Here is a 53,389-nt window from a genome sequence, read left to right as displayed (position 1 = left end):
GCGCGGTGACCGCTGCGCTGCTGCTCGACGCCGCCCGGGTGCGGCCGGCGAGCCTCGACACCGGCCCCGTCGAGAGCGCGGTGGCCGCGCTGCTGGCGGGCCGCGTGGATGCGGTCTTCCTGACCGCGCCGGCGCCGGTGCCGCTGCTGGCCCGCGCGATCGACCGCGGCGACGGGGTGCGCCTGGTGCCGCTCGCGCCGGCGGGCGGGATCGCCGGGCACGAGCCGGCCGAGCTGCCGGCCGGGACCTATCGCTTTGCCGAGGGCGCGGTGCCGACGGTGGCGGTGCGGGCGGCACTCGTCGCCTGGCTCTATCGCGGGCCGACCTGCGAGCGCCTCGCCGAGGCCGCCACCGAGCTTGCCGCCTCGCTGGCCATGCTCGGGCGCCACGGCGATCCGCTCTGGCAGGGCGTGCGGCCGGGCCGCACCACCGGCTTCGCGCCGCATCCCTGCGGCGGGGTCGCTCCGCCGGCATCCGCTGCCGCGACGGCAGAGGCCGCGCCGGCCGCCCCGCCAGCCGCCGGTCCGGTCCCGCCGGAGGCCGGACGGCAGCTCTTCGACGCCATCGGCTCGCTGCTCGGCGGCGGCAGCGACGGGGGGAGCGAGTGATGCGCCGGACCGGGGCGCGGTTCGCCGGGGCGCTGCTCGTCGGCCTGGCCTGGTTGGCCGGGGCCATGCCGTCGGCCCGCGCCGAGATCGCCGCGGAATACTACGACGATCGCGGGCTTCTCGTGGAGGAGGTCACGCTCTATCCCGATCCTGCCCACCGCGCGCTGCTGCTCACCACCGCCACCGGACAGGGGGCCGGCGACCCGGTGGAGCGCGAGGCCCTGCGCGCCTGGCTCGAGAGCCTCGGCGTCGCGGTCACCGAGCTGGGCCCGGAGAGCCGGCCGGCCGGCGGGCTCGCCGGTGCCGTCGATGACTGGATCGCCCGGAGCGGCGGCGATCGCGATGCCGGGCTGCTGGTGGTGATCGACAGCCGCCTCGCGCCGGGGCCGGAGGGGCTGATGCTCGCCGGCACCGAGGGGCGGCCGGACGATCCGGCGCCGGACCCGGTGGCGCTGGCGCCGATCATGGAGGCGCTGGATGCGAGCGATGCGCGCCATGTGCTCGTCGCCTTCACCGCGCAGATCGCCGAGGCGGATGCGCGCTGGGGGCAGGTCAGCCGCCCCGGCAGCGGACCGGGCTGGCTCGGCCGGGCGAGCGTCTTCGACCCGGCGCGCCAGGCGCTGGTGCCCTGGAGCGCCGAGATCCGCGTCATGGCGCATCTGGTGGCGGCGCTGGCACAGTCGCCCGAATTCGGTGCGCTGGCGCCCGAGCATGCCGACCCGGACGCCTTCGTCACCGCGGCCGATCTCGCCTCGGCAGGCGGGGCGGGGCTGGCGCTCTGGAGCTTCGGGCGCAACGACCGCGGCGGCGAGTTCGTGCTCACCCGCCACGGCATCCCGGAGCGGCGCTTCGACGGGCGGCCGACGGTGCGCGAGGCCTATGCGGATGCGCTGGCGGCGCTGCGGCTCGGCAATGACCGGGCGCTGGGCGACTTCCTGCGCGACCGGGCCGAGACCCCCTGGCACCGCGCGGCGCGGCGTCAGGATGCGCTGCTGCAGGCGAGGCTCCGGGCCCGCGAGGGCGAGCGCTGCGACGCGGCGCTGGGCTTCGACCCGGCCGAGATCCTGTCGCTGAATGCCGGTGTCCTGGGCCGGCTCGACGCCTTCGCCGATGCCCGCGAGCTGGGCCGGCACTGGCTCGAGGCGGTGCGTGCGGCCACCGGCCTGGGCACGGCCGAGCTCGCCGAGATCGAGGCCCGCTGTGCGCGCGCCGAGACGGCGGCCGATGCCGCGCCCGAACGCGCGCTGCGCCTCGCCATGCTGGCACCGGGGGCGGAAGGCGCGATGGCGGCCGCCGCGGCGCTCGCGCCCTCGGCGCCGGAGCGAACGCCCGCGGCGGTGCTGGCGGCGCTCCGGCTGCTGGCCGAGGGGTCGGGCACCCAGGCGCCGGCTTCGGTGCTGGCGGCGCTCGACCGTGCCGCCGACAGCGGCAGCGGCGCCGCGCGCCTCCTGCAGGCGGTGGTGCTCTTCGACGGCACCTACCGCCCGCGCGACACCGAAGCCGCGCTGGCCGCGCTGGCGGAGGCCGCGGGCCGCGGCGTGCCGCTGGCCGATGCGCTGCGCGGCGCGGTGCTGCTCTCGGCGCATCGTGGCCCGAGCCTCTGGCGCGCCGGCCGGCTGCCCGACCGGGAGGCCGCGGCGGCGGCGGTGCGCCGGGCCGAGGAGGCCGGGATCGCGCTCGATCCGGCGCTCCGGATCGACGGGCTCGAGGTCGCGGCGCTGCGCAGCTGCGAGCGGCGGCTGGCGGTGCTCGAGCCCGAGGCGCTGCTCGACCCGGCGAAGCTCCGCGACTTCGAGGCCCTCGACACGCTGCTCAACCGCCCGGCGGAGGCGCTGGCCCCGGCGCTCGCCGGGGTGCCGGCGGCGGGGCTGCGTGCTGCCTGTGCGCGGCTGCCGGAGCCGGCCGGGCTCGACATCGAGGAACGGCTGCTGCGCGACCGGGCGGCGGCCCGGCTGGCGCTGCTCGATCTGGCGGAGGGCGCCGCGGAGGCCGCGCGGCTGCGCCTCGACGAGATCGACAACCCGGATTCCGCCGCCCTGCTGCTGGCGGCGCTGGCGGCCGAGCCCGCGCATCGCCCGGCGGCGCTGGCATCGGCGGCGGCGGCCGGTGCACCGCTGGCCGAGCTCGGCGCGGCGGTGCTGGCGCTCGAGGCCGCGGGTGGCGGCGCCGAGCGGCAATATGCGATCGAGCGGCTCAAGGGGCTCGCCGATCGCGGTGTCGGCATCGCCGATGCGCTGATCGCCGCGGCGCTCTTCGAGGCGGCGCTGATCCCGCCGGGCGCCGAGCCGGCCCGCCGCGCCACCGCCGACCGGGCGCTGGTCGAGGGCCTGCTGCGGGCGCTGGCGGCGGAGCGGCGCGGCGTGCCGATGGTGCTGGGCGCGGCGGATATCGCGCGGCTCGCGACCCGGGCGCCGGCGATGCTCGGATTTGCCCTGGGGGCGCTGGAGCCGGCCCACCGGCGGCTGCTTGGCGCCGGGCTGCCGCCGCGCGCCGGCGGGCTGGTGCTGGCCAGCAGCCGCGACGATCTCGCCCCCGGCGATGTGGTGCTGCGCGTTGCCGGCATCGAGGTCGCGGGGCTCGCGGCGGCCGAGGACACGCTCTTCAAGGCGGTGCTCGGCGCGGTCTTCCGGGGTGGCGGCACCGTGGCGGTGGAGCTCTGGCGCGGCGCCGAGGGGCAGCGCAGCGCCGAGCTCGCGCTGCCGCCGCATCTCGCCGATATCGCGCTGCCTTCCGGCCTGCGCTGAGGGCGCCGCGGCGGGTGCCGCCACGGCCCGCGGGGTTGCCAAGCGCCCTCTGGAAAGCTATAGACGCCGCTTCCAAACGGGTCGCCCGGCCGGGACTGGGCTGCCGCGGCGACCCCGAACATCGACCAGGAGATCGAAATGCCCAAGATGAAGACCAAGTCGGGCGCGAAGAAGCGCTTCAAGGTCACCGCCAACGGACGCGTCAAGGTCGCACAGGCCGGCAAGCGCCACGGCATGATCAAGCGCACCACCAAGTTCATTCGCAACGCACGCGGCACGACCGTGCTCTCCAAGCAGGATGAGCGCATCGTGAAGCAGTTCCTGCCCTACGCCTGAGGAGGATAGTCCATGCCCCGAGTGAAAGGTGGAACTGTCACCCATGCGCGCCACCGCAAGGTGGTCAAGGCGGCGAAGGGCCATTACGGCGCCCGCTCGCGCAACTTCCGTACCGCGAAGCAGTCGGTCGACAAGGCGCTGCAGTACCAGACCCGCGACCGCAAGGTCAGGAAGCGGAATTTCCGCTCGCTGTGGATCCAGCGGATCAACGCGGCGGTGCGCGAGCATGATGTCGAGATGACCTATTCGCGCTTCATCGACGGGCTCGCCAAGTCCGGCATCGAGGTGGACCGCAAGGTGCTCGCCGATCTCGCCGTGCATGATCCGGCGGGTTTCAACGCAATCGTCGACCGCGCTCGCGCGGCGCTGGCCTGAGGAGGCGGATATGAAGGTCAAGAGCTCGTTGCGCTCGCTCAAGGCACGCCATCGCGACTGCCAGGTCGTGAAGCGGCGCGGCCGGGTCTACGTGATCAACAAGACCCAGAAGAAGTTCAAGGCCCGCCAGGGCTGATCCGGTCGGGGCATCGCGCCCCGCCGACCGCAAGACCGAAGCCCGGCCGCCCTGCGCGCCGGGCTTTTTCACGTGTGCGCGGGCGGTGCCGGTCCGCTGCCGGGCACCGCGCCGGCGCATCGGGCCGCGCGCCCGGGCCCTTCCGGGGCGCGGCGGAGGCGCCGGTGGCACGGGCCCGTGCGGCGCGGCCTCCCCGGGATGCCCAATGGATGCAGGCGCCCATGCCGGGGCCGTTCGCGTTCCCGGCGTCGCAGTTGGAATGGTTCGCGTCGTCGCCAGCGCTTCGATGCAGAGCAGAACCCGGCGGCGCATCCAAGCCGCTCGGCGAGGCCGGTCCGGAGGCGGGCGCCCCGCATGCCGGGGCGCCTCGGGGACGCTCAGTCGAACTTGCGGATGTCGTCGATCACCTTGCCGTCATTGGGCAGGCTGCCGGGGCTGGCGGTCTCGACCTCGCCGCGCAGCTTGCAGACATCGCGCAGCGTCTCGGCCACCGCGGCGGCGAGCCCGGCGGACGCCGCCGCCGTCTCGATCGCCAGGGTCATCGTATCGGCATCCCCAACGCGGGAGACCGTGAGCCGGGCCTTCAGCACCTCCGGGTGCCGGCGCACCACCTCGGCGACCTGTTCGGGGCGAACAAACATCCCCTTGACCTTGGTGGTCTGATCGGCCCGCCCCATCCAGCCCCTGATCCGCGGGCCGGTGCGGCCGCAGGGCGAGGCGCCGGGCAGCACCGCCGAGAGATCCCCGGTGGCGAAGCGGATCAGCGGATAGTCCCAGTTCAGCGTGGTCACCACCACCTTGCCGACCTCGCCATCGGGCACCGGGTCGCCGGTGCCGGGGCGGCAGATCTCGACGATGGCGCCCTCGTCGCAGACCATGCCGGGGTTGGGGCCGTCCGGACCGCCGGTCTCGTAGGCGATGAGCCCGAGATCGGCGGTGGCATAGCATTGCAGGCAGGCGATCCCGGCCTCGGCATAGCCCTGGCGCATGGCCGGGAAGAGCGGGCCGCCGGAGACCAGCGCGCGGGTTATCTTCAGCGCGCGGCCGAGCTCGGCGGCCTTGTCGATCAGCGTCTTCAGGAAATCCGGCGTGCCGGCATAGAAGCTGGCCCCGGTCTCGGCCGCGGCGGTGGCCTGGGCCTCGGAATTGCCGACGCCGCCCGGCAGCACCGTGGCGCCGATCCCGCGGGCGCCGCTCTCCAGCATGTGGCCGGCCGGGGTCAGGTGATAGGCGAAGGCATTGTGCATCACGTCGTCCCGGCGCAGCCCTGCCGCCCAGAGCGCGCGCGCCAGGCGCCACCAGTCGGCGCCGGCGATGCCGGGCTCGTAGATCGGGCCGGGAGACTGGAACACCAGGTCGAAATCGCTGGCCGGGCGGGTGGTGAGCGCGCCGAAGGGGGGTGCCGCGCGCTGCATCTCGCCGAGCGCGCTCTTGCGCAGCACCGGAAGCCTGGCCAGCGCGGCGCGATCGGTCACGCTCGCCGGATCGGTGCCGGCCAGCTGCGCCGCCCAGCCCGGCGCATCCGCCATCGCCTCGACGAGGAGCTTGCGCAGGCTCTCGAACTGCGCGCGCTCGCGGGCCTCGGGGGCGCGGGTCTCCAGCTCGTCGTAGTGCTCGGCCATGTCCTGTTCCTCCCGGTTCTCGGCTGTTTGCCCGAGTTTGAGCACAGCCGGGCGGGGAGGGCCAGCACGGAGCGGAAGGCGGCGCCGCGGGATCAGCCCTTGTAGGGCGTCGGCGGGCGCGGGCCGCAGGCATCCAGCACGCGGCCGATGGTCTTGGTCGAGCGCACCACGTTGACCGGGCCGAGGCCGGGGCCGTCGAGCAGCACCGCGCGGGCCTCGCGGCGCGAGCCGGCCAGCAGCCGGGCGGCGTCTGCCGCCGCCGGGCCCTCGATCACCAGCACGCCGTAGCGGTTGGTCACGCCGCTGAGCGGCAGCGTGCCGAGCTCGGTCTCGAGCGTCAGCGCCATCGGCGTCTCGGCCGGCATGCCCGGGCGCCGCGCGAAGCTCGCCGCGACATCGCCATGGGGCGTGCAGTAGATCGTCACCCGATTGGCCGAGATCCCGGCCTCGCCGACCATGTTGACCGTGACCGCACCGGGCCGCCCCTCCACCTGCGCCGATTTCCAGCGTCCCACCGGCTCGGCCGCCGCGGCGAAGGCGGTGCCGATGCCGAGGGCCAGTGCGAGGAGCGCGGCGGGGCCGCGGCGCGGCGGACGGGAAAATCGCATGGAACAGGCTCCTCGATGGCAACCGGTGACGGTTTCTTTGTCTGCATGATACCAACCACAGGCCGCGAATCGCAGGCCACAGGCCGCAGGATCGGCCGGGCGCGACAATTGCGCCGCGAGAGGACACAGAGGAGACGCCATGAGCGCGGAGATCATCGACGGGAAGGCATTCGCCGCCCGGATCCGGGGCGAGGTCGGGAGCCATGTCGCCCGGCTGAAGCAGGAGCACGGCATCGTGCCGGGGCTCGCGGTGGTGCTGGTGGGCGAGGACCCGGCGAGCCAGGTCTATGTCCGCAACAAGGGCAAGCAGACCGTCGAGGCCGGGATGCACTCCGAGGAGCACCGGATGGACGCCTCGGTCTCCGAGGCCGAGGTGATCGCCATGGTCGAGCGCCTGAACGCCGATCCGAAGATCCACGGCATCCTCGTGCAGCTGCCCCTGCCGAGCCACATGAATTCCGAGATCGTCATCAACACGATCAGCCCGGCCAAGGATGTCGACGGCTTCCACATCTCCAATGTGGGGCTCCTCGGCACCGGCCAGAAATCGATGGTCCCCTGCACCCCGCTCGGCTGTCTGATGATGCTGCGCGACCGGTTCGGCAGCCTCTCCGGGCAGAACGCGGTGGTGGTCGGCCGCTCCAACATCGTCGGCAAGCCGATGTTCAACCTGCTGCTGCGCGACAGCGCCACCGTGACCGTGGCGCACAGCCGCACCAGGGACATCGAGGCGGTCTGCCGCGGCGCCGACATCCTCGTCGCGGCGGTCGGCCGGCCGGAGATGATCCGGGGCGACTGGGTGAAGCCCGGCGCCACCGTGATCGATGTCGGCATCAACCGCGTGCCGGCGCCGGAGAAGGGCGAGGGCAAGCACCGCATCGTCGGCGACTGCCATTTCGAGAGCTGTGCCGAGGTGGCCGGTGCGATCACCCCGGTGCCGGGGGGCGTCGGCCCGATGACCATCGCCTGCCTGCTGGCCAACACGCTCACCGCCTGCTGCCGGGCCAACCGGCTGCCGGAGCCGGAAGGGCTGACCGCCTGACACGCGCGGCCGCCCTCGGAGCCCCCGGGCTCAGGCGGCGGCCGCGCCGATCAGCGCGCTCTGCCTTGCGCGCAGGAAGGCTTCGAGCCGGGCGGGATAGTCCGCCCCCACCGCCGCCCGGACCGAGGGCCGCGCCGCCAGCGCCGCCCGCCATTCCGCGATGCCGGGGAAGGGCGCGAGCAGATCCGGCGCGCCGAGCCGCTCGAAGGTCTCGAAATAGCGGAAGACCGGGGCGAAGGCGGCATCCACCAGGGTGAACCGCTGCCCCGCGAAATACGGCCCCTTGCCGAGCGCTGCCGCGACCGGGGCGAGGCTCTCCGCAAGCCGTTCGCCTGCCGCCGCCAGCGCTGCCGCTTCGCGGGCGTTGTAGAACTCGGCGATGCGGTCGAGAACCCGGCTCGCCGCCTCGATCCAGGCGCGGTGGCGGGCGCGGGTCACCGGGTCCGCCGGGTGCAGCGGGCGGCCCGAGGTCTCCTCCAGATATTCGAGGATCGCCGCCGATTCGAAGAGCGCCTCGCGGCGGCCCGCCATATCCACGAGCAGCACCGGAACCTTGTCGAGCGGCGAGACCTTCCGGAACCAGTCCGGCTTGTCCGCGAGGTCGATCCAGACCCGTTTGAACGGGGTGCCGGTTTCCGCCATCGCGATCGCCGCGCGCTGGACATAGGGGCACAAGGGGTGGCTGACGAGAGTGAGGGACATGCTTGCCTCCAGTGAATGCGATTGCATGTATATAGATGCAAACGCATCTACTGGCAAGCTTGATGCAATTGCATTGATCCAGTACCCGTTCCGTATGACCGCAACCGACGAGATGGCCCTCTGGGCCCGCTTCCTCCGCACCGGGCGGACCGTCCTTGCTGCCGTCGAGGGCGAGCTGAAGGCCGCCGGCCTGCCGCCGCTCGAGCACTACGACGCGCTGCTCGAGCTGCGCCGCGCCGCGCCCGGAGGGCTCCGTCCGAAGGCGCTGGAGGCGCGGATGCTGCTCGCGCAATACGGCATCTCCCGCCTGATCGACCGGCTGGTCCGCGACGGCCTTGCCGAACGCCGGCCCTGCCTGGAAGACCGCCGCGGCCAGATCGTCACCATCACGCCGGCCGGCGAGGCGCTGCTCGCACGCATGTGGCCGGTCTACCGCGCTGCCGTCGCGCGGCATTTCCGCTCGCGCCTGGATCCCGACACCGCTGCCGGGCTCGAACGCGCGCTGCTGCGGCTCTCCGCCCCACCCGGGCCCGATTGATCGAGGCTGTGCCTTCTGTTATTTCTGTCTTGTCAGAAATTGGAGATGGCAATGCAGCTCACACCGGCGATGCGGGATTTCATCCTCCACTGGGGGGAGATGGGCGCGCGCTGGGGCGTCAACCGCTCGGTGGCGCAGATCCACGCGCTGCTGCACCTCGCCGAGCGCCCGCTGCCCGCCGAGGAGATCGCCGAGACGCTGAACATGGCGCGCTCCAACGTCTCCACCGGGCTGCGCGAGCTGCAATCCTGGCGCCTCGTGCAGGTGAGCCGCCAGCTCGGCGACCGGCGCGACCATTTCACCTCCGTCGAGGACATGCTCGACCTTGTCCGCCGGGTGGTCGAAGGCCGCCGTGCCCGCGAATACGCCCCCACCGTCGAGGCGGTGCGCGAGACCCTTGCCGCGGCCGAGGCCGACGGCACGCCCGCCCGGGTCGTCGCGCGCATCCGCGGGACTCTCGAGGTGATGGAGATGTTCGACCGCTGGTATTCCGAGATGGCACGGCTGCCGCAGGGCACCCAGCTCACGCTGCTCCGCATGGGCGCGCGGATCGCGCGGCTGCTGCCCAAGGCGGCGGAATAGGAGGGATGATGGACAGCGAGAGACAGGCGGCCTTCCTTCGCCGCATCGGCCAGCCGGGAGAGGCGGCAACGCGCCACTACCTCGCCGAGCTCGGCTGGGTCCGGCCGGAGGACGGGGACGGCCCTGCGGAACGGATCGGCCGAGCGGAGGCGGAAAGCCCTCCGGCACTGCCCCTCGGCCCGCTTCCCGTCGGGGCATGAGGCCATGCGTTTTTCTGGCCATCAGTTTCGGAGCATACAGAAATGATCGACAGGTTCGACAGGCTGCTCCCCGACCGCGTGCCATTGGCCGCGCTGCCCGTTCCGGCCCCGGTCGCCGATCCGCCCGAGCCGCCGGCGGCACCTCCCCGCAGCCGTGCCGATGGCTTCTGGCAGGGGCTCGTCGGCGGCTATCTGGCGCTCGCAAGCATCGCCGCGCTTGCCCTGGCCCTGCCGCCGACGCGGATCGTCGGCTGGGTCATGGGCGCCGCGCTGGTGCTCGGTCTGCCAGCCTATCTATTGATCGGTTGCCCCGCATTCTGGCAGATGCTGCGCCGGATGCGCCCGGGGCAGTCCCTCGCCTGGGCCGGCCTGCGGACCGGCTTCCTCGCGAATTTCGGAACGCTGCCACTCTATGCGCTCGGGCTGCTCGCCCTGCTGCCGCCGGCGGAGGCGCTGCGGATCGCCGCTTCCTGCTTCCTGCTCGGCTTTCCCGCCGCCGCCATCATGGGCCTCGCGGCCGGCATGATCGCCGAGCGCACGCTGTCTTCCCGATCCAGAACACAGGAGCCATGCCGATGACCGACCTGATCTACTTCACCGTCTCGCTCTCCGGCCTCGCCGCCCTCGCGGCCGTGCTGGTGGTGATCGGGCGCATGGCGGGCGACTGCCCGCAGACCGCCGGCGCCGCCCGCCTCGCGACCTGGGTGGTGGTGACCGGCTTCATCGCCCTCGGGATCGGCGCGGTGGCGCTGATCGGCGCGGCGCTGCCGGTGCTCTCCGAAGGCCGCGCTGCCGGGCTCTACCTGGCGATAGGGCTGCTCGCCATCGCGCTCGGCTTCGGCTTCTACAACGCCGCCACCATGCTGCGCGACATCCTCGCCGCGGCGCCCCGGGCCGGCGAGGGCAGCGCGGGCTAGGTCTCGCGCTCGGCAAGGCCCTCGACCGCCATGAAGGTGCCGAGGGCGGTGGCGATGGCGGTCTCCGTGCCGTCATCGCCCGTCGCCACGACATCGCTCCGGGCCACCGTGAGGCGCCGGCCGGCGCGCTCGACCCGCCCGCGCGCCAGGAGCCGCCCCTCTGCCGGGGCCAGCAGGTTGATCTTCAGCTCCACCGTCAGCACGGTGCGGTCGGCCGGCATCAGAGACTGCGCCGCGAAACCGGCGGCGCTGTCGGCAATCGCCCAGGTCGCCCCGGCATGGCCGAAGCCATGCTGCTGCGTCAGCACGTGGCGCAGGGGCAGCGCGATCTCGACCGTGCCGGGGGCGACCGAGACGAGCTCCGCCCCGAGATGTGCCATGAAGGGCTGCCGCGCGAAGGAGCGCCGGATCCGCGCCGCGAAATCCGGATCGCGCGGGGTGGGGGCCGTGCCGCTCATCGCGCCAGCCCCGACCGCGGCAGCGCCACCATCGGCTGCCCGGTGAGCAGCGCCTGCGCCTGCCCGCCGAACAGCGGATCGAATGCCGGGGCCGCCGCATCCAGCCCGCCGGTATAGGTGCCGAAGGCCGGCAGGATCAGCCGCATGCCGTCGCTCAGGAAACAGGGGCGGGCGATCCGCTGTCCGCGCAGCGCCAGCCTCGCCTTGGGATGATAATGCCCGGAGATCTCGCCGGCCCCGGCCTCCGGCGCGGCGATGTGGCGGAAGGCGAGGGGCCCGATCCGGGCCTCTGCCCGTGCTTCCCCGGGCAGGCCGGGGGGGCGCGGGTCGTGGTTCCCGGCAATCCAGGTGAGCTGTCGCCCCGCCGCGAGCCGGGCGATCCGCGCCGCGAGATCGGGGGAGAGACGCCGCGCCGCCTCGCCGTCGTCGAAGCTGTCGCCGAGGCAGAGAAGATGCGCCGGCGCCAGCCGCGCCACCTCCGCCTCGAGCCGCAGGAGCGTGTCGGCGCAGGCATAGGGCGGCAGCAGCGCGCCGCCATGCCGCGCCGTGCGCTCCGCCCTGCCGAGATGCAGGTCCGCCACCGCCAGCAGCCGCGCATCGGCCCACCACAGCGCACCGGAAGGGCAGGCGGTGAGCGCCGTGCCGGCCAGCATGAGGGGCAGGCCGGCGGGCGCGGGTTCGGCAAGGCTGGCTGTCATCGCGGGCTCCGTGTTCGTGAACAAAGAGCTAACACGGAGCCGCGGCCAAGGGAAGGGACGAGCCGGCCGCCAGGGCGGGCGCCGCCTCCGGGCTGGTCCGCGCAGCTCCGGCCGCCGGCGCGGCGCCTGCGCGGATGGGGAGGCAGCGGGCCGCAGGGGCCCGCCACAATGCCTGGCGGCGGGAGGCTCAGCCCGCAGCCGCCACCGCGCGCCGGGTCATCACGCCGACGAGATGGGCGCGGTAGTCCGGGCTGCCATGGATATCGCCGATCATGCCATCCGCCGGAACCGAGAGCCCCGCGAGCGAGCCCTCGGAGAACTCGGTGGAGAGCGCCGCCTCGGCCTCGGCCCAGCGGAAGACGCCCTTCTCGGAGGCGCCGGTCACCGCCACCCGCACGCCGCCGGAATACTTCGCGACGAAGACCCCGGTGAGCGCGAACCGCGAGGCCGGCTGCACGAACTTGGCATAGGCCGCCTTCTGCGGCACCGGGAAGCGCAGGGCGGTGACGATCTCGCCCTCCTCGAGCGCGGTGGTGAACATGCCCTGGAAATACTCGTCGGCCGGGATCTCGCGGCTGTTGGTCACCACCGTGGCACCGGTGCCGAGCACCGCGGCCGGGTAGCAGGCCGAGGGATCGTTGTTGGCCACCGAGCCGCCGATGGTGCCGCGGTTGCGCACCTGTGGGTCGCCGATCCGGCCCGCCAGATCGCAGAGCGCGGGGAACGCGGCGCGGATCTCGGCGGAGCCCGCCACCGCCGCATGGCAGGTGGCGCCGCCGATGGTGACGGTGCCGTCCGCCACGGCGATCCCCCGCATCTCGGCGATGCCGGTGAGGTCGACCAGCGCCGAGGGCTGCGCGAGGCGGGCCTTCAGCGTCGGGATCAGGGTCTGCCCGCCGGAGATCGCCTGCGCGTCCTCGCGGGCCAGCGCCGCGGCGGCGTCGTCGAGCGTGCTGGGTTTCAGATAGTCGAAGGCATACATGGCTGTCTCCTTGCCTGCCGGGTCACGCCTTGGCGGCCTGGATCGCTTCCCACACCCGGGTCGGCGTGAGCGGCATGTCGATATGGCTGACGCCGTGCTCCGAGAGCGCGTCGATCACCGCGTTGACCAGCGCCGGCGGCGAACCGATGGCTCCGGCCTCGCCGCAGCCCTTCACGCCGAGCGGGTTGTGGGTGCAGGGGGTCACGCAGGAATGGTCCACCGCGAAGCTCGGGAAGTCTGCCGCCCGGGGCATCGCGTAGTCCATGTAGGAGGCGGAGGCGAGCTGGCCTTCGGCGTCGTAGACCGCGTTCTCCAGCAGCGCCTGACCGAGCCCCTGGGCGAGCCCGCCATGGACCTGGCCCTCGACGATCATCGGGTTGACGACATTGCCGAAATCATCGGCCGCCACGAAGTTCTGCACCTCGACGCGGCCGGTCTCCGGATCGACCTCGACCTCGCAGACATAGGCGCCGGCGGGGTAGGTGAAGTTGGCCGGGTCGTAGAAGGAGGTCTCCTCGAGCCCCGGCTCCAGCTCCTCGATGGGGTACTTGTGCGGCACATAGGCCGCGAGGCAGACATCGCCCCAGCCGAGCGCATTGTCGGTGCCGGCCACGGTGAACTGCCCGTCGGCGAACTGGATGTCGCCTTCCGCCGCCTCCAGCAGGTGGGCGGCGATCTTCTTCGCCTTGGCGACGATCTTCTCGACCGATTTCACGATGGCCGAGCCGCCGACCGCCAGCGAGCGCGACCCGTAGGTGCCCATGCCGAAGGGCACGCGATTGGTGTCGCCGTGCACGATGTCGACCTGGCCCTCGTCGCAGCCCAGCATGTCGGCCACCACCTGGGCGAAGGTGGTCTCGTGCCCCTGGCCGTGCGAATGCGAGCCGGTGAAGACCGAGATCGAGCCGGTGGGGTTCACCCGCACCGTCGCCGCCTCGTAGAGCCCGGCCCGGGCACCGAGCGCGCCGACCAGCGAGGAGGGGGCGATGCCGCAGGCCTCGATATAGGAGGCCAGCCCGAAGCCGCGCAGCTTGCCGCGGGCGGCGCTTTCGGCCTTGCGCGCGGCGAAGCCGGCCGCATCGGCCATCTCCAGCGCCTTGTCGAGCGTCGCGCCGTAATTGCCGGTGTCGTACTGCACCGCCACCGGCGTCTGGTAGGGGAAGGCATCCGGCGGGATGAAGTTCTTCCGCCGCAGCTCCGCCGGGTCCAGCCCGAGCTCGCGGGCCGCCTTGTCGATCACCCGCTCGAGCTGGAAGGTCGCCTCCGGACGGCCGGCGCCGCGATAGGCGTCCACGGGCACGGTGTTGGTGAAGATCGCCTGCACGTTGGTGAAGATCAGCGGGGTCCGGTAGTTGCCGGCCAGCAGGGTGCCGTGCAGCCAGGTCGGGATGCAGGGCGCGAAGGTCGAGAGATAGGCGCCCATGTTGGCCAGCGTGTGGCAGCGCAGCGCGACGAAGTTGTGCTCCGCATCCAGCGCCAGCTCGATGGTGGTGACATGGTCGCGGCCCTGCGCGTCGGAGAGGAAGGCCTCCGAGCGGCTCGCGGTCCATTTCACCGGGCGTCCGACCGCCTTGGCGGCCCAGGTGACATAGGCCTCCTCGGCATAGTGGTAGATCTTGGAGCCGAAGCCGCCGCCCACATCCGGCGCCACCACCCGGAGCTTGTGCTCGGGGATCGAGAGCACGAAGGCGCCCATCAGCAGCCGGATCACATGCGGGTTCTGCGAGGTGGTCCAGAGCGTGTGCTCGTCGCGGGCGGCGTCGTATTCGCCGATCGCGGCGCGGGGCTCCATCGGGTTGGCGACGAGCCTGTTGTTGACCAGCTCGAGCCTGGTCACATGCGCGGCGCCGGCGATGGCCTCGGCCACCGCGTCCTTGTTCTCCTGGACGAACTCCCAGTCGAAGCAGAGATTGCCCGGCACGTCGTCATGCACGAGGCTCTCGCCCGACAGCGCGGCCTTCATGTCGACCACCGCCGGCAGTTCCTCGATCTCGAGCTCGATGGCCTCGGCGGCGTCCTGCGCCTGCTCGAGGCTCTCGGCGAGGATCGCCGCGACGGGATCGCCGACATGGCGCACCTTGCCCTCGGCGAGGATCGGGTGCTTGGGCTCCTTCATCGCCTCGCCGTTCTTGTCGGTCACCTGCCAGCCGCAGGGCACGCCGCCGACCGCCGCGAGATCCTGCGCGGTGTGGATCGCCACGACGCCGGGCATCGCCGCGGCGGCGGCGGTGTCGAGCTTCGCGATCCTGCCATGCGCCACGTCGGAACGCAGGAAGTGGCAATAGAGCTGGCCGGGGCGGTTGATATCGTCGGTATACTGGCCCTTGCCGGTCAGGAAGCGGATGTCCTCGCGCCGCTTCGAACTGGCGCCGATGCCGTGATCCTTGGGCATGTGAATTCCTCCGGATGGTCGGGGCTGCCGCGTCTCGTTCGGGGCATCACCCCCGGGCGCGGTTCGGCCCGGAAAGGGGTTACTCGGCGGCCTGCGCCTGGCCGGACATGGTCGCGGCGGCGGCCTGGATCGCCTTCACGATGTTGTGGTAGCCCGTGCAGCGGCAGATGTTGCCCTCGAGCCAGTCGCGGATCTCGTGTTCCGTCGGGCTCGGGTTGGTCTTCAGCAGGTCGGCTGCCGACATGACCATGCCCGGGGTGCAGAAACCGCATTGCAGCCCGTGATGGTCCTGGAAGGCCTGCTGCAGCACCGAAAGCGTGCCGTCGGCATTGGCCATGCCCTCGATCGTGGTGATCTCGGCGCCGTCGGCGGCGGCGGCGAACACCGTGCAGGCCTTCACGCTCTCGCCGTCGATATGCACCACGCAGGCGCCGCATTGCGAGGTGTCGCAGCCGACATGCGTGCCGGTCAGCCCGAGCCCGGTGCGCAGGAACTCGACGAGCAGGGTGCGCCCCTCGACCTCGCCCGAGACGGCCTTGCCGTTCACGGTCATCGAAACTTGTGCCATCGGGCATCTCCTCCCTGGATGTGTTCTGTCTGGGTCGGGACTGCCGCCCGCGGTCGTGGGCCGGGGCGGCGCAGGCGGGCTCAGCTTCCGATGATCCGGCCGAGCCAGGATTTCTTCTTCTCCGGCGCGACGACCGGGGCGGCATCGGCCTTGGCGGCCTCGGCCGGGGCTTCGGCGGCATCGGGCGCGTTCGCCGCGTCGGCATCGGTGCCGTTCCGGGTCTCCGCGGGGCCTTCGACCTCGGCCTTGAAGCGGTCGAAGAACTGGTCCGCCATCTTCTTCGCGAAACCGTCGATCAGCCGCGATCCGAGCTGGGCCAGCTTGCCGCCCACCTTGGCCTCGGCCTCGTAGGAGAGTTTCGTGCCCTCCGGCAGGTCCGAGAGATGCACCTTCGCGCCGCCCTTGGCGAAGCCGGCGGCGCCGCCCTTGCCCTCGCCGGCGATGGTGTAGCTCTCGCCGGGCACGATGTCGGTCAGTTCCACCGCGCCCTTGAAGGTGGCGGAGACCGGGCCGACCTTCTGCTTCACCGTTGCCGCGAAACCGGTCTCGGAGGTCTTCTCGAGTTCCTGACATCCGGGGATGCAGGCCTTCAGCACCTCCGGGTCGTTGAGTGCGGCCCAGACCTGATCGCGCGGCGCCTCGATGACGCGCTCTCCGGACATCTCCATGTCGTGACCCTCCCGTTGTTTTGCGCAAGGCTAAGGGCAACTGGCGGCCGCTGTCCAGCGAGGAAGCCGCCTTCCGCAACGGCGCTCGCGCGCACCGGCGGCCGGGGTTCAGAGCGCCCGCCCGGCGGCCAGCCTCAGCGCCGCGCGCAGCCCGAAGGCGAGCACGATCACGGCGATCGCGGTGATCGGCGCGGCCAGCCAGATCGTGTCTCCCGGCGCCTCGACCGTGGCACGCCCGCGGCGCCCGAGGCTGACCCAGACGAGATCGCCCCGCGCCACCATGGGCTGCGGCGCGCCCTCGCCGTCGCGGATCAGCCGCCCGTCGGACTCGCGCGCCAGCATCCGGTCGCGGGTGTGCACCACCGCCCGGTCGCCATCGGGGAAGCGCAGCTCGAGCACGAGGTCCGGATTGCGCCCGCCGGAGCCGGTGCCGGTCATGCGCAGGTCCACCACCTCACCCTCGCGGCTCGGCCAGAAGAGGCTTGCCGGCGGCGGGTCGCCGAGCACGGTCCAGACCATCCATGTGACGAGAACCGGCACCAGGATCATCAGCGCGACCGCGCCCCAGAGGCCCGCGCGCGCAGCGCCTCCTGCCGGGGCGTTCATGCCCGGTGCCGGCGGTGCGCGGCCGTGGCGGGACGGGGCGTGGCGGGACGGGGCGCGGCGGGGCAGGGGGTGGCGGGGCAGGGGGTAGCGGGCACTGGCATGGGCGGGGCTTCCTCTCCGCCAGGACTATGCCGCGGCCGGGCGGGACGGACAAGCGGCGCGGCCACGCGCCGGTTGCCGGTCGCCGGGGCAGGCGGCAAATAGACGACAGAAAAACTCGGAATTGACAATGCCGAGTGAATCAGTCAGTTATCAGGACGGCCCAGCCAGTCCCCGCCACACGGTGCAGCCCGGCCCGATCCCCCAGACCCCCGATCCACCGACCCGAGGACACGGAGTGCTGCCATGACCGCCTTGCCGGACCCCGCCGACCCCGACCGCCGCCGCACGCCGGCCAGCGACCCGAGCACCGAGCTCGGCGATCTGCTCGCCCGCTTCCCGGCCTTCCTTCCGGGCGATGCCGCGCTCGAGGCGCTGCTCGACCGCATCGAGGAGGCGGACCCGTGCAGATGATCGACCGTCCCGCGACCCGCTCCGCAACCAGGACCGATCCGCCCGAGAGCCGCGATCCGCGCGAAGCCCGCCAGACCCGGCTGCGCGCGCCCGGCCCGCAGGTGCCGTCGCTGCCGCTGCACGATGCGCGGCTGCTCACCGAAGGCGGCGACATGGCCCGGATCGCCCTCGACGGGCAGGTCTACACCCTGCGGATCACCCGCCAGGGCAAGCTGATCCTGACCAAATGAGCGCGCCGGCCGATCCCCGGCCGCGCGGCGGCGCCCCGGTCGGCTATCTCGCGGAGCTGTCGGAGGTCGAGACCGCGGCGGTGCTGGCGATGCGCCTCTGGTGTGCCGGCGAGACCCGCCAGGCGCAGCTCTGGACCGAATTCGCCACGCTGTTCGGCACGCGCGACGGGGCTGCGCATCTCAAGGGCCTCGAGCAGATGATGGTGCTGATCGCCGGCCATTCCCGCCGGCCGGTGATGCGCCATCGCTGCGCCTGCCGCTGCCTCGGGGCGGACGAGGCCGTGCTGGCGCGGATGATCGGCGCGGCGGCCGAGGGCAACCGCGATGAGGCAGCGTTGTTTGCTGCGCTGCTGGTCCGCGTCGAGATGGCGACGCTGCTCGCGGCGGAGGCCGAGGTGGTGGCGGCGACCCTGCGTCTCGCGCTGATGCGTGGCAGCGGCCTGCGCGCCGAGGTCTTCGACCCGCCCGGTGCCCCCGAGACCGATGCCGCCGAGACCCATGCCGCCGGGACCGATGCCCCCGGGACCCATGCCGCCGGGACCCATGCCGCGGAGGCGCCGGCCGATATCGTGCCGCTGGCCGCCAGCCACCGCGCTGCGCCGACCCGGCACTGAGCCGGGGCGCGCAAACCTCTCTCCCTTGCGGGGGCCCTCCCAGGACCCTGCGACACCTCGCAGACAGCCACGCCCGCGCAGCCATCTGCCCTTTTTCCCTCTCCCCTCGGCTGGCCGGCAACAGCGCGGCGACAGGCATCGCGGCCCGCGCGACCTGGCCGGGAGGCTCGGCCGGCCATGCCCCGTGCTCCGCCGGCGCTTCGCGCTGCGCGGGTCGAGCCATGCCGGCGACGAGCGCCGCGAAGCGCCGGGTGGCTGGCCGGGGAAGATTTACCCGTTCGATACAATCGAGACCGGCCGCGACATGAAACCGATACGCGGCCTGCCCATCTCCACCCTCGACAGAGATACCGCAGCGACGCCGGCCCGGCCCCCCGGCCCCCCGCGTCGGCGCCGGAAAGCAAGGGAGAGACCCGATGGCGATCGAAGATTATGCGAAGATGAAGACCGAGAGCGGCAAGCTCCGCAAGGAGAACACCGAGGCCCGCAAGAAGATCACCAAGCGCCTCGACGATTGCGCCAAGAAGGCCGAGAAGCTGAAGACCAGCTTCAAGGACAACCAGGGCATCCTCGACACCTTCACCAAGCGGGCCGACGAGGGCTATGCCGCCTGGCTGAAGGTCGCCGACGAGATCATCCCGCTGCAGACCGAGCTCAAGGAGGCCCGCAAGCGCAAGGACACCGCGAAGGTCAAGGATCTCGAGGGCCGCATCGCCAAGCTCGACCGCAAGGCCGCCAAGGAGGCCGACAAGGTCTCCGGCGCGGTGAAGGAATACCGCAACTGGATGGTCTTCGTGGATGACTGGGCGACCAGCCTCGAGAAGTTCGCGCTCTGAAGCCCTGCCGGGGCGCCTGGCGGCAGGGCGCCCCGGTCCTCCGCCGCCCCCGCCCGCCCACCCGCGGCGGAGGACCGGGGCGGCGCGGGCTGCGGCCGCGCGGCCCGCGCCGGCGCTTGCCCAGGCCGGCGGGCATCGGCTAGACCCGGCGCAGGGTGCCGCCCGGCGCCCGGCCCGGCTGGGGAGGGGACGTGATACGCTGGCTGTCGGCAGGGCTCTTCGTCTGCGCCATCGCGGTTGCCGCCTTCGGTTATGGCGTGCTGGCGCACAAGGACGACCTCTTCCCCGTGCCGCTGATGCGCGAGGTGCAGCGCGACCTGCGGGCCCTCGTCGTCAACGATCTGGCGCTCGACACCGTGCGCCATGCCGCGCCGGTGGAGACGCTTCTGCCGGACCGCCTGGCACCGGGGCTGCTGGCGATCTCGGGCGCGGACACCGATTTCCACCCCGTCGTGCGCGTCGTCGACCGCAAGGGGGCGGTGGTGCAGCGGTGGCGGCCGGACTGGTTCGCCCTCTTCGACGACATTGCCTTCGTGCCCGAGGCGCGGCGTCCGAAGGCGGCGCCCAATGCCTATCCGCACGGGCTCGCGGTGCTGCCCGACGGCGGCATCGTGCTGAATTTCGAGCATCTCGCCACCGCCGCCTATGACGCCTGCGGCGGGCTGCGCTGGGCGCTGCCCAATCTCGGCCATCACAGCGTGCACGTGACCGAGACGGGCGAGATCTGGGTGGCGGCAGAAGTCTATCACGACGCGGACCCGGTGCCCTATGCCAATCACAGGGCGCCGCTCAGGGCCTGGACCGCACAGCGGATCTCCGCGGATGGCCAGGTGCTGGAGACCATCGACATCATCGCGCTCCTGGAGAGGCTCGGCCTGCGCGGGCTGCTGCATCTCTCCACGCAGATGCAGCGCGAGACCGAGGTCACCGGCGACACGCTGCACCTGAACGACGTGGAGACCTTCCCCGAGGGGCTCGCCTCCGGGATCTTCACCCCGGGCGATCTGATGCTCTCGCTGCGCAACATCAACACCGTGCTGGTGCTCGACCGCGAGACCGGGGCGGTGCTGTTCCAGTCCACCGGCCAGGTGCTGCGGCATCACGACCCGGATTTCGTCGCGGGCGACCGGATCTCGGTCTTCGACAACAACAACACCCTGCCCGCGCGCGAGCCGGTGCCGGCGAGCCGGGTGGTGGAGATCGACGCCCGGACCGGAGCGCTCACGGAGGTGCTCTCGGGCGCACCGGGGGCGGCGGCGGGCGGCGAGCCCTTCTTCACCGACATCATGGGCAGCCATCAGCGCCTCGCCAACGGCAACATCCTCGTGGCCTCGGGCGCCGAGGGCCGGCTGCTCGAGTTCCTCGCCGACGGGCGCCTCGCCTGGCGCTACAGCAACCGTATCTCGGAGGACCGCAATGGCTGGATCTACGACGCGCTCCTGCTCCCGCCGGACATGGATGCCGGCTTCTTCGAAGAAGCCCGTGCCGCCTGTGGCGGGTGAGCGGGCGCGCCGCCTGGCGGGGCTTGCGCTCGCCGCGGGGCTGGCCGGGCTGGCGACGCCGGCCGCGGCCTATCTCGGCCCCGGCGCCGGGATCGGCGCGGTGGGGACGCTGATCGCCGTGGTCTTCGCCGGGCTGCTGCTGATCGTCGGCTTCCTCTGGTATCCGCTGCGCCGGCTGCTGCGGCGGCGGAAGAAGGGCCGGGACGCCGGCCAGGGCGGGCAGGACGGGCCGGGCGCGGCCTGATGGGCGACTGGGCGGCGGCGGTGCTGGCGGCGCTCGCCTTTGCCGCCGCGCTGGGGCGGGCCGGCATCCTGGGGGTCGCACGGGGGGCCGCGGCAACGGCCGGCGCCGGTGTCGAGGCGATGCTCGACCGCAGCCTCGGCGAGGAGGCGCAGGAGCGGGCGGTGCAGGCCGCGGGGCTGGCGCTGCTCGGCGCGAGCTGGGGGCTGGCCTGGCGCTTCGCGCTCTGCCTTCTGGCCGCCGCGTTGCCGGTGCTGCCGCTCTGGGCGCTGGGGCTGGCGGACCCGGGCCGCGTGCTGGCGCTCTCGCTCGGCTGGGAGTTCCTCCTGGGGGCGACGCTGGTGCTGGGGGCCGGCGCATGGGCGTTTGGCCGGCGGGCCCCGGCGGCGGCAACCGAAGCCACCGCATATCCCCTCGCCGAGCGGCTGCTGCACCGCGCCGCCTTTGCCTCGCCGGGGGTGCTGCGCGCCGCGGCCCGGCTCGACGACCGGCTGCTGGGCCGGGCCGCCGGCGGGGCGGACAGCCGCCCGCCGGTGTTCGTCACCTCGCTGCCGCGGGCCGGCACCACGGCGCTGCTCGCCGCGCTCGATCGTCTGCCCGGGCTCGCCGCGCATCGCTATCGCGACATGCCCTTCCTCACGGCGCCGCTGCTCTGGAACCGTGCCCGCCGGCTGCTCGGCGCCCGCATCTCCCGGCGCGAGCGCGCCCATGGCGACGGGCTGGAGATCGACCTCGACACCGCGGAGGCCTTCGAGGAGGTGCTCTGGATGCTGCACTGGCCGGAGCATTATGGCGCCGATGGCATCCGGCCCTGGGCCGCCGCCGATGCCCGCCCCGAAGCCGCCGCGGATTTCCGGCGCCATTTCGCCAAGATCGTCGCCCTGCGCGCCGATGGCCAGGGCCGCTACCTCTCCAAGAACAACGCCAGCATCGCGCGGCTCGGCCTGCTGCCGGAGATGTTTCCCGGCGCGGCGGTCGTCGTGCCGCTGCGCGAGCCGAGCGCCCATGCCGCCTCGCTGCTGCGCCAGCATCGCAACTTCACCCGCCTGCATGCGGATGACCCCTTCGCGGCGCGCTACATGGAGGATATCGGGCATCTCGAATTCGGCCGCCTGCACCGGCCGATCCGGTTCCCGGGCTTCGACCGGACGGAATTCGCCCTCGGCAGCCTGACCCCCGAGGACCCGGATTACTGGCTGCGCTACTGGATCGCCGGCTTCGCGGCGGTGGAGGCGGCGGCCGCGGCGGGAATGCCGGGGCTCGTGCTGGTGGATCAGGACGACCTCCGCGCCGCGCCAGGGGCCACCATGCGCGCGCTCTGCGCGGCGATCGGGGTGGATGCCGGGGAGGCGGACTTCGCCGGCGCCTTCCGCGGCGAACCCGACCCGCGGCGGGAGGAGGGGCTCGACCCGGCGCTGCTGGCCGAGGCCCGCGCGCTCCATGCCCGCCTCGCCGCGCAGGCGGTCAGGTGATAGGGCGCCTCACCCCGTCAACGTCTCGCCGAGGGCGCGGATCATCGCGCAGCAGGCGTCAAGCTCACCGGGCAGGATATACTCGTCCGCCCGGTGCGCCCGGTCGATCGAGCCCGGACCGCAGATGATCGAGGGGATGCCGGCGGCGTGGAAGAGCCCGGCCTCGGTGCCGTAGCTCACCGAGCCGGCAGCGGGCCTGCCGGTCAGCCGCTCCATCAGCCGGGAAAGCCCCGGATCATCCGGGAAGGGCAGCGCCGGATAGCCGCCAAGCATCCGGTGCGACACCGAGATGCCGGGGTATTCGGTCTCCAGCGCCTCGGCGCGGGCCAGCAGGCTGGCGGCGATCTCGCGCGGGTCCTCGGCGGGAATGGCGCGAACCTCGCCTTCGATCACCGCCCGCTCGGGGATGATGTTGAGCGCCACGCCGCCGTGGATGGTGCCTGCGACGAGCGTCGAATGGGCCGGGGCGAAACGCGCGTCCCGCGCGCCCTCCTCGGCAAGCGCGGCGGCCCGGGATTCCATGGCCGCGAGGAGCCGGGCGGCCGGGTAGAGCGCATTGATGCCCTTGGCAGGCTCGGACGAATGCGCCGCCCGCCCGGTGATCTCCACGGCAAAGGCCTGCTTGCCCTTGTGCGCGAGCACCGGGGCCAGCCCCGAGGGCTCGCCGACGATGCAGGCGGAGGGCGGCGCGCAGAGCTCCGGCAGGCGGGCGATCATGTGCCCCACCCCCTGGCAGCCGATCTCCTCGTCATAGGAGAAGGCCAGATGCACCGGCCGCGCCAGCCCCATCGACGCGAGCGTCGGCGCCATGGCGATCATGCAGGCGAGGAAGCCCTTCATGTCGGAGGCGCCGCGCCCCACCAGCCGCCCTTCCCGCTGGGTCAGGCAGAACGGATCGGAGGTCCAGGGCTGCCCCTCCGCCGGCACGACGTCCATATGGCCGGAGAGGATCACGCCCGGCACGTCACGCGGCCCGATGCTGGCGAAGAGATTGACCCGGTCGCCCTCCGGCCCTGGCAGCACATGGCAATCGATGCTGGCCGCGGCGAGACGGGCCCGCACGCAGCCGGCCATGGCGGCATTCGATCGCCCCGGCAGATCGGGAATCGCGACGAGATCGCCGAGGATCTGCGCCGCGCCGGGGGCGGCACGGGCGGTGATCGGAATGGTCATGCGCGCTCCTCGTGCCTTTGCCCCATGATGCCGGCAGGGGCCGCGCAGATCCTGCCGCAAGTCCTCGGGCAGCCGCAATTCCATGCCGATCGGCCCGGCACAAGAGCCGCAGATTCGGCGCGGTTCGGCACAGGCTCAGGGGCCGAGAGGAGAGCTGCGATGCACGAGGCGATGGGGCAGGCCGGGTTCCCGGCAGAGGAATGGCGCCGGGACGACGGCTATGCGATCAGCACCGATCCGGCGCGGATCGACCGCAGCGAGGTGGCGCGCTTTCTCGCCGGGGAAGCCTACTGGACACCCGGCCTTCCGCCCGAACTGCTGGAGCGCGCACTGGCCCATTCCCTGCCGGCCGGGATCCATGCGCCGGCGGACGGCATGGTCGGCTTCGGCCGGGTGGTGACCGACTACACGGCCTTCGCCTATCTGCGCGATGTCTTCGTGCTGCCGGCGCATCGCGGGCGGGGGCTCGCCACCTGGCTCGCGACGGTGATCCGCAGCCATCCCGCCCTCGCCACCGTCGGCACCTGGATGCTCGCCACGCGCGACGCGCACGGCGTCTATGCCCGCGCCGGCTTCCGCCCGGTGCCGAACCCGGAATTCTACATGAGCCTCCGCCGCGGCGAAGGCGGAGACAGGAGCTGACCGAGATGGGCTATCGCATTGGCGTCGACGTCGGGGGATCGTTCACCGATTTCGCCGTGCTCGACGAGACGAGCGGGGAGATGCTGGCGCTCAAGGTCTTCTCGCGGCCGGAGGAGCCGGGGGCGGAGATCCTCGCCGGCCTTGCCGCGCTGGCGGAGCGCGACGGCGTAACGCCGGCGCAGGTCGGCTACTTCACCCATGGCACGACGGTGGGCGTCAACACGGTCATCCAGCGCAGCGGCCCGAAGCTCGCGCTGTTCGCCACGGCGGGCTTCGAGGACGTGCTCGAGGTCGCCCGGCTGAAGATCCCGGAGATCAACAACCTCTACTCCCGCCGTCCGGCACCGCTGATCCCGCGCGAGCGGGTCTTCGGTATCGCCGAGCGGATCGGCGCCGACGGCAAGCCGCAACGGGCGCCCGGCCGCGCGGATGTGGCGGCGCACCTCGCCGAGGCGCAGGCGCGGGGCGCGGAGGGGGTGGTGATCGCCTTCCTCCATGCCTATCGCAACCCGGCGCATGAAGACGCGGTGCGCGCCATGCTGGCGGAGCTGGCGCCGGGGCTGCCGGTGGTCACCTCCTCCGGCACCTGGCCGGTGATCCGCGAATACGAGCGCAGCGTCACCGCGGTGATCTCCGGTTACGTGCAGCCGCAGGTCGCCAACTATCTCGACCGGTTCGAGGCGGCGCTGGCCGAGGCCGGGGTCGGCGTGCCGGCGCATATCACCAAGTCCAACGGCGGGGTGATGGCGCTCGATCAGGCCCGCGCCGAGCCGGTGCAGATGATCCTCTCGGGCACGGCTTCCGGGGTCATCGGCGCCGGCCATCTCGCCCGGCATTGCGGCTTCGACCGCATCCTCAGCCTCGATATCGGCGGCACCTCGGCGGATGTCGCGGTGATCCTCGACGGGGTGCCGCAGTTCGGCACCGGCGAGCTGATCGGCGAGTTCCAGATCCACATCCCCTCGGTGGCCGTGACATCCGTGGGCCAGGGCGGCGGCTCGGTGGCGGCGCTCGACGGGCTCGGCGTGCTCAAGGTCGGGCCGGAAAGCGCCGGCTCGACGCCCGGGCCGGCCTGCTATGGCCGCGGCGGCACGCGGCCGACGGTGACGGACGCCATGGCGGCGGCCAACCTGATCGGCCACGGCGCGCTCGGCTATGGCGCGGTCAGCGTCGATCATGGCGCGGCGCGGGCGGCGATCGCGCCGCTGGCCGAGGGGCTTGGCGCAACGGTGGAGGAGGTCGCGGCCAGCATCGTCGAGATCGCGGTCTCCTCGATGTATGCCGAGATCTCCGGGCTGATCTCGCGCTTCGGCATCGACCCGCGGGAGTTTCACCTCTTCGCCTTCGGCGGCGCGGGCGCGATGCTGGCCTGCTTCGTCGCGCGCGAGCTCGACATGAAGGGCGTGGTGGTGCCGCCGCGGCCGGGGGTGATCTCGGCGCTCGGCGGGGTGATCGCGGATCTGCGCAACGACTTCATCCGCACGCTCTTCCTCGATCTCGACGAGGCCGGGGTGCGCGCGCTGGCGGCGCCGCTCGCCGAGCTCGAGGAAACCGGGCGGGCCTGGCTCGCCGAGCAGGGGCATGACGGGCCGGCGGCGATCTCGGTCAGCGCCGACATGCGCTATGCCGGGCAGTCCTTCGAGATCGAGGCGCCGCTGGAGGCCGGGTGGATCGCCGCGGGGAATGCCGGGGCCATAGCGCAGGCCTTCCATGCCGAGCACGACCGCCTCTTCGGCCATGCCAACCCGCATGCCCCGGTGCAGCTCGTCAATCTCCGCCTCGTGGTCTCGGGGCCGACGCCGAAGCCGGCGATCCCGCGCCCCGCGCCGGCAGAAGGGCCGGCCATGCCCGAGCGCCATGTCACCGGCTGGTTCGACGGGCTGGCGCACGAGGTCCCGCTCTACCAGCGCGCCGATCTCCGCCCGGGCCATCGGCTCGCGGGGCCGGCCATCGTCGGGCAGGAGGACACCACCACCGTGCTGCCGCCGGATTTCGCGCTCGAGGTCGATGCCTTCGGCAACCTCGTGCTGACCCGCGCGCCCCGCGCCTGAGCCCCCGGAGGACCACCGCATGATCGACGCCCGCAGCCTTCAGGTGCTCGCCAATTTCTGCAACGCCGCGGCGGATGCCATGGCCTACACGCTGATGCGCACCGCCCATTCGGCCTTCGTGAAGGAGACCGAGGACTTCTCCTGCCAGATCGTCACCCGCGAGGGGCTGGCCTTCGGCAACCCGCGCCATCTCGGCGCGCCCTGGTATTCCGGCGTCGACTATGGCGGCCTGCTGGCGAGCTTTCCCGCCTATGCCCCCGGCGACATCTGCATCACCAACGATCCGGAGGCCGGCAACGTCGCCACCCACACGCCGGACATCCACATCTGGAAGCCTGTGTTTCACGAGGGCGAGATCGCCTGCTTCGTCGTCGGCCATATCCACAACACCGATGTCGGCGGCGCGGTGCCGGCCTCGCTCTCGCGCAGCCTCAGCGAGATCGTGCAGGAGGGGGTGCGCATCCCGCCGGTGAAGCTGATCGAGCAGGGCGTCGAGAACCCCTATATCGCGAAGCTGATCCGCGCCAATGTCCGGCTGCCGGAGCAGAACCTCGGCGACCTCGCGGCGCAGATCGCCTCGGTGAACATCGGCGAGCGCAAGATGGGCGAGATCATCCGGCGCTTCGGCTTCGAGACCTTCCTGCAGGGCGTCGAGGCGATCCTCGACCATGCCGAGGCGCAGGCCCGCCAGGCGCTCTCGAAAGTGCCCGACGGGGAATATTTCTTCGCCGACTATGCCGACGAGGACAGCCCCGAGGGGCTGCCGGCCCGGGTTGCCCTCACGCTCCGGGTGCAGGGCGACGCGGTGGAGCTCGACTATTCCGGCACCGACCCGCAGCTCGGCTCCTCGCTCAACATGCCGACCGGCGGGCGCGAGCGCCACGCGCTGGTGATGGTGGGGCTGACCTACGTGCTCGGCACGCTCTCGCCGGGGATCTGGCTGAACGCCGGCACGCTGCGCGCGGCGCGGGCGGTGCTGCCCGAGGGCACGATGGTCAACGCGGCGCCGGGGGCGGCGGTGGGGATGCGCTCGCTGACCTGCGCGCTCACCCAGATCGTCACCCAGGGTGCCTTCGCCCAGGCGCTGCCGGCGCTGATGCCGGCGGCGGCGCCCGGCGGCAACGCGATCATGAACATCCGAACCGCGGCGCGCAACGGCCGCCCGGCGATGGCCTCGATCGGGCCGGTGGGCGGCGGCGGCGGTGCCACGCCCTTCGCCGATGGCGGCGACGGGGCCGGCGGCACCACGGGGTTCCTGCGCAACACGCCCATCGAGATCTCCGAGGCGGAGGTGCCGATCCACTTCCTGCGCTACGGGCTCGAGCCGGACAGCGGCGCGCCCGGGCGCTGGCGCGGCGGGCTCTCGGCGGTGATGGAGTTCCGCGTCTCGGCGCCGGAGACGGTGGTCACGGCGCGCAACCGCAACCGCTCGATCATGGCGGCCTGGGGCCTGCAGGGGGCCGGCGCCGCCGGGGTCTCGCGCTTCGTGAAGAACCCGGGGCAGGCCGGCGAGGTGAACCTCGGCAACACCGATCTGGTGCGCTGCGGGCCGGGCGACGTGATCCGCGTCGTCGGCCCCGGTGCCGGCGGCTGGGGCGATCCCTTCTCCCGCCCGCCGGAGCTGGTGGCGGCGGATGTCCGCCGCGGCGCGGTCAGCCCGGAGCGCGCGGCGGCGGATTATGGCGTGGTGCTGCGCGGCGGCACGGTGGACATGCCCGCCACCGAGGCGCTGCGGGCCGCGCCCCGCCCGGCGCCGGAGACAATCTCCCACGGCCCCGAGCGGCGCGTCTTCGAGGCGGTCTGGACCCGCGCGCGCTATGACCTGCTGACGGCCTTTCTCGCGGGCCAGCCGGTCTCCTGGCGCTTCTACCTCAAGCACCGCGTCTTCGAGGCGGTGGCCGCCGCCCCCGATGCTCCGCCGGAGCCGCAGATGCGGGAGATCTTCGCCCGGCTCTGCGCGCGCTACGGCCTCGATGCGCCCGCCTGACCCCAGCCCCGAGAGACGCGAGAGATCCATGACCGCATCCTTCGACCCCGCCTCGGTGGACCTGCCCACCGGGCACCACATCGCCGGCCGGTTCCTGCCCGCCAGCGGCGGCATTCCGCTCCGCCGCCCGTCCGATGGCGCCGCCCATGCCGACTGCCCGGTGGCCGATGCCGATTGCGTCGACCGCGCGGTGGAGGCTGCCCATGCCGCCCTCGCCGCCTCCGGCTGGGGGCGCTGCACCCCGCGGGACCGGACCCGTGCGCTGCAGCGCTGGGCCGATCTCATGGAGGCCGAGGCGGCGCCGCTGGCCCGGCTCGAGGCGGTCTCCTCGACCCGGCCCGTGGCGCAGCTGGCGGCGGGGGACATCGCGGTTACCGCCGAGCAGATCCGCTTCTTCGCCGAGCTGGCGGACAAGGAATGCAGCGAGCTCGCCCCCACCGCCGAGGGCGCCCTCGGCATGACCGTTGCCGAGCCCTACGGGGTGATCGCCGCCATCACGCCCTGGAACTTCCCGATCTCCATGGCCGGATGGAAGCTCGCGCCCGCGCTCGCCGCCGGCAATGCGGTGGTCATCAAGCCCTCCGAGCTGACGCCGTTCTCCACGGTGCGGCTGGCCGAGCTTGCGGTGCGCGCCGGCATCCCGGAGGGCATCGTCAACGTGGTGCTGGGCGACGGGCCGACCACGGGCGCCGCGCTCACCGGCCATCCCGGCATCGGCAAGGTGAGCTTCACCGGCTCCACCGCCGCCGGTGCCGCGATCATGGAGAATGCCGCGCGCACCGGCATCCGGCCGGTGACCCTCGAACTCGGCGGCAAGAGCCCGCAGATCGTCTTCGCCGATGCCGATCTCGGGCTGGCGGCGGATGCCATCGCGCGCAGCATCCTCGCCAATGCCGGGCAGGCCTGCGTCGCCGGCAGCCGGGTGATCGTCGAGGCCCCGGTGGCGGAGCAGCTGACGGAGATGCTCGCCGCGCGCCTCGCCCGCATCCGCCCCGGCCCGACCTGGGCGGCGGAGACCGACTATGCCCCGATCGTCTCCGAGCGGCAGATCGCCCGCATCGAGGGGATCGTGGGCGCGGGCATCGCGGCCGGGGCGGAGCTGCGCTGCGGCGCCGCGCGGTTCGACCGGGAGGGCTATTTCTACGCGCCGACGCTCCTGGCCGGCGTGCGTCCGGACAACCCCGCCGAGCTGGCCGAGATCTTCGGCCCGGTGCTGACGCTGCAGAGCTTCGCGAGCGAGGAGGAGGCGCTGCGGCTGGCCGATCACCCGGTCTATGGCCTCTGCGCCGGGCTCTACACGCGCGACCTCTCCCGCGCGCTCCGGGTCATGCGGGGGCTGCAGAGCGGCACCGTCTGGGTCAACCGCTATGGCCGCTCGCGCGACCACATCCTGCCCACAGGGGGTTACAAGTCGAGCGGCATCGGCAAGGATCTCGGCCGTGCCGCCTTCCATGCCTGCCGACGGGAGAAAACCGTGTTGATCGACATCGCGAGGACCGAATGACCGAGACAAGACCCCATCGCATCGCCCTGATCCCCGGCGACGGGATCGGCGTGCCCGTCACCGAGGCCGCGGTCGCCGTGGCCGAGAAGGCGCTGGGCGGGCGGCTCGAGACCGTGCGCTTCCCCTGGTCCTGCGACCACTATCTCGAGACCGGCGCGATGATGCCCGCGGACGGGATCGAGACATTGCGCGGCTTCGACGCGATCCTGCTCGGCGCCGTCGGCTGGCCGGCGAAGGTGCCGGACGCGGTCTCGCTGCACGGGCTGCTGCTGCCGATCCGCAAGGAGTTCGCGCAATATGCGAACATGCGCCCGCACCGGCTTCTGCCGGGGGTCGAGGGGCCGCTGCGCAAGGCGGAGTTCGGCATCCTCTGCATCCGCGAGAACACCGAGGGCGAGTATTCCGGCGCCGGCGGGCGGGTGCATCGGGGCACGCCGGGCGAGGTGGCGGTCGAGACCGCGATCTTCACCCGCCTCGGGGTCGAGCGCATCCTGCGTTTCGGCTTCGAGCAGGCGCGGCGGCGGAGCGGCCGGCTCGCCTCGGTGACCAAGTCCAACGCACAGCGCCATTCGATGGTGTTCTGGGACGAGGTGACCCGCGAACTCGCCGCCGAATACCCGGATGTCGCGGTCACGCCCTATCATGTGGATGCGATCTGCGCGCGCATGGTGATGGCGCCGGAGACGCTCGACGTGGTGGTGGCCTCGAACCTCTTCGGCGACATCCTCACCGATCTCGGCGCGGCGATCCAGGGCGGGCTCGGCTTCGCCGCCTCGGCCAACATCAATCCGGGGCGCGAGGCGCCCTCGATGTTCGAGCCGGTGCACGGCTCGGCGCCGGACATCGCCGATCTCGGCATCGCCAACCCGATTGCCGCGATCTGGTCGGCGGCGATGATGCTCGAACATCTCGGCGAGGCCGAGGCGGCGGCCCGCGTGATGGCGGCGGTGGGCGCGGTCACCGCCCGCGGCATCGGCACCGTACCGGGGCAGGACCGCACCGACGCCATCACCGCGGCAGTGCTGGCGGCGCTGGACTGAGGGAACGGCAACGGAACAGGCGGAGGCGGTTGCCCCGGCGGGCATCGCGGATGCCGGACCGTTCCGGCAGGCGGCGCCGGTCGGCGGCGCATGGCGCATCGGCAGAGGTGCCGGCCACGGCCACGGGCGCGGCCCTGGCCACGGGCGCGGAGATCGGCTCCGTGCCCGATCGCTCGGGCGCAGAGGAAGAGGCCGCCACCGGCGCGGCCCGGGCGGGCTTCGCGGCGTGGCGCGCGATGCCCATGCTGCGCGCGCGGCGATGCTGGTGCGCCGGCACGACCTGGCGCCGGCGCATTCGGTGGATCCCGTGCGAAACCCCTCTTGGAGGGGGCAAGCCGCTCCAGGAGGCGCGCCGCAGGATCTGCCGTGGCGCCCGCTTCGTCATATGGCTCGTCGGGGCGCGCGCCTGACTGATGGTGGCACCAGCCCCGCTCCGGCCGGCAGCCGGCAGATCCCGGCGCATAAGGAGCCGGCTGGCCTTGCGGCGGCGATCCAGCCCCCGGAGGTCGCACCGTTTCCGCCGCCGGCAGAGGCGTCCTGCGGCCCGGTTGCACCTTTCGTCGATCGGGCGACGGAAGCCGAGGCGATCCGGCTCGCGAGCACGACGCCCTGTTGCAGCGCCGCTCCTTTCTGCATCCAAAGCCATGCCCGCGCCCGGTGCTCGAGTTTGGTGAGGCCAGGCTCGGGGGAGATCGCAGGCAGAAGGCGCTCCGCATGACCGACCCTCGAGGGTCGGCCCTGGGGGCTCCGTGATCGGGGGTGTCGGCCGGCGCCTCAGCCGATCCGATCGAGCATCCGGTAATAGGCGCCGACCACGGGGAGGAACCACGGCGTGCCGAGATGCCCCGGCACCGCCTTCCAGGGCAGATGCGCCCAGGGGTTCTCGACCGCGGCGCCGACGATCATCCCGGCCATGATCTCCCCCATATGGGTCGCGATCTGCGCGCCATGACCGGAATAGCCCATGGCATAGTGCAGGCCCTCATGGCTGCCGGCGCGGGGGTAGCGGTCCTGCGTCATGTCGACGAGCCCGCCCCAGCAATGGTCGATCTCGATGCCGGCCAGCGCCGGGAAGATCTGCGCCAGCGCCGCCTGCAGGATCGCGCCGCTCTTCGCGTCGGAGCGCTGGTCGGAGCTGGCCGAGAACCGCGCCCGCCCGCCGAAGATCAGCCGGTTGTCCGGCGAGAGGCGGAAATAGTTGCCAACGTTGAGCGAGGTCACGCAGGTGCGGTTGCCCGGCATCGTGGCGGCGATCTCGTCCGGCGAGAGCGGGCGGGTGGCGAGCAGGAAGCTTCCCACCGGCACGATGCGGCGGCGGAACCAGCGAAACACCGGCGTGGTGTAGGCGCCGGTCGCCAGCAGCACCTCGCGCGCCGCGAGCCGGCCCTTCGGCGTGGTCAGCGCCCAGCCCGCGCCTTCGCGGCGGAGGCCGATGACCGGAGCGCCCTCGTGGATTGCGGCGCCGTGGCGCGCCGCCGCCTCCGCCAGCCCGGCGGCGAACCTGCCCATGTGCATCATCGCGCTGCGGTGCTGCAGCATGGCGCCGTGGAAGGCGCCGGAGACGATCTCGCGGCCGAGCTCGGCGCGGGTCAGCATCTCGGTCTCCGGGTCCACCTCCGCATGCACCGCCTCGAAGTTCCGCGCGATGCTCTCGTAGTGGGCCGGCTTGGAGGCCAGCTTGAGCTTGCCGGCGCGGCGGAAGTCGCAGGCGATGCCCTCCTCGGCGATCAGCCGCTCGATGGTGGCGATGCCGGTGTCGAAGGCGCGGTACATCGCCTGCGCCCGCTCCGGCCCGAAGCTGTCGCGGGCATGGAGATAGCTGTGCGCCAGCCCGTTGTTGAGATGCCCGCCGTTCCGGCCCGATGCGCCGAAGCCGACATGCGCCGCCTCCAGCACGACCACCCGGCGCCCCGCCTTCGCCAGCGCCCGGGCGGCGCCGAGCCCGGTGAAGCCGGCGCCGATCACCGCGACATCCGCAGTGCCCTCGACCGGACCCACGGCCCCCCCGGCAAAGCGGGGGGCGCTGTCGTGCCAGTAGGAGGTGAACTTCATCGCGCCCTCAGAGGCCGAACACCGCGGGCAGGCCGCGAATGTCGGCGATCTCGGTATAGCCGTAATAGGGATTGGCCGGCTCGTGCCCGCGGTTGACCCAGACCTTCGAGCGGATGCCGAGGTCGTGGGCCGTCATCAGGTCGTAGCGGAACGAGGAGGAGACATGGGTGATCTCCTCCGGCCCGACGCCGAGCCTGTCCATCATGTATTCGAAACCGTTCATCGCCGGCTTGTAGGTGCCTGTCTCCTCGGCGGTGAAGACGGCATGGACCGGCGCGCCGAGCTTCTCGACATTGTGCATGATCTGGTCGTTCATCGCGTTGGAGAGGATCACCAGCGGGATCTCGGCCGCGACTTTCGCCAGCCCCTCGGGCACATCCGGGTGCGGCCCCCAGGTCGGCACCTCCTCGTAGATCTGCCGGGCGCCCTCGGGCAGGAACGCGACGCCACTGCGTTTGCAGGCCCGCTCGAGCGCGTTGCTGATCACGTCGAAATAGGGTTTCCAGGCGCCGAGGATCTCGTCGCGGCGATAGGCGGAGAAATCGCGGATCAGCGTCTCCAGCGTCGCCTCGTCGATGCGCCCCTCATAGACCCGGCGCGTGGCGCCCTGCATGTCGAAATTGGTCAGCGTGCCATAGCAGTCGAAGGTCACGAACTTGGGGCGGAATGCGGTCATGGCTGTCCTCGCATGTCTGGTGGCGTGGTTTCCCCGAGCCTAGGCCAGGGCCGCCGCGGCGCCCCGCTGCTTTGATCGCCGGGAAAGCACAAAACGCCGTTCTGCGCCGGGCGTGCAGCACAGTCTTCCGAGCCGGGCGGGCGGCGGATTGGGCGGGCGCCGGGCACTCGTGCCGGCGCGTGCCGGCCATGGCAGTTCCTGCGGCGCGGCGCGTGCTCAACGGCGGAAGATGTCGCCGGGCGCCGGCATTCCCGAAGCATCGGCCCGCGCGCCCGCCCTAGCCTTTTCGCATGGATCCCGAAACGCCGATCGAGAGCATGAACACCCTGACCCTTGCGGACTTCCGCCCGGAGCATCTTCCCGGCGCGCTGCGCCTCGTCGCCGAGGCCAGATGGCCCCACCGCGCCGAGGATCTCGCCTTCTTCCTCCGCCTCAGCCGGGGGATCGTGGCGCTGGACGGCGGCCAGGTGGTCGGCACGACGCTGCTCACCCGCTTCGGTCCGGTGGCGGTGATGAGCATGATCGTGGTGGATGCGCGCCTGCGCGGGCGCGGCATCGGGCGGCGCATGATGGAGCAGGTCATGGCCGGCGCGGCGGTGGCGGAGCTTCGCCTCGTCGCCACCGAGGAGGGTCGCCCGCTCTACGAGAAGCTGGGCTTCGCGGTGACCGGCGAGATCGTGCAGCATCAGGGGATCGCGGCGCCCCAGGCCGCGGATCTGCCCTCGGGCGATGTCTCCTGGGTCGATGGCGCCGAACGCGAGGCGCTGCTCCCGGCGATCGCCGCCCTCGATGCCGAGGCCGCGCAGGCCGACCGCGCCTCCCTCGTAAGCGCGCTGGCAGGGGCCGGGCGCATCGCGGTGCTGCGCCGCCGCGGCGCGCCGGCCGGCTATCTCGCGCTTCGCGCCTTCGGCCGCGGCGACGTGGCCGGCCCGGTGGTCGCGCCCGACCGGCCCGGGGCCGAGGCGCTGCTCTCCGCGGCGCTGGCGGCGTGCGAGGGGCGCTTCCTGCGCATCGACACCCCCGCCGAGACCGGTCTTGGCGACTGGCTCGCCGCCCGCGGCCTCGCCCATGCCGGCGGCGGCCTCGCCATGCGCCGCGGCGCGCCCGCGCTGCCGGCGCCGCAGACCCATCATCTCTTCGCCCTGGCCGCCCAGGCCCTCGGCTGACAGTTTCGGAGACCGCCCCCATGCTGAGCAACTCGCTCGTCGAACTCGACCGCGCCCATCTCGTCCATCCCGTGGCCTCCTGGCGCGGCCACGAGGCGGCCGGCGTCCGCGTCATCGCCTCCGGCGACGGCGCGACCGTGACCGACACCAGCGGCCATCGGCTGATCGACGGGTTCGCCGGGCTCTGGTGCGTCAATGCCGGCTATGGCCAGGAGAGCATCGTCGAGGCCGCCACCCGCCAGCTCCGCACGCTGCCCTATGCCACCGGCTATTTCGGCCTCGGCTCCGAGCCCGCGATCCGGCTCGCGGCGCGGCTCGCAGAGGCCGCACCGGGAGATCTGGACCACGTGTTCTTCACCCTCGGCGGCTCGGACGCGGTGGACAGCACGGTGCGCTTCGTGCGCCACTACTGGCACAGCCGTGGCAAGCCGGAGCGCGACCAGTTCATCACCCTCGAGATGGGCTATCACGGCTCGAGCACGGTGGGCGCCGGGCTGACCGCGCTGCCGGCCTTCCACACCGGCTTCGGCGTGCCGCATGACTGGCAGCACCGGATCCCCTCGCACCATGCCTATCGCAACCCGGCCGGGCAGGACCCGGCGGCGATCACCGCGGCCTCGGTCGCCGCGCTGCGCGCCAAGGTGAAGGCGCTCGGCGGGCCGGAGCGGGTCGCGGCCTTCTATGTCGAGCCGATCCAGGGCTCCGGCGGGGTTCTGGTGCCGCCGCCGGGGTGGATGGCGGCGATGCGGGCGGTCTGCGCCGAGATGGAGATCCTCTTCATCGCCGACGAGGTGATTACCGGCTTCGGGCGCACCGGCCCGCTCTTCGCCTGCGCCGAGGAGGGCGTGGTGCCTGACATGATGACCACCGCCAAGGGGTTGACCTCGGGCTATGCGCCGATGGGGGCGGTGTTCCTCTCCGAGCATGTCTATGCGACCATCGCCGACGGCGCCGGGCAGGGCGTGGTGGGCCACGGGCTCACCTATTCCGGCCATCCGGTGAGCGCGGCCATCGGGCTCGCGGTGCTGGATCTCTACGAGGGCGGGCTGCTGGAGAACGGTCGGCGCGCGGGCGCCCGGCTGATGGCGGGGCTTCAGGCACTGGCGGACCATCCGCTGGTGGGCGATGTCCGTGGCCGCGGGATGCTGGCGGCGCTGGAGCTCGTGACCGACAAGGCCGCGAAGACCCCGCTGCCGGCCGCGGCACAGCCCGCCACCCGGATCTTCGACCGGGCCTGGGCACAGGGGCTGGTGCTGCGCGCCTTCCCTTGGGGGGTGATCGGCTTCGCGCCGCCGCTCTGCTGCACCGAGGCGGAGATCGACGGCATCCTCGCCCGCACCCGCGCGGTGCTCGACGAGACGCTCGACGATCCGGACATCCGCGCGGCGATGGGCTGAGGGGGATGGCGCTCCTCTTCCGTTCCGACCCGGCGCGCGGCGCGGTGTTCCGCGACGCCTTTGCCGAGGCGCTGCCGGAGCTGCCCTTCCACATCGGCGCCGCGCCGGAGCCGGAGGCGGTGGAGTACATCGTCACCTGGACCGTGCCCGAGCGCCTGGCCGAGACCCATCCGCGGCTGCGCCTGATCTTCTCGGTGGGGGCGGGGGTGGACCAGTTCGACCTCGCCGCCGTGCCGGCAGGGGTTGGCGTGGTGCGGATGCTGGAGCCCGGCATCCCCGAGCAGATGCGCGAATACGTGACCATGGCGGTGCTCGCGCTGCACCGCGACCTGCCGGGCTATCTCGTGCAGCAGCGCGCCGGGCTCTGGCAGTCCGGGCGCAACCGGCCGGCGGCGGAGCGGCGCATCGGCGTGATGGGGCTCGGCCAGCTCGGCGCCGCGGTGCTGGGCGCGCTGGCGCCCTTCGGTTTCCCGCTGGCCGGCTGGAGCCGCAGCCCGCGGCAGATCCCCGGGGTCGACTGCTACACCGACCTGCCGGCGTTCCTCGCCCGCACCGACATCCTCGTCTGCCTGCTGCCGCTCACCGCCGAGACCGAGGGGCTGATGGATGCCGGGTTCTTCGCGATGCTGCCGGCGGGCGCGTCGCTGGTCCATGCCGGCCGAGGGCGGCAGCTCGATCATGGCGCGCTGCTCGCGGCGCTGGACGGCGGCCGGCTTTCCGGCGCGGTGCTCGACGTGACCGAACCCGAGCCGCTGCCGGCCGGCCATCCCTTCCGCTCGCATCCGCAGATTCTGCTGACCCCGCACATCGCCTGCCAGACTCGCGCCGCCGACGGCGCACGCCATGTGGTCGCCGGCGTCATGGCAGACCGGGCCGGCGCGCCGGTGCCCGGCCTGATCGACCGCGCGCGCGGCTATTGAGACGATTCCGGCGCGATGGGTCGATTCAGCAGATTATACCGCGATGCCGCCCGGTTCGGCGCGTTTGCATTGCGGTATTGGCCCAGTCTGTCGGGAACGACATCGAAAGGGCGGAGCGGATCGGAGACCGAAGCCAGGAGGAGCGCACCGGCAGTGGCAGCGTTTTCTGCCGTGAACGGATGGCCGGCCCGCATCGCGGGCCTCGCAGGGGGACGAGAGAGATGACAGGCAGCTTCGCCGCCTTCCGCTACATGAGCTTCGACGTGGTCGGCACGCTGATCGATTTCGAGCGGGGCCTGCTCGACGCGCTCCGCGCGATCGCTTCCGGACACGGGGCGGCGCTCGACGAGGCCCGCGCGCTCGACCTCTACCGCGCCGCGCGCGGCGCGCCGGATGTCGGCCGCTTCCCCGACGATCTCGTGCGCTGCTATCTGCGCATCGCCCCGGCGCTCGGCCTGCCCGCCGAGGCCGCCCCGGCCGAGCGGCTGCGCGCCTCGGTGGCGGACTGGCGCCCCTTCCCGGACAGCGTCGCGGCACTGGCCGAGCTGGGCGAGCGCTTCCGCCTCGTCGCCATGACCAATGCGCAGCGCTGGGCCTTCGAGCATTTCGACAACGCGCTCGGCCGCCCCTTCCATGCCAGCTTCACCCCCGACGAGACCGGCACCGAGAAGCCGGACCCGGCCTTCTTCCGCCAGGTTCTGGCGCATGTCGCGGCCGAGGGCGGCAGGCCGGACGCGCTGCTGCACGTGGCACAGAGCCAGTATCACGACATCGGCGTCTCGCGCGCCCTCGGCCTGAGCAACTGCTGGATCCAGCGGCGCAGCGGCAAGCCCGGCTATGGCGGCACCATCGCGCCCGAGGCCGACACGGTGCCCGATTTCCACTTCACCTCGATGGCCGGCCTCGCCGGTGCCGTCGCGGCAGAGAAGCCCGAAGAAGCCCAACCCGTGTGAGCCCGCGGCCCCGGAAAGAACCGACAAGGAGGACTGCAACCATGACCGACGAGAAGATCACCAACTGGACCCGCGCCGACGACCGGATGGTCGAGCACGCGCTGAAACGTGGCGCCTCGCGGCGCGACCTCTTGCGGATGTTCATGGCGAGCGGCATCGGCTTCGCCGCCGGGGGCACCATTCTCGGCCGCGCCGGCGCGGCGCTGGCGGCGACCCCGGTGAAGGGCGGGCACCTGAAGGCGGCCGGCTGGTCCTCGAGCACGGCCGACACGCTCGACCCGGCGAAGGCCTCGCTCTCGACCGACTATGTGCGCTGCTGCGCGGCCTACAACCGGCTGACCTTCCTGAACGAGGCCGGCGAGGTCGAGATGGAGCTCGCCGAGAGCATCGAGAGCGCCGATGCCCAGACCTGGATCGTGAAGCTGCGGTCCGGCGTGACCTTCCACGACGGCAAGCCCTTCACCGCGGACGACGTCGTCTTCTCGCTGGCGCGCCACCTCGACGACGCCACCGGCTCCAAGGTGAACTCGATCGCGGCGCAGATGACCGGCATCAAGGCGGTGGACCCGCTGACCGTCGAGATCACGCTGCAGGCGCCGAATGCCGACCTGCCGACGATCCTGTCGCTGCACCATTTCATGATTGTCGCCGAGGGCACGACGGATTTCAGCACCGGCAACGGCACCGGCGCCTTCAGGGTGGAGACCTTCGAGCCCGGCGTGCGCTCGATCATGATGCGCAACGACAACTACTTCAAGGACGGCCCCAACCTCGACAGCTTCGAGTATTTCGCGATTCCGGACAACTCGGCCCGGGTCAACGCGCTGCTCTCGGGCGACATCCACCTCGCCGCCGCGGTCAAGCCGCAGTCGATGCGCCTGCTCGAGTCGCAGGACCACGTGGTGACCTCGATCACCACCTCGGGCAACTACACCAACCTCAACATGCGCCTCGACCTCTCGCCGGGCGACAATGCCGATTTCGTCGAGGGCATGAAATACCTGCTCGACCGCGACCTGATCAGGAAATCGGCGGTGCGGGGCCTGGCCGAGATCGCCAACGACCAGCCGATCTCGCCGATGAATGCCTATCACAATGCCGAGCTGAAGCCGCGCGCCTATGATCCGGAGCGGGCCAAGGCGCTGTTCGAGAAGGCCGGGGTCTATGGCCAGGCGATCCCGATCGTCGCCTCCGATGCCGCCGGCTACTCGGTGGAGATGGCCACCCTGGTGCAGCAGGCCGGCGCCGAGATCGGCATGCCGTTCGATGTCCAGCGCGTGCCCTCCGACGGCTACTGGTCGAAGTACTGGCTGAAGGCGCCGATCCATTTCGGCAACATCAACCCGCGGCCGACGCCCGACATCCTGTTCTCGCTGCTCTACGCCTCGGACGCGCCGTGGAACGAGAGCCAGTTCAAGAGCGAGAAGTTCGACGCCATGCTGGTCGAGGCCCGCGGCGAGCTCGATTTCGCCAGGCGCAAGGAGATCTACGGCGAGATGCAGGTCATGGTGTCCAACGAGGCGGGCACGGCGATCCCGGTCTATCTCTCGAGCGTGGATGCGCTGTCGACCGGCCTCAAGGGCCTGCGGCCGAACCCGCTCGGCGGGCAGATGGGCTATTCCTTCGCGGAGTATGTCTGGCTCGACGCCTGATCACCACCACGGGATGCCGGGGCCCGCGCTCCGGCATCCGCCTCCGGCCAGGGGAGCCTTCATGAACCCACAGATCGCCATGCTCGTGATCGGACGGCTCGGCGTCGCGCTGGTGACGCTGCTGATCGTCTCGGCCGTGGTCTTCGCGGCCACCGAGATGCTGCCGGGCGACATCGTGGAGATCCTGCTCGGCCAGGCGGCAACGCCCGAGGCGGTGGCGGGCCTGCGCGAGGCGATGCATCTCGACGAGCCCTCGGTGCTGCGCTACTGGCGCTGGATCATCGGGCTCCTGAGCGGCGATCTCGGCACCTCCTACGCCAACGACCTGCCGATCGCCGAGATGATCGGCGACCGGCTGACCAACACGCTGCGGCTCGCGGCGGTGACCGGGGGCGTGGCGGTGCCGCTGGCGCTGACCCTCGGGATCACCACGGCAATGTTCCGCGGCTCGACCTATGACCGGGTGGTGACGACCTGCGTGGTCTCGGTGATCTCGGTGCCGGAGTTCATGATCGCGACGCTGGCGGTGCTGGTCTTCGCGGTCTGGCTCAACTGGCTGCCGGCGCTCTCCTTCTCCAGCGGCACGCCGGGCTGGGGCGAGATGCTGCGGATCTTCGCCATGCCGGTGATCACGCTCTGCTGCGTCATCACCGCCCAGATGATCCGGATGACCCGGGCCGCGGTGATCGAGACGCTGCGCATGCCCTATATCGAGATGGCGCTGCTCAAGGGCGCCTCGCGCTGGCGGATCGTCATGCGCCACGCGCTGCCGAACGCCATCGGCCCGATCGTCAACGCCGTCGCGCTCTCGCTCTCCTATCTCCTCGGCGGGGTGATCATCGTCGAGACCATCTTCAACTATCCCGGCGTCGCCAAGCTGATGGTGGATGCGGTGGCGACGCGCGACCTGCCGCTGATCCAGTCCTGCGCCATGGTCTTCTGCATCGGCTATCTGGTCCTGATCACCCTGGCGGACATCCTGGCGATCGTCTCCAACCCGAGGCTGCGCAAGTGATGGCCATGAGCTTCTCCTCCCTCCGGCTTCTCGGCTACCGCATCAATGTCGTGGCCATCCTGGCATCGCTGTTCATCCTGTTCTGGGCGGCGATGGCGCTGTTCGGCACCTCGTTCGCTCCGCATTCACCCGGCAAGGTGGTGGATTTCGACTACTACGGCCCGATCTCGGCGGAGTTCCCGCTCGGCACCGACTATCTCGGGCGCGACATCCTCTCGCGCATCCTGATGGGGGCGAGCTACACGGTGGGCATCTCGCTGGCGGCGGTCTGCCTGGCCTGTGCCAGCGGCGTGGCGCTCGGCATGGCGGCGGCCGTCACGGGTGGGTGGATCGACGTCGTGCTCAGCCGGTTCCTCGATGCGCTGAGCTCGATCCCCTCCAAGCTCTTTGGCCTGGTGATGGTGGCGGCGATCGGCTCGTCGACGCCGGTGCTGATCCTCGTGCTCGCCGTGATCTACACGCCGGGTTCCTACCGCTTCGCCCGGGCGCTCGCGGTCAACATCAACACGATGGATTTCGTCGCCGTGGCGCGGGCGCGGGGCGAGGGCACCTTCTATCTGATCACCCAGGAGATCCTGCCCAACATCGCCGGCCCGGTGCTGGCCGACATGGGGCTGCGGTTCGTCTTCATCGTGCTGCTGCTCTCGGGGCTCTCCTTCCTCGGGCTCGGCGTGCAGCCGCCCTATGCAGACTGGGGCTCGCTGGTGAAGGAGAACATCGGCGCACTGGCCTTCGGCGCCCCGGCGGTGATCGCGCCCTGCATCGCCATCGCCAGCCTCACCATCAGCGTGAACCTCCTGATCGACAACCTGCCCACCAAGATCCGGGACCGGAGCGCATGATGGCCAACCTCGTCGAGATCCGGGACCTCAAGGTCAGGGCGCAGAGCGATTCCGGCCGGCTGATCGAGATCATCCGCGGCGTCAGCTTTGAGGCCGCCGAGGGCGAGGTGGTGGCGCTGATCGGCGAGAGCGGCTCGGGCAAGAGCACCATCGCGCTGACCCTGATGGGCCACACGCGGGCCGGCTGCGAGATCATCGGCGGGCAGGTGCGGCTCGCCGGGCGCGATCTGGTGGCCATGTCCGAGGCCGAACGGCGCCGGCTCCGCGGCACCGATGTCGCCTATGTGCCGCAGAGCGCGGCGGCCGCCTTCAACCCGGCGCAACGCCTGATCGACCAGGTGGTCGAGGTCTCGCGGATCCACGGGCTGATGCCGCGGCAGGCGGCGCGGGCGCGGGCGGTGGAGCTGTTTCGTGCGCTCGCCCTGCCGGAGCCCGAGACGATCGGCGAGCGCTATCCCCACCAGGTCTCCGGCGGGCAGCTCCAGCGCCTTGCCGCGGCCATGGCACTGATCGGCGCGCCCAGGCTGATGATCTTCGACGAGCCGACAACCGCGCTCGACGTCACGACCCAGATCGAGGTGCTGCGCGCCTTCAAGCAGGTGATGAAGCAGGGCGGCATGGCCGGTCTCTACGTCTCGCACGACCTTGCCGTGGTGGCGCAGGTGGCCGACCGGATCGTCGTGCTGAAGGACGGCGCGGTGCAGGAGACCGGCACGACGGACGACATCATCAACCGTCCGCAGCACCCCTACACGAAGGAGCTGATCGCGGCCTTCCGCCCGGTCTCCCATGCCACCGTGGCTTCGCCGGCCGCAGCGGCGGAGGCGCCGATCCTCGAGGTGCGCAACCTCGTCGCCGGCTATGGCCGGCCGGGGCCGGACGGCATGCCCCGGGTGCGCGCGCTCGACGATGTGAGCTGCCGGCTCGAGCGCGGCCGCAATCTCGGCGTGATCGGCGAGAGCGGGTCCGGCAAATCGACCCTGGCGCGGGCGATCGCGGGGCTTCTGCCGCCGGTGTCGGGCGAGGTGCTGCTGGGCGGGCAGGCGCTCGCGCCGGATGTCGCCCGGCGCGCCAAGGAGGATCTGCGGCGGATGCAGATCTGCTTCCAGCTCGCCGATACCGCTCTCAACCCGCTGCGTTCGGTCTCCGACATCATCGGCCGTCCGCTCACCTTCTTCCACGGCCAGCGCGGCCGCGCGCGCGAGGCGCGGGTGGAGGAACTGCTCGAGATGGTGCGCCTGCCGCGGGCGATGAAGCACCGCCTGCCGCTCGAGCTTTCCGGCGGGCAGAAGCAGCGCGTCAACCTCGCCCGGGCGCTCGCGGCGAACCCCGAGATCGTGCTCTGCGACGAGATCACCTCGGCGCTCGACACGGTTGTGGCGGCGGCGATCCTCGAGCTGCTCGACGAGCTGCAGCGCGAGCTCGATCTTTCCTACGTGTTCATCAGCCACGACCTCTCCACCGTCCAGGCGATCTGCGACGAGGTGATGGTGATGTATGGCGGCAGGACGGTGGAGACCCTGCAGGCGAGCGCCCTGCCGGAAGGCGCCACGCAGGACTATTCGCGGCTGCTCTTCGCCTCGGTGCCGCAGCTCGACACCGGCTGGCTCGACGGGCTGCCCGAGCGCCTGCCCGGAACCTGAGCGGCGCCGAAGCGGCTCAGATCGGGAACAGCGTCTTCAGCGGCAGGTGGGATTTCACGAATGGGGTCTTGATCACCACGAAGCTGAAATACTTGTCGATGCCGATCTCCATGTCGATCAGCCGCTCCATCACGGCCTGGTAGTCGGAGATCCCGGCGGTGACGAATTTCAGCATGTAGTCGTAGCCGCCCGAGACGAGGTGGCACTCGATCGCCTCGTCGACCTTCTCGATGGCCTGCTGGAAACGCGCGAAATCGCTCTGCCCGTGGTTCTTCAGCGTGACCTCGGTGAAGATGGTCAGCGAGGGGCCGAGCTTGGCCAGGTTGATCTGCGCCGAATAGCCGGTGATGTAGCCGGCCTGCTGCAGCTTCTTGACCCGCATCAGGCAGGGGCTCGGCGAGAGATGCACCAGCTCCGACAGCTCGACATTGGTGATGCGGCCGTTCTTCTGCAGCTCGTGAAGAATGCGGATGTCGATTCGATCCAGCTTCATGCCCATCACCCCCGGAGACCCGGCCGCCGAGCATAGAAGATTATGCCGGAAGCTCAATCCCCGTGCGCAGATGCCTTCACCGGATCCTGCCAAAGCGCCATGAGATGAATGGCATCGGCGGAGCGCGGTATGCGGCAGAATATTCCGTATCCGGCCGATCAGCGGCAGACCATCGCTTGCCGGCTGGCCTAGGCTCGCGGCGAAAGGAACGCCCATGCCCGCACCGCTCATGCATGTCGCCACCGTCGATACCCTGCCCGCCGATGCCGATGCCGTGGTGATCGGCGGCGGCATCGTCGGGGTCTCGGCCGCCTATTTCCTCGCCCGCAGGGGCCTGCGTGTCGCGCTGGTCGAGAAGGGGCGCATCGGCGCCGAGCAGTCGAGCCGCAACTGGGGCTGGTGCCGGCAGCAGAACCGCGATGCGCGCGAGCTGCCGATGGCGACGCACAGCCTTGCGCTCTGGGACCGGTTCGCGGCGGAGATCGGCGCCGATCCGGGCTTCCGCCGCTGCGGGCTGCTGTATCTCTCCGACGACGAGGCGGAGCTGGCCGGCTGGGCGCGCTGGCGCGATTTCGCCCGGAGCCGGGGGGTGGAGACGCGGATGCTCTCGGCCGCCGAGGCGGCCGAGCGCGGCGCCGCCACGGGCCGGGCCTGGAAGGGCGGCGTGTTCTCCCCGAGCGACGGCATCGCCGACCCGTCCCGCGCGGCGCCGGTGATCGCGCAGGGCGTGGAGCGCCTCGGCGGCAGCGTGCATCAGGGCTGCGCGGCGCGGGGGCTCGAGATCGAGGCGGGCCGCGTCGCCGGCGTGGTGACCGAGGCCGGCGTCATCCGCACGCGCCGGGTGGTGATGGCCGGCGGGGCCTGGGCCTCGTCGTTCTGCCGCCAGCTCGGCATCCGCTTTCCGCAGGCCACGGCGCGGGCCTCGATCCTCGCGGTGACCCCGGCGGAGGGGGTGCCGGATGCGCTGCACACCGCCGCCGTCTCGGTGACCCGGCGCGGCAACGATGGGCACACGCTGGCGATATCCGGCAAGGCGCGGATCGACCCGACGCTGCAGCAGCTCCGCTTTGCCGGGCATTTCCTCCCGATGTTCGCCAGGCGCTGGCGCCATCTGGCGCCGGGCGGGCTCGAAGGGCTGCGCGCCGGGCATGAGGGACTGGCGCGCTGGCGGCTCGATGCGCCGACGCCGATGGAGCGCACCCGCATCCTCGACCCGCGGCCCGACCGCGGGCAGATCGACCTCACCCTCGCCCGCGCGCGCGCGCTGCTGCCGGCGCTGCGCGAGAGCCGGGTTGCGGCTGTCTGGGCCGGCTATATCGACAGCACCCCCGATGGTGTGCCAGTGATCGGCGAAACCCCGGTGCCGGGGCTCATCCTTGCCGCAGGGTTCAGCGGGCACGGCTTCGGCATCGGGCCGGGGGCGGGGGAGATGGTGGCCGATCTCCTAACCGGGCAGACACCGCAGCTCGACCATCGACCCTATGCCCTCTCGCGCTTCGACAGCTCGGTGCGGGGCAAGGTTGCCGAATTCTGAAGACCGGAGCCAAGCCGATGTCCCCCCCCGTCCAGTCCGTTCCTTCCGACCCGGTGCTGCCGGCGCGCGCCGATGTGGTGATCGTCGGCGGCGGCATCTCCGGCATAGCCGCGGCCCGCGAGCTCGCCCTGCGCGGCAGCCGGGTGGCGCTGGTCGAGAAGGGCGTGATCGCCGGCGAGCAGTCGAGCCGCAACTGGGGCTGGTGCCGCCGGCAGAACCGCGACGAAAGGGAGCTGCCGTTCGCCATGCTGGCATTGCGGCTCTGGGAGGGGCTGGCCGAGGAGGCGGGCGCCGATCTCGGCTTCCGCCGCACCGGGCTGGTCTATGCCTCCGACAAGGAGGCCGACATCGCCGCCTGGGAGCGCTGGGTGGCGATGGCGGGCAGCTACGGCATGGACAGCCGGATGATCTCCGGCGCGGAGGCCGCGGCGCTGATGCCCGGCAATGCCCGGCGCTGGATCGGCGGGGTCCATTCGCCGACCGACGGGCGCGCCGAGCCGGCGCTCGCCGTGCCGGTGCTGGCGCAGGCGGCGCGGCGGGCCGGGGCGAGCCTGCACCAGACCTGCGCGGTGCGCGAGATCGACATCGCCGGCGGGCGCGTCGCCGGCGTGATCACCGAGGCCGGGCGCATTGCCTGCGATACGGTGCTGGTGGCCGGCGGCGCCTGGACCGGCATGCTGCTGCGCCATCACGGGATCCGGTTCCTGCAAGCCTCGATCCAGTCGACCTCCTTTGCCACCGTGCCGGGGGAGGAGGTCACCGCGGGCGGTGTCGCGATGCCCGATGTCACCCTGCGCCGGCGGCTCGATGGCGGCTACACCGTCGGGCTCGCGGGGTTCGGCACCCTGCATCTCACGCCTCGCGGGGCGCTGCAGGCGCGGCCCTTCTTCCCGACCTGGCGCAGCAGGCGGGCGAAGCTGCGCTACCGGTTCGGGGCGTCGTTCTTCACCGGGCCGGATTCGCTGCAGCGCTGGGGTGCGGACGGCCCTTCGCCCTTCGAGCGCATCCGGGTGCTCGACCCGCGGCCGGACATGGCGCTGGTGCGCCGCGGGCAGCGCGAGATCGCCGCCGCCTATCCGGCGCTGGCAGGGATCGGTGTCGCCCGGGCCTGGGGCGGCATGGTGGACTGCACACCCGACGGCATTCCGGTGATCGGGCCGGTGGAGGGCGTTTCGGGGCTGCATGTCTGCGCCGGGCACACCGGCCACGGGTTCGGCACCGGCCCCGCCACGGGGCGGCTGGCGGCAGAGCTGATCCGGGGCGACGCGCCCTCGGTCGATCCGGCGCCCTTCCGCCATGCGCGCATGGTCGACGGCAGCGATCTCGGGGGCATGGAGCTCTTCTGATACGCGGGCTCAGCCGAGCGCCTGGTTGATCAGCGCATAGGTGATCGCAGGCCCGGTCTCCGGCAGCGTGCCGTCGCGGGTCATGCGGGTGACGGTGTCGAAATGGCTGATCCCCGCGGCGAGCAGGAATGCCCGGAAGTCGCCGTCCGGCTGGCGGGTGTCGACGCGCAGGAAGCTGCCGACATGGGCCCGGACATGCGGCGCGGTGAGCGCGACTGCGGCGTTGTCGTCCTCCGCCACGATCGGTCCCACCACATGCCCGCGGCCGAAACGGCGGCAGAGCGCGAAGCCCGCCACCCGGCCCTCGCGCTCGAGCACGGTGCCGGTGGAGACCGGCAGGATGCGGTCGATCACCATGGGCCGGGCCGCGCCGAAGGCCGCCGTGTCGAGCGCGTGAACCGCGGCATGGTCGTCCGGCGTCATCTCGCGGATCGCACCCTTGGCCGGGGCCGGTGCCGCCGGACAGGCGGTGACCTTGCCGTTGTGCTGGTGCACCTGGCCCTGGGGGATGAAGCCGAGCGCGATGTAGAGCCGGTAGGCGGCGCGGGTGGCGTTGAGCACCTTCAGCCGGTCGCCGGCGATCTCCAGCACATGCTCCATCATCCAGCGCCCGGCGCCAAGCTCCTGCAGCTTGGGCGTGGTGATCACCATGCCGATATGGGCCAGCCGGTCGAGCCGCGTGGTGCAGAGCGCCGAGCCGACCACGCGGCCGATCTCGTCGCGGGCGATCACCCCGGTGCCGAGATCGATCACCACCTCCCAGTCCTCTGGCCGGTGCGGCCAGCCGACGCCGATCGACAGCTCGTGCAGCAGCGGCACCGCCTCCCGCGTGGCCGGCGCTGCGGTCAGATTATAGGTATTGAGCTGAAATGTGGGAGTCGGCGACATCCAGGCGGTCCTCATCCGGTGCATGCTTGTTTCTGCTCAAGATAGAAGCAATTGCGGAGAAGATATCACCCAAGTCGGGGTGCCTCGTGGCACATCATGCCAGTGCGGGCGTGACGGCAGCCAGCGCCGAAACGGGATCGGCAGGCATCGCGAGGATGCCTGCCGGCCGGTCGACACTGCGGCTGCGGGCGCTGGCGCCGGCGTCAGGCAGCCTCGGCGGCGAGGGCGTCCCGCGACTTCAGCCGAAGGCCCGAGACCTCGACCTGCATCCGGTGCGCGCGCTGCCGGAGCTCGTTGGCGGCCTTGATCGCCTTGTCCACCTGCCCCGGCGGCGTGCTCCCGACCTGGCCGGTCTTCGCGGCGGTCGTCAGCGCATCGGCCGTGTCCTCGATGCTGTTCTCGATCTCGTCGGCCTTGCCGGTCACCGTGTTCACATTGATGGCGAACTGCTTCGCCCCGATCGCCGCGATCAACTTCCCGGCGGTCGCGTCCATCTGCGCGACGAGCTTCTCGAGCTTCCCGAGCCGCTCCGCATCGGTCCTGAGCGCCCTCTCGTGCCGGGAGAAGGCCTGCGCAATCCGGTCCTGCGCCTTGGTGGCGCTCTTGAGATGGGCGAGATGCTGCTTGTTCGCATCCTTGCCCAGGGTGTCGAGCAGCTTCACATAGTCCTGCAGGACCGCCTTTGTCTCGTCCTGCTTCAGCCCGCATTTGCCGACCAGCTGGCTCGCCTCCTTCTTCGCGCCGAGCGCCAGGTTGCTCGCCTCGCGCCAGAGATCCGGGTCGTCGCCCGCCCGCTCGGCCCGGTCGCGTGCCGTGATGTAGTCGGAAAGCGCCGTGTCGAACGCCTTGCTCCGCAGCCGCATCGACTTGTTCTTCTTCCACCAGTTGACGTCCAGTTTCGCCTTTTCGCCCTTCTTCATGGTTCTCACCTTTCACACTTGACGCTTTGCATGTTTCCGAATGGGTACTCGTGGTCACGTCGGGCCGGGCTGCTTGGAAGTCTTCAGGGTCAGCCGAGCTTTCACTGGATAGGTAGGGGGCACTCGTGTATATTTAAATTGCTCATTTTTCCACAGAGTGCGTCGAAAAATGCACCACTCTCCAGGAGGCCGCCATGCGGGATCTGACCACCTTCCGAATGATCGAGGACATCGCCAGCGCCGGCTCCGTGCGGAAGGCGGCGGCGGATCTGCACATCACCCCCTCGGCGCTCAACCGGCGTCTGCGCCAGTTCGAGGAGGAGTTCGGCGCGGAGATCTTCGAGCGGCTGCCCCGCGGTGTCCGCCTCAACCAGGCCGGCGAGCTGCTGCTGCGCCACATCCGCCAGCAGCTGGCGGATTTCGAGCGCGTGCGCATGGATGTGGCGGATCTCTCCGGCATGCGCAGCGGCCATGTCTCGATCGCCTGCAGCCAGGCCCTGATGAACATCTTCCTGCCGGCCGAGATCGCCAGGTTCCGCAAGAGGCATCCGGGCGTCACCTTCTCGCTCAAGGTACGCGACCGCGCCGCCGCCGAGCGCGATCTGCTGGCGTTCTCCAGCGATATCGCCCTGGTCTTCGAGCCGATGTATCTCGCCGATTTCGAGATGATCGCGGCCGTGCCGCAGCGGCTCTGCGCGATCATGGCGGCAGACCATCCGCTGGCGCAGGTGGACCCGCTCCGCCTGGCCGACTGCCTGGCCTGGCCGCATGTCGTGCCGACCGGGGATTATGGCGTGCGCCATGTGCTCGAGCTGGCCGCCGGGCGGCTCTCGCTGCGCCTCGCGCCGGTGATCGAGGCGGAGAGCTTCGAGTTCATGCGCTACTACGTGCTGCAGGAGCGGGCGGTGAGCTTCCAGATCCGCCTCGGCCTCAAGACCAAGGCCGAATCGAAGACGCTGGTGCGCGAGATCGTCGAGGAGGACCTGCCGCCCGGAACCCTCTTCGTCGGCAAGCTCAGATCCCGCGAGCTGCCGGTGGCGGCCGAGAGCTTTGCCGCGCAGATCTCGGCCTCGCTGGCCCGGAGCGCCGGGCAGACAGGCGTGGCTGGCGTGAAGCAGCCGGCCTCCGGCGGCGGCTAGGCGCCGGCCGCTCCGTCCCGGATGCGCCAGGTCCGCGACAGCGTGCCGGCATGGCCGGTCTCACCGCCGCCGAATGCAGCCTGGTAGCCCATGCCATTGTCGATCGCCGCGGAGACCCTGTGGCGCGCACCGAGCCCGTCCAGTGACCCGGCTGGTCGCCACCTCGTTGCGGCCGCCGCCGGCCGCCACATCTGCTCCGGCGAAGCGGGCATCCGCCGCGAAGTGGTCCGCCAGGGAGATGCCGCCGCCGGCCTGCGCAGGGCGCGAGAGGATCGGCCCGCCGTCGATGGCCATCTCCTGCCGCAGGTCGACCGATGGCTCGATCCGGGCGTCGGTCTCGCCGCCGTCCGACACATCGAGGTCATCGGCGCCCGCCCTAGTCTCGCGATGGCTGCCGAAGGCGCCGGCGCTCATCCGGTCGAAACTCCGGTGATCTCGCCGCGGCTGACGAGGAAGGTCGGGCCCATCCCGGAGCGCAGGCTGAGCGGGACAATCTCGAAGGTGCCGGCAAGCTCGCCATAACCGCCGATCATCAGCCGGTCGCCGACACCGGTCTGGAAGGCGACCGCGGAAGCGATCATGCCCGCTGCGCGAGGTGGTTGCCTGCGGCTCTTGTGGCGGCCTTCTGACGGCGGCCTGGTCGAAGGGGCGCTCGAAGCGCTATCCCTACGATGTCTGCCTGGCGCGCTACTGCGCCGGGAAGGGCAAGTCCGTCCGCAAGGAGAAGGTCGAAGGCGAGTTCGAGGCGCTGCTGCGCCAGCTGACGCCCGTGCCGGAACTGTTCACCATCGCCAAGGCGATGCTGCGCGATCTCTGGGACGCCCGTCTCGGCCAAGCCGATCGTGGGGCGGCGCAGATCGAGAAGGAAATCGCGGCCATCGAGGCGAAGACCGGCCAGCTGGTCGAGCGTCTGATCGAGACGGACAGTCCGACACTCATCGCTGCCCATGAAGCGCAAATCGTGAAGCTCGAAGAGCAGAAGATGGCGCTCGCGGACCGTGGGGCCTCATCGGGCCAGCCGCGCATGACCTTCGAGGCGGTTTCCCGAACCGCGCTCACGTTCCTCGCAAACCCTTGGAAAATATGAGCTTCCGGGAGCTGCGGCCACCAGCGAGCCGTGCTCAGGCTGGCGTTCACGAAGCCTTTGCCATACTGCCGGAACGACAGTTATCGAACCGCCGATTTCTCGTTGCCATTCAGGCTCTTGGAGAGCCTGAAAGCTGGCAATGTGGGAATGGTGGGCGGTACTGGGCTCGAACCAGTGACCCCAGCGATGTGAACACTGTGCTCTACCAACTGAGCTAACCGCCCGTGCGGCGCCTTTTGACCCGAGCGGCGGGGCCTGTCAAGCGGGTGCGCGCCGATTGCCTCCCGGCAATCGTGCGGCTTGCGCGACGGGTTGCGATGGGCGAGCACTTTCCCGAGCAACTGGCCCAGGGAGCCCCCATGCGGATCACCGATGTCGAGACCTTCGCGGTCGCCAACCCGGAGCCCGGCCGCGGCGGGCCGGTCTTCATCTTCGTCAAGCTCTCCACCGATGCGGGAATCACCGGGATCGGCGAGGCCTATCCTGCCGGCACCGGGCCGGAGACCACCTGCCGGCTGATCGAGGAGGTCGCGGCGCGGCATCTGCTCGGCCGCCCCTTCCCGGCGATCGAGGCGGTCTGGCGCGAGGTCTATGGGCGCGGCTATGGCGGGCGCCCGGAGATCGGCCTGATGAGCGTGCTGAGCGCGCTGGAGATGGCGCTCTGGGACATCCTCGGCAAGGAGGTCGGCAAGCCGGTGCATGTGCTGCTCGGCGGCCGGGTGCACGAACGGCTGCGGAGCTACACCTATCTCTATCCGCCGGCCGGGGTGGGGGGGGATTTCTATTCCGACCCGGAGGCTTCGGCCGAGGTCGCGGCGGCAGCGGTGGCCGAGGGCTTCACCGCGGTCAAGTTCGACCCCTGCTATCCCTACACCGTCTATGACGGACGCCAGCCCTCGATGGCGGATTTCGACCGGGTGGAGCGTTTCCTCACCTGCCTCCGGGAGGCGGTGGGCGGCCGCGCCGACCTGCTGGTGGGCACGCATGGGCAGTTCACCCCCTCCGGCGCGATCCGGCTGGCCGAGCGCATGGCGCCCTTCGCGCCGCTCTGGTTCGAGGAGCCGGTGCCGCCGGAAAGCCCCGAGGAGATGGCGCGGGTCGCGCGGGCCAGCACCGTGCCGATCGCCACCGGCGAGCGGCTGGCCACCAAGCACGAGTTCGCCCGGGTGCTGGCCTGCGGCGCGGCCGCGATCCTGCAGCCCAATCTCGGGCGCTGCGGCGGGCTGCTGGAGGCCAGGAAGATCGCCGCGCTGGCCGAGGTGCATTATGCGCAGATCGCGCCGCATCTCTATTGCGGGCCCGTGGTGGCGGCGGCGAACATCCAGTTCGCGGCGAGCATTCCCAACTTCCTGATTCTCGAATCGATCTGGAAGATGGATGGCTTCTATGCCGAGCTGCTCGAGACGCCGCTGGCCTGGGAGGACGGGCATGTGCTGGTGCCCGAGGCGCCGGGGCTCGGCGTGACGCTCGACGAGGCTGTGGCGCGGGCGCATCCCTGGCCGGGCGGCTCTGGGCTCCATCTCGAGCCGCAGGAGCGCCCGGCCTGAGCCGGGCGCAAGGGCCGGCCCGTCAGGCGCAGCAGGCAGCGCCGTCGGGCTGCGGGCCGGCGGCCTCGAGGCGTGCGGCGAGCCGGGGCGACCGCGGCGGCCGCAGCGGCAGGATGCGGCCGCCCGGGATCAGCCGGCCGGCGAGGAAGTCGTCGATCTCCACCCGCGTGATGCCGAGATCGTCGAGCTGCTCGGCGGTCATGTGCTGGAGCGTCGCCCGGTCGCGGCGGTTCCGCTGCCAGCGCTGCAGGCGGTGTGCGAGAGTGGTCAGAAGGTCGGGCATCGTGTCCTCCATTCAATAATTCGCTATATATCGAAATGTAGGATTGCAGAGGGAGAATGCAAGCATGGGCGAGGACAGGACGCCGGAGGACATCACCCGCGGGCGCTGTCTCTGCGGCGCGGTGCGGTTCGAATATGCGGGACGGCCGCGCTGGGTGATCCACTGCCATTGCGAGAGCTGCCGGCGGCAGTGCTCGGCGCCCTTCACCACCTTCGTCGGGGTGAAGGACGGGCGCTGGCGCTGGACCGGGGCGGAGCCGGCGGTCTACGGCTCCTCGACGGGCGTCGAGCGGCTGTTCTGCGGGCGCTGCGGCACGCCGATGGCCTATCGCGCCGATCACTGGCCAGGCGAGATCCACCTCTATGCCGCGGCGCATGAGGACCCCGATGCGCTGACGCCGCAGGCGCATGTCTACCATGCCGAGAAGCTCGCCTGGCTGCATCTGGCGGACGACCTGCCCCGCCATGACGGGCCGGCGGCCTGAGCGGCCGGGTGCGCCGATGCGGATCGCCGCGATCACGCTGGGCACGCGGGGCGACGTGCAGCCCATCCTGGCACTCGCGAAGGGGCTGGCCGCGCGGGGGCACGAGGTGACGCTCTGGGCGCCGGAGGGGTTCGGGCCCTGGATCGGGCGCCATGGCATCGCCGCGCGGACCATTGAGGCCGACATCCGGGGGCTGATGGCCGACCCCGAGATCGCGCGGATCCTGCGCGGGCAGTGGTGGGCGCTGCGGCATGTCTGGCGGAGCCGCGTGCTGCCGATGGTGCGCGCCTCGCTCGAGGCGGTGGCCGATGCGGCGGAGGGGGCCGACCTGATCCTGCACCATCCGAAGATCGTGGGCGCCGAGGATGTCGCCGAGGCGATGGGGCTGCGCCGGGTGCTGGCATCGCCGGTGCCGCTCGCGCCGACCGGGGATTTTCCGGTGATCGTCTCGGGGCAGCGCTATGGACGCGTGCTCAACCGGCTGAGCTGGCGGCTCACCGGCCTCGCACGGCTGCCCTATATGGGCGAGATCAACCGCTGGCGGCGGGAGCGGCTCGGCCTCGGCCCGGGGCATCGCTGCCCGCGCCCGGCGCCGCTCGAGCTCTGCGCGGTCTCGCCGGCGGTGCTGCCGCGCCCGGCGGACTGGCCGGAGCGGGTGCGCCTCACCGGCTACTGGCGACTGGCGGAGGGCGAAGGCTGGGCGCCGGATCCGGGCCTCGCGCGGTTCCTCGCGGCGGGGCCGGCGCCGGTCTATGTCGGCTTCGG

The 53,389-nt window shown here is 71.9% G+C and carries 56 protein-coding genes and 1 tRNA gene (2 of these 57 only partly in view); 37 read left to right on the top strand and 20 right to left on the bottom strand.

From position 1 onward, the window contains the following. The 5 genes from QSJ97_RS11345 to ykgO all read left to right on the top strand — a co-directional run. Positions 1-608, top strand: partial view of a TAXI family TRAP transporter solute-binding subunit gene (locus tag QSJ97_RS11345; RefSeq protein ID WP_285671875.1) — the 3' portion only. The gene continues 451 nt to the left of window position 1, outside the view; 608 of the gene's 1,059 nt are visible here — the last part of the coding sequence; its start codon lies off the left edge, out of view; it ends in the stop codon at positions 606-608. Beyond that, positions 608-3,352, top strand: coding sequence for a hypothetical protein (locus tag QSJ97_RS11340; protein ID WP_285671874.1), 2,745 nt, complete (start codon positions 608-610; stop codon positions 3,350-3,352). The genes QSJ97_RS11345 and QSJ97_RS11340 overlap by 1 nt, the downstream gene beginning before the upstream one ends. Positions 3,353-3,490: 138 nt before the next feature. Continuing rightward, on the top strand, positions 3,491-3,688 hold the full coding sequence (rpmI, locus tag QSJ97_RS11335) for a 50S ribosomal protein L35 (protein WP_285671873.1): 198 nt from the start codon (positions 3,491-3,493) through the stop codon (positions 3,686-3,688). Between the two features lie 12 nt (positions 3,689-3,700). Beyond that, positions 3,701-4,063 carry a 50S ribosomal protein L20 gene (rplT, locus tag QSJ97_RS11330; protein WP_285671872.1) on the top strand — a complete coding sequence of 121 codons (363 nt, stop codon included), beginning with the start codon at positions 3,701-3,703 and terminating at the stop codon, positions 4,061-4,063. Positions 4,064-4,073: 10 nt separating this feature from the next. Then, positions 4,074-4,199, top strand: a complete 126-nt coding sequence (ykgO, locus tag QSJ97_RS11325) for a type B 50S ribosomal protein L36 (RefSeq protein ID WP_285671871.1) — start codon at positions 4,074-4,076, stop codon at positions 4,197-4,199. Between the two features lie 377 nt (positions 4,200-4,576). Here ykgO and QSJ97_RS11320 read toward each other — a convergent pair whose 3' ends face one another. Both QSJ97_RS11320 and QSJ97_RS11315 read right to left on the bottom strand, forming a co-directional pair. Then, positions 4,577-5,821, bottom strand: a complete 1,245-nt coding sequence (locus QSJ97_RS11320) for a phenylacetate--CoA ligase family protein (protein ID WP_285671870.1) — start codon at positions 5,819-5,821, stop codon at positions 4,577-4,579. 92 nt (positions 5,822-5,913) lie between these two features. Next, positions 5,914-6,429 (bottom strand): hypothetical protein, encoded by a 516-nt coding sequence (locus tag QSJ97_RS11315; RefSeq protein ID WP_285671869.1) that lies wholly within the window; start codon positions 6,427-6,429, stop codon positions 5,914-5,916. A gap of 139 nt (positions 6,430-6,568) precedes the next feature. Between QSJ97_RS11315 and QSJ97_RS11310 the strand changes: the two genes are divergently transcribed. Further along, complete coding sequence (locus tag QSJ97_RS11310; RefSeq protein ID WP_285671868.1) at positions 6,569-7,471, top strand: bifunctional methylenetetrahydrofolate dehydrogenase/methenyltetrahydrofolate cyclohydrolase; 903 nt, start codon at positions 6,569-6,571, stop codon at positions 7,469-7,471. A 30-nt stretch (positions 7,472-7,501) separates the two neighbouring features. Here QSJ97_RS11310 and QSJ97_RS11305 read toward each other — a convergent pair whose 3' ends face one another. After that, positions 7,502-8,173, bottom strand: coding sequence for a glutathione S-transferase family protein (locus QSJ97_RS11305; protein ID WP_285671867.1), 672 nt, complete (start codon positions 8,171-8,173; stop codon positions 7,502-7,504). On the opposite strand from QSJ97_RS11305, the gene QSJ97_RS11300 reads away from it, so the two are divergent. From QSJ97_RS11300 to QSJ97_RS11285, 4 genes are all read left to right on the top strand, one after another. After that, positions 8,172-8,711: a MarR family winged helix-turn-helix transcriptional regulator gene (locus tag QSJ97_RS11300; protein ID WP_285671866.1), complete on the top strand. Its 540-nt coding sequence runs from the start codon at positions 8,172-8,174 to the stop codon at positions 8,709-8,711. The genes QSJ97_RS11305 and QSJ97_RS11300 overlap by 2 nt on opposite strands. 51 nt (positions 8,712-8,762) lie before the next feature. Then, the gene (locus QSJ97_RS11295) at positions 8,763-9,293 is read left to right on the top strand and encodes a GbsR/MarR family transcriptional regulator (protein WP_285671865.1); all 531 of its coding nucleotides are present in this window, start codon (positions 8,763-8,765) and stop codon (positions 9,291-9,293) included. Positions 9,294-9,535: 242 nt separating this feature from the next. Then, a complete protein-coding gene (locus QSJ97_RS11290; protein WP_285671864.1) occupies positions 9,536-10,072 on the top strand; it encodes a hypothetical protein in 537 nt (178 codons plus the stop codon). After that, positions 10,069-10,410, top strand: coding sequence for a hypothetical protein (locus QSJ97_RS11285; protein ID WP_285671863.1), 342 nt, complete (start codon positions 10,069-10,071; stop codon positions 10,408-10,410). Before QSJ97_RS11290 ends, QSJ97_RS11285 begins: the two co-directional genes overlap by 4 nt. Here QSJ97_RS11285 and QSJ97_RS11280 read toward each other — a convergent pair. From QSJ97_RS11280 to QSJ97_RS11250, 7 genes are all read right to left on the bottom strand, one after another. Further along, complete coding sequence (locus tag QSJ97_RS11280; protein WP_285671862.1) at positions 10,407-10,868, bottom strand: PaaI family thioesterase; 462 nt, start codon at positions 10,866-10,868, stop codon at positions 10,407-10,409. The two genes, QSJ97_RS11285 and QSJ97_RS11280, sit on opposite strands and share 4 nt — an antisense overlap. Then, entirely contained in the window at positions 10,865-11,566 is a 702-nt protein-coding gene (gene pdeM, locus QSJ97_RS11275) for a ligase-associated DNA damage response endonuclease PdeM (protein WP_285671861.1), read from the bottom strand. Before pdeM ends, QSJ97_RS11280 begins: the two co-directional genes overlap by 4 nt. Positions 11,567-11,753: 187 nt before the next feature. Then, positions 11,754-12,548 carry an FAD binding domain-containing protein gene (locus tag QSJ97_RS11270; RefSeq protein ID WP_285671860.1) on the bottom strand — a complete coding sequence of 265 codons (795 nt, stop codon included), beginning with the start codon at positions 12,546-12,548 and terminating at the stop codon, positions 11,754-11,756. Between the two features lie 22 nt (positions 12,549-12,570). Next, on the bottom strand, positions 12,571-14,940 hold the full coding sequence (locus tag QSJ97_RS11265) for a xanthine dehydrogenase family protein molybdopterin-binding subunit (protein WP_285671859.1): 2,370 nt from the start codon (positions 14,938-14,940) through the stop codon (positions 12,571-12,573). 79 nt (positions 14,941-15,019) lie between these two features. Continuing rightward, positions 15,020-15,508 (bottom strand): (2Fe-2S)-binding protein, encoded by a 489-nt coding sequence (locus QSJ97_RS11260; RefSeq protein WP_285671858.1) that lies wholly within the window; start codon positions 15,506-15,508, stop codon positions 15,020-15,022. Positions 15,509-15,588: 80 nt separating this feature from the next. Continuing rightward, complete coding sequence (locus QSJ97_RS11255) at positions 15,589-16,176, bottom strand: SRPBCC family protein (RefSeq protein ID WP_285671857.1); 588 nt, start codon at positions 16,174-16,176, stop codon at positions 15,589-15,591. Positions 16,177-16,284: 108 nt separating this feature from the next. After that, positions 16,285-16,782 (bottom strand): hypothetical protein, encoded by a 498-nt coding sequence (locus QSJ97_RS11250; protein WP_285671856.1) that lies wholly within the window; start codon positions 16,780-16,782, stop codon positions 16,285-16,287. Between the two features lie 345 nt (positions 16,783-17,127). On the opposite strand from QSJ97_RS11250, the gene QSJ97_RS11245 reads away from it, so the two are divergent. The 7 genes from QSJ97_RS11245 (at position 17,128) to QSJ97_RS11215 (ending at position 22,190) form a co-directional block, all read left to right on the top strand. Further along, positions 17,128-17,295, top strand: coding sequence for a hypothetical protein (locus tag QSJ97_RS11245; RefSeq protein WP_285671855.1), 168 nt, complete (start codon positions 17,128-17,130; stop codon positions 17,293-17,295). A gap of 80 nt (positions 17,296-17,375) precedes the next feature. Then, complete coding sequence (gene hemP, locus QSJ97_RS11240) at positions 17,376-17,525, top strand: hemin uptake protein HemP (RefSeq protein ID WP_285671881.1); 150 nt, start codon at positions 17,376-17,378, stop codon at positions 17,523-17,525. Next, positions 17,522-18,139 carry a hypothetical protein gene (locus tag QSJ97_RS11235; protein WP_285671854.1) on the top strand — a complete coding sequence of 206 codons (618 nt, stop codon included), beginning with the start codon at positions 17,522-17,524 and terminating at the stop codon, positions 18,137-18,139. Before hemP ends, QSJ97_RS11235 begins: the two co-directional genes overlap by 4 nt. Positions 18,140-18,555: 416 nt before the next feature. After that, positions 18,556-18,975, top strand: a complete 420-nt coding sequence (locus QSJ97_RS11230) for a hypothetical protein (RefSeq protein WP_285671853.1) — start codon at positions 18,556-18,558, stop codon at positions 18,973-18,975. A gap of 191 nt (positions 18,976-19,166) precedes the next feature. Continuing rightward, complete coding sequence (locus QSJ97_RS11225) at positions 19,167-20,477, top strand: arylsulfotransferase family protein (protein WP_285671852.1); 1,311 nt, start codon at positions 19,167-19,169, stop codon at positions 20,475-20,477. Next, complete coding sequence (locus tag QSJ97_RS11220; RefSeq protein ID WP_285671851.1) at positions 20,458-20,721, top strand: hypothetical protein; 264 nt, start codon at positions 20,458-20,460, stop codon at positions 20,719-20,721. Before QSJ97_RS11225 ends, QSJ97_RS11220 begins: the two co-directional genes overlap by 20 nt. Beyond that, a complete protein-coding gene (locus tag QSJ97_RS11215) occupies positions 20,721-22,190 on the top strand; it encodes a sulfotransferase (protein ID WP_285671850.1) in 1,470 nt (489 codons plus the stop codon). The genes QSJ97_RS11220 and QSJ97_RS11215 overlap by 1 nt, the downstream gene beginning before the upstream one ends. A gap of 9 nt (positions 22,191-22,199) precedes the next feature. Here the strand turns inward: QSJ97_RS11215 and argE are convergent, their stop codons facing one another. Then, entirely contained in the window at positions 22,200-23,363 is a 1,164-nt protein-coding gene (gene argE / locus QSJ97_RS11210) for an acetylornithine deacetylase (RefSeq protein ID WP_285671849.1), read from the bottom strand. A gap of 159 nt (positions 23,364-23,522) precedes the next feature. On the opposite strand from argE, the gene QSJ97_RS11205 reads away from it, so the two are divergent. Genes QSJ97_RS11205 through QSJ97_RS11185 form a run of 5 tightly spaced genes read left to right on the top strand, consistent with a single transcriptional unit; the run spans position 23,523 to position 30,587 of the window. Beyond that, a complete protein-coding gene (locus tag QSJ97_RS11205) occupies positions 23,523-24,005 on the top strand; it encodes a GNAT family N-acetyltransferase (RefSeq protein WP_285671848.1) in 483 nt (160 codons plus the stop codon). A gap of 5 nt (positions 24,006-24,010) precedes the next feature. Further along, the gene (locus tag QSJ97_RS11200; RefSeq protein WP_285671847.1) at positions 24,011-26,056 is read left to right on the top strand and encodes a hydantoinase/oxoprolinase family protein; all 2,046 of its coding nucleotides are present in this window, start codon (positions 24,011-24,013) and stop codon (positions 26,054-26,056) included. Between the two features lie 19 nt (positions 26,057-26,075). After that, a complete protein-coding gene (locus tag QSJ97_RS11195) occupies positions 26,076-28,043 on the top strand; it encodes a hydantoinase B/oxoprolinase family protein (protein ID WP_285671846.1) in 1,968 nt (655 codons plus the stop codon). A 28-nt stretch (positions 28,044-28,071) separates the two neighbouring features. Then, positions 28,072-29,547, top strand: coding sequence for an aldehyde dehydrogenase family protein (locus tag QSJ97_RS11190; protein ID WP_285671845.1), 1,476 nt, complete (start codon positions 28,072-28,074; stop codon positions 29,545-29,547). Continuing rightward, entirely contained in the window at positions 29,544-30,587 is a 1,044-nt protein-coding gene (locus tag QSJ97_RS11185) for a tartrate dehydrogenase (RefSeq protein WP_285671844.1), read from the top strand. Before QSJ97_RS11190 ends, QSJ97_RS11185 begins: the two co-directional genes overlap by 4 nt. 774 nt (positions 30,588-31,361) lie before the next feature. Here QSJ97_RS11185 and QSJ97_RS11180 read toward each other — a convergent pair. Both QSJ97_RS11180 and QSJ97_RS11175 read right to left on the bottom strand, forming a co-directional pair. Next, complete coding sequence (locus tag QSJ97_RS11180; RefSeq protein ID WP_285671843.1) at positions 31,362-32,639, bottom strand: NAD(P)/FAD-dependent oxidoreductase; 1,278 nt, start codon at positions 32,637-32,639, stop codon at positions 31,362-31,364. Between the two features lie 7 nt (positions 32,640-32,646). After that, positions 32,647-33,315, bottom strand: a complete 669-nt coding sequence (locus tag QSJ97_RS11175) for a haloacid dehalogenase type II (protein ID WP_285671842.1) — start codon at positions 33,313-33,315, stop codon at positions 32,647-32,649. 317 nt (positions 33,316-33,632) lie between these two features. Between QSJ97_RS11175 and QSJ97_RS11170 the strand changes: the two genes are divergently transcribed. The 8 genes from QSJ97_RS11170 to QSJ97_RS11135 all read left to right on the top strand — a co-directional run bounded on the left by QSJ97_RS11170 (position 33,633) and on the right by QSJ97_RS11135 (position 42,903). Continuing rightward, complete coding sequence (locus QSJ97_RS11170) at positions 33,633-34,481, top strand: GNAT family N-acetyltransferase (RefSeq protein WP_285671841.1); 849 nt, start codon at positions 33,633-33,635, stop codon at positions 34,479-34,481. Between the two features lie 20 nt (positions 34,482-34,501). Continuing rightward, positions 34,502-35,878 (top strand): aminotransferase class III-fold pyridoxal phosphate-dependent enzyme, encoded by a 1,377-nt coding sequence (locus tag QSJ97_RS11165; RefSeq protein WP_285671840.1) that lies wholly within the window; start codon positions 34,502-34,504, stop codon positions 35,876-35,878. Positions 35,879-35,883: 5 nt separating this feature from the next. Beyond that, the gene (locus QSJ97_RS11160) at positions 35,884-36,798 is read left to right on the top strand and encodes a 2-hydroxyacid dehydrogenase (RefSeq protein ID WP_285671839.1); all 915 of its coding nucleotides are present in this window, start codon (positions 35,884-35,886) and stop codon (positions 36,796-36,798) included. Positions 36,799-37,019: 221 nt separating this feature from the next. Continuing rightward, the gene (locus tag QSJ97_RS11155; RefSeq protein ID WP_285671837.1) at positions 37,020-37,751 is read left to right on the top strand and encodes an HAD-IA family hydrolase; all 732 of its coding nucleotides are present in this window, start codon (positions 37,020-37,022) and stop codon (positions 37,749-37,751) included. A 41-nt stretch (positions 37,752-37,792) separates the two neighbouring features. Further along, on the top strand, positions 37,793-39,403 hold the full coding sequence (locus QSJ97_RS11150) for an ABC transporter substrate-binding protein (RefSeq protein ID WP_285671836.1): 1,611 nt from the start codon (positions 37,793-37,795) through the stop codon (positions 39,401-39,403). A 61-nt stretch (positions 39,404-39,464) separates the two neighbouring features. Next, positions 39,465-40,418, top strand: a complete 954-nt coding sequence (locus QSJ97_RS11145; protein ID WP_285671835.1) for an ABC transporter permease — start codon at positions 39,465-39,467, stop codon at positions 40,416-40,418. A gap of 5 nt (positions 40,419-40,423) precedes the next feature. Then, the gene (locus tag QSJ97_RS11140; RefSeq protein ID WP_285671834.1) at positions 40,424-41,260 is read left to right on the top strand and encodes an ABC transporter permease; all 837 of its coding nucleotides are present in this window, start codon (positions 40,424-40,426) and stop codon (positions 41,258-41,260) included. Continuing rightward, on the top strand, positions 41,257-42,903 hold the full coding sequence (locus QSJ97_RS11135; protein WP_285671833.1) for an ABC transporter ATP-binding protein: 1,647 nt from the start codon (positions 41,257-41,259) through the stop codon (positions 42,901-42,903). The genes QSJ97_RS11140 and QSJ97_RS11135 overlap by 4 nt, the downstream gene beginning before the upstream one ends. Positions 42,904-42,919: 16 nt before the next feature. Here QSJ97_RS11135 and QSJ97_RS11130 read toward each other — a convergent pair whose 3' ends face one another. Continuing rightward, the gene (locus QSJ97_RS11130; protein WP_285671832.1) at positions 42,920-43,396 is read right to left on the bottom strand and encodes an Lrp/AsnC family transcriptional regulator; all 477 of its coding nucleotides are present in this window, start codon (positions 43,394-43,396) and stop codon (positions 42,920-42,922) included. A 214-nt stretch (positions 43,397-43,610) separates the two neighbouring features. Between QSJ97_RS11130 and QSJ97_RS11125 the strand changes: the two genes are divergently transcribed. Both QSJ97_RS11125 and QSJ97_RS11120 read left to right on the top strand, forming a co-directional pair. Continuing rightward, positions 43,611-44,930: an NAD(P)/FAD-dependent oxidoreductase gene (locus QSJ97_RS11125; protein WP_285671831.1), complete on the top strand. Its 1,320-nt coding sequence runs from the start codon at positions 43,611-43,613 to the stop codon at positions 44,928-44,930. Between the two features lie 17 nt (positions 44,931-44,947). After that, the gene (locus QSJ97_RS11120) at positions 44,948-46,276 is read left to right on the top strand and encodes an NAD(P)/FAD-dependent oxidoreductase (protein WP_285671830.1); all 1,329 of its coding nucleotides are present in this window, start codon (positions 44,948-44,950) and stop codon (positions 46,274-46,276) included. Between the two features lie 9 nt (positions 46,277-46,285). Here QSJ97_RS11120 and QSJ97_RS11115 read toward each other — a convergent pair whose 3' ends face one another. Together QSJ97_RS11115 and QSJ97_RS11110 are read right to left on the bottom strand one after the other, a co-directional pair. Continuing rightward, the gene (locus tag QSJ97_RS11115) at positions 46,286-47,164 is read right to left on the bottom strand and encodes a GNAT family N-acetyltransferase (protein ID WP_285671829.1); all 879 of its coding nucleotides are present in this window, start codon (positions 47,162-47,164) and stop codon (positions 46,286-46,288) included. Between the two features lie 203 nt (positions 47,165-47,367). After that, the gene (locus QSJ97_RS11110) at positions 47,368-48,084 is read right to left on the bottom strand and encodes a hypothetical protein (RefSeq protein ID WP_285671828.1); all 717 of its coding nucleotides are present in this window, start codon (positions 48,082-48,084) and stop codon (positions 47,368-47,370) included. A gap of 194 nt (positions 48,085-48,278) precedes the next feature. Here QSJ97_RS11110 and QSJ97_RS11105 point away from each other — a divergent pair, with 194 nt between their 5' ends. Beyond that, positions 48,279-49,223 (top strand): LysR family transcriptional regulator, encoded by a 945-nt coding sequence (locus QSJ97_RS11105; protein WP_285671827.1) that lies wholly within the window; start codon positions 48,279-48,281, stop codon positions 49,221-49,223. A gap of 60 nt (positions 49,224-49,283) precedes the next feature. Here QSJ97_RS11105 and QSJ97_RS11100 read toward each other — a convergent pair whose 3' ends face one another. Both QSJ97_RS11100 and QSJ97_RS11095 read right to left on the bottom strand, forming a co-directional pair. Then, positions 49,284-49,637: a hypothetical protein gene (locus QSJ97_RS11100; protein WP_285671826.1), complete on the bottom strand. Its 354-nt coding sequence runs from the start codon at positions 49,635-49,637 to the stop codon at positions 49,284-49,286. After that, positions 49,634-49,804, bottom strand: coding sequence for a hypothetical protein (locus tag QSJ97_RS11095; RefSeq protein ID WP_285671825.1), 171 nt, complete (start codon positions 49,802-49,804; stop codon positions 49,634-49,636). Before QSJ97_RS11095 ends, QSJ97_RS11100 begins: the two co-directional genes overlap by 4 nt. Before the next feature lie 14 nt (positions 49,805-49,818). Here QSJ97_RS11095 and QSJ97_RS11090 point away from each other — a divergent pair, with 14 nt between their 5' ends. Beyond that, positions 49,819-50,310, top strand: a complete 492-nt coding sequence (locus QSJ97_RS11090; protein ID WP_285671824.1) for a recombinase zinc ribbon domain-containing protein — start codon at positions 49,819-49,821, stop codon at positions 50,308-50,310. Between the two features lie 148 nt (positions 50,311-50,458). Here QSJ97_RS11090 and QSJ97_RS11085 read toward each other — a convergent pair. Further along, a tRNA-Val gene (locus tag QSJ97_RS11085) sits at positions 50,459-50,534 on the bottom strand. A gap of 135 nt (positions 50,535-50,669) precedes the next feature. Between QSJ97_RS11085 and QSJ97_RS11080 the strand changes: the two genes are divergently transcribed. Continuing rightward, positions 50,670-51,857, top strand: coding sequence for a mandelate racemase/muconate lactonizing enzyme family protein (locus QSJ97_RS11080; protein ID WP_285671823.1), 1,188 nt, complete (start codon positions 50,670-50,672; stop codon positions 51,855-51,857). 22 nt (positions 51,858-51,879) lie between these two features. Here the strand turns inward: QSJ97_RS11080 and QSJ97_RS11075 are convergent, their stop codons facing one another. Further along, on the bottom strand, positions 51,880-52,140 hold the full coding sequence (locus tag QSJ97_RS11075; protein ID WP_285671822.1) for a DUF1127 domain-containing protein: 261 nt from the start codon (positions 52,138-52,140) through the stop codon (positions 51,880-51,882). Between the two features lie 64 nt (positions 52,141-52,204). On the opposite strand from QSJ97_RS11075, the gene QSJ97_RS11070 reads away from it, so the two are divergent. Both QSJ97_RS11070 and QSJ97_RS11065 read left to right on the top strand, forming a co-directional pair. Beyond that, entirely contained in the window at positions 52,205-52,624 is a 420-nt protein-coding gene (locus QSJ97_RS11070; RefSeq protein WP_285671821.1) for a GFA family protein, read from the top strand. A gap of 16 nt (positions 52,625-52,640) precedes the next feature. Beyond that, a protein-coding gene (locus tag QSJ97_RS11065; protein WP_285671820.1) for a glycosyltransferase crosses the window boundary here: on the top strand, positions 52,641-53,389 show its 5' portion. It continues 490 nt past the right edge of the window; 749 of the gene's 1,239 nt are visible here — the first part of the coding sequence; it begins with the start codon at positions 52,641-52,643; its stop codon lies beyond the right edge, outside the window.

This window comes from Paralimibaculum aggregatum (genome assembly GCF_030270585.1).
Lineage (GTDB): Bacteria > Pseudomonadota > Alphaproteobacteria > Rhodobacterales > Rhodobacteraceae > Thermohalobaculum > Thermohalobaculum aggregatum.
Note: the sequence above shows the minus strand (reverse complement) of the source record. Positions and strands in the feature narration are given on the sequence as shown.

What these genes read in the sequence shown, in the direction of transcription:
- QSJ97_RS11270 (WP_285671860.1), bottom strand. Translation starts at nt 12,548, where the DNA reads ATGTATGCCTTCGACTATCTGAAACCCAGCACGCTCGACGACGCCGCC.
- QSJ97_RS11215 (WP_285671850.1), top strand. Translation starts at nt 20,721, where the DNA reads ATGGGCGACTGGGCGGCGGCGGTGCTGGCGGCGCTCGCCTTTGCCGCC.
- ykgO (WP_285671871.1), top strand. Translation starts at nt 4,074, where the DNA reads ATGAAGGTCAAGAGCTCGTTGCGCTCGCTCAAGGCACGCCATCGCGAC.
- QSJ97_RS11150 (WP_285671836.1), top strand. Translation starts at nt 37,793, where the DNA reads ATGACCGACGAGAAGATCACCAACTGGACCCGCGCCGACGACCGGATG.
- QSJ97_RS11290 (WP_285671864.1), top strand. Translation starts at nt 9,536, where the DNA reads ATGATCGACAGGTTCGACAGGCTGCTCCCCGACCGCGTGCCATTGGCC.
- QSJ97_RS11200 (WP_285671847.1), top strand. Translation starts at nt 24,011, where the DNA reads ATGGGCTATCGCATTGGCGTCGACGTCGGGGGATCGTTCACCGATTTC.
- QSJ97_RS11300 (WP_285671866.1), top strand. Translation starts at nt 8,172, where the DNA reads ATGCTTGCCTCCAGTGAATGCGATTGCATGTATATAGATGCAAACGCA.
- QSJ97_RS11120 (WP_285671830.1), top strand. Translation starts at nt 44,948, where the DNA reads ATGTCCCCCCCCGTCCAGTCCGTTCCTTCCGACCCGGTGCTGCCGGCG.
- QSJ97_RS11075 (WP_285671822.1), bottom strand. Translation starts at nt 52,140, where the DNA reads ATGCCCGACCTTCTGACCACTCTCGCACACCGCCTGCAGCGCTGGCAG.
- QSJ97_RS11095 (WP_285671825.1), bottom strand. Translation starts at nt 49,804, where the DNA reads ATGATCGCTTCCGCGGTCGCCTTCCAGACCGGTGTCGGCGACCGGCTG.
- QSJ97_RS11140 (WP_285671834.1), top strand. Translation starts at nt 40,424, where the DNA reads ATGAGCTTCTCCTCCCTCCGGCTTCTCGGCTACCGCATCAATGTCGTG.
- QSJ97_RS11130 (WP_285671832.1), bottom strand. Translation starts at nt 43,396, where the DNA reads ATGAAGCTGGATCGAATCGACATCCGCATTCTTCACGAGCTGCAGAAG.
- QSJ97_RS11315 (WP_285671869.1), bottom strand. Translation starts at nt 6,429, where the DNA reads ATGCGATTTTCCCGTCCGCCGCGCCGCGGCCCCGCCGCGCTCCTCGCA.
- QSJ97_RS11135 (WP_285671833.1), top strand. Translation starts at nt 41,257, where the DNA reads ATGATGGCCAACCTCGTCGAGATCCGGGACCTCAAGGTCAGGGCGCAG.
- QSJ97_RS11260 (WP_285671858.1), bottom strand. Translation starts at nt 15,508, where the DNA reads ATGGCACAAGTTTCGATGACCGTGAACGGCAAGGCCGTCTCGGGCGAG.
- rpmI (WP_285671873.1), top strand. Translation starts at nt 3,491, where the DNA reads ATGCCCAAGATGAAGACCAAGTCGGGCGCGAAGAAGCGCTTCAAGGTC.
- pdeM (WP_285671861.1), bottom strand. Translation starts at nt 11,566, where the DNA reads ATGACAGCCAGCCTTGCCGAACCCGCGCCCGCCGGCCTGCCCCTCATG.
- QSJ97_RS11185 (WP_285671844.1), top strand. Translation starts at nt 29,544, where the DNA reads ATGACCGAGACAAGACCCCATCGCATCGCCCTGATCCCCGGCGACGGG.
- QSJ97_RS11305 (WP_285671867.1), bottom strand. Translation starts at nt 8,173, where the DNA reads ATGTCCCTCACTCTCGTCAGCCACCCCTTGTGCCCCTATGTCCAGCGC.
- QSJ97_RS11295 (WP_285671865.1), top strand. Translation starts at nt 8,763, where the DNA reads ATGCAGCTCACACCGGCGATGCGGGATTTCATCCTCCACTGGGGGGAG.
- QSJ97_RS11320 (WP_285671870.1), bottom strand. Translation starts at nt 5,821, where the DNA reads ATGGCCGAGCACTACGACGAGCTGGAGACCCGCGCCCCCGAGGCCCGC.
- QSJ97_RS11110 (WP_285671828.1), bottom strand. Translation starts at nt 48,084, where the DNA reads ATGAAGAAGGGCGAAAAGGCGAAACTGGACGTCAACTGGTGGAAGAAG.
- QSJ97_RS11245 (WP_285671855.1), top strand. Translation starts at nt 17,128, where the DNA reads ATGACCGCCTTGCCGGACCCCGCCGACCCCGACCGCCGCCGCACGCCG.
- QSJ97_RS11155 (WP_285671837.1), top strand. Translation starts at nt 37,020, where the DNA reads ATGACAGGCAGCTTCGCCGCCTTCCGCTACATGAGCTTCGACGTGGTC.
- QSJ97_RS11160 (WP_285671839.1), top strand. Translation starts at nt 35,884, where the DNA reads ATGGCGCTCCTCTTCCGTTCCGACCCGGCGCGCGGCGCGGTGTTCCGC.
- QSJ97_RS11070 (WP_285671821.1), top strand. Translation starts at nt 52,205, where the DNA reads ATGGGCGAGGACAGGACGCCGGAGGACATCACCCGCGGGCGCTGTCTC.
- QSJ97_RS11115 (WP_285671829.1), bottom strand. Translation starts at nt 47,164, where the DNA reads ATGTCGCCGACTCCCACATTTCAGCTCAATACCTATAATCTGACCGCA.
- QSJ97_RS11165 (WP_285671840.1), top strand. Translation starts at nt 34,502, where the DNA reads ATGCTGAGCAACTCGCTCGTCGAACTCGACCGCGCCCATCTCGTCCAT.
- QSJ97_RS11255 (WP_285671857.1), bottom strand. Translation starts at nt 16,176, where the DNA reads ATGGAGATGTCCGGAGAGCGCGTCATCGAGGCGCCGCGCGATCAGGTC.
- QSJ97_RS11145 (WP_285671835.1), top strand. Translation starts at nt 39,465, where the DNA reads ATGAACCCACAGATCGCCATGCTCGTGATCGGACGGCTCGGCGTCGCG.
- QSJ97_RS11230 (WP_285671853.1), top strand. Translation starts at nt 18,556, where the DNA reads ATGGCGATCGAAGATTATGCGAAGATGAAGACCGAGAGCGGCAAGCTC.
- QSJ97_RS11265 (WP_285671859.1), bottom strand. Translation starts at nt 14,940, where the DNA reads ATGCCCAAGGATCACGGCATCGGCGCCAGTTCGAAGCGGCGCGAGGAC.
- QSJ97_RS11285 (WP_285671863.1), top strand. Translation starts at nt 10,069, where the DNA reads ATGACCGACCTGATCTACTTCACCGTCTCGCTCTCCGGCCTCGCCGCC.
- QSJ97_RS11080 (WP_285671823.1), top strand. Translation starts at nt 50,670, where the DNA reads ATGCGGATCACCGATGTCGAGACCTTCGCGGTCGCCAACCCGGAGCCC.
- argE (WP_285671849.1), bottom strand. Translation starts at nt 23,363, where the DNA reads ATGACCATTCCGATCACCGCCCGTGCCGCCCCCGGCGCGGCGCAGATC.
- QSJ97_RS11340 (WP_285671874.1), top strand. Translation starts at nt 608, where the DNA reads ATGCGCCGGACCGGGGCGCGGTTCGCCGGGGCGCTGCTCGTCGGCCTG.
- QSJ97_RS11105 (WP_285671827.1), top strand. Translation starts at nt 48,279, where the DNA reads ATGCGGGATCTGACCACCTTCCGAATGATCGAGGACATCGCCAGCGCC.
- QSJ97_RS11190 (WP_285671845.1), top strand. Translation starts at nt 28,072, where the DNA reads ATGACCGCATCCTTCGACCCCGCCTCGGTGGACCTGCCCACCGGGCAC.
- QSJ97_RS11100 (WP_285671826.1), bottom strand. Translation starts at nt 49,637, where the DNA reads ATGAGCGCCGGCGCCTTCGGCAGCCATCGCGAGACTAGGGCGGGCGCC.
- QSJ97_RS11180 (WP_285671843.1), bottom strand. Translation starts at nt 32,639, where the DNA reads ATGAAGTTCACCTCCTACTGGCACGACAGCGCCCCCCGCTTTGCCGGG.
- QSJ97_RS11250 (WP_285671856.1), bottom strand. Translation starts at nt 16,782, where the DNA reads ATGAACGCCCCGGCAGGAGGCGCTGCGCGCGCGGGCCTCTGGGGCGCG.
- QSJ97_RS11175 (WP_285671842.1), bottom strand. Translation starts at nt 33,315, where the DNA reads ATGACCGCATTCCGCCCCAAGTTCGTGACCTTCGACTGCTATGGCACG.
- QSJ97_RS11170 (WP_285671841.1), top strand. Translation starts at nt 33,633, where the DNA reads ATGAACACCCTGACCCTTGCGGACTTCCGCCCGGAGCATCTTCCCGGC.
- rplT (WP_285671872.1), top strand. Translation starts at nt 3,701, where the DNA reads ATGCCCCGAGTGAAAGGTGGAACTGTCACCCATGCGCGCCACCGCAAG.
- QSJ97_RS11195 (WP_285671846.1), top strand. Translation starts at nt 26,076, where the DNA reads ATGATCGACGCCCGCAGCCTTCAGGTGCTCGCCAATTTCTGCAACGCC.
- QSJ97_RS11125 (WP_285671831.1), top strand. Translation starts at nt 43,611, where the DNA reads ATGCCCGCACCGCTCATGCATGTCGCCACCGTCGATACCCTGCCCGCC.
- QSJ97_RS11205 (WP_285671848.1), top strand. Translation starts at nt 23,523, where the DNA reads ATGCACGAGGCGATGGGGCAGGCCGGGTTCCCGGCAGAGGAATGGCGC.
- QSJ97_RS11235 (WP_285671854.1), top strand. Translation starts at nt 17,522, where the DNA reads ATGAGCGCGCCGGCCGATCCCCGGCCGCGCGGCGGCGCCCCGGTCGGC.
- QSJ97_RS11280 (WP_285671862.1), bottom strand. Translation starts at nt 10,868, where the DNA reads ATGAGCGGCACGGCCCCCACCCCGCGCGATCCGGATTTCGCGGCGCGG.
- QSJ97_RS11310 (WP_285671868.1), top strand. Translation starts at nt 6,569, where the DNA reads ATGAGCGCGGAGATCATCGACGGGAAGGCATTCGCCGCCCGGATCCGG.